Genomic DNA, 57,671 nt, shown 5'->3' on the forward strand with positions numbered 1-57,671 from the left:
TTCGGCAACATCGCCGAGACGCTGTTACGCAGTGCCGGAATCCCACTCGAACCGCCCGTGAAAAACACCGTATCCACCTGATCGACCCGCACGTTGGCGTCGTTCAGTAGCTGGGTCACGCTGTTGCGCACGCGCTCGAGCAGGTTGTCGATGGCCGATTCGAACAGTGCCCGGCTCAACTCCACGCTCAAACCCGGTTCGATGCGGTCCAGCGGCACATGGCGGCTGTCGGCGTTGGTCAGCTGGATCTTGGTTTCTTCCACTTCCATGGCCAGCCAGTGGCCGGCACGCTGGTCGATCAGCTTGAACAGGCGATCGATGCCGCCGGTGTCTTCGATGTCGTAGCGCATGCTGCCCAGCGCCAGGGTCGACTTCTGCGAATACACCGAGTTGATGGTGTGCCAGGTCGCCAGGTTCATGTGGTGGCTGGTCGGCATGTAAGCGCCGCTCTTCATCCGGCTACCGTAGCCGAATAGCGGCATCAGGCCTTGCAGGCTCAACTGCTTGTCGAAATCGGTCCCGCCGATGTGCACGCCGCCGGTGGCGAGGATGTCATCGTGACGGTTGTCGTGGGTACGGCGTTCAGGGGACAGACGCACCAGCGAGAAGTCTGACGTACCACCGCCGATGTCGACGATCAGTACCAGCTCTTCTTTTTCGATGGTCGACTCATAGTCGAAAGCCGCCGCAATCGGTTCGTACTGGAACGAAACGTCTTTGAAACCGATGGCGCGGGCCACGTCCACCAGGGTGTTTTCGGCTTCCTGGTCGGCCATTTCATCGTCATCGACGAAGAACACCGGACGACCGAGCACCACTTCATCGAACTCGCGACCGGCGGCGGTTTCGGCGCGCTTCTTCAGCTGGCCGATAAACAGTCCGAGCAGGTCCTTGAACGGCATCGCCGTGCCGAGGACGCTGGTGTCGTGCTTGATGAGCTTGGAGCCCAGCAGGCTCTTGAGCGAGCGCATCAACCGGCCTTCATAGCCTTCCAGGTACTCGTGCAGCGCGAGGCGGCCGTACACCGGGCGGCGTTCTTCCATGTTGAAGAAGACCACCGAAGGCAGGGTGATCTTGTCGTCCTCCAGCGCGATCAGCGTTTCCATGCCGGGGCGCAGCCAGCCGACGGTGGAGTTGGACGTGCCGAAGTCGATACCACAGGCACGGGCTGGAGATGCGTTTTTCATGTCTTTCGAGTTCCGGTTAAAAAACGGCCGCGCAGTGTATGTCAGTGCGGCGCAGATTCGAAGGCCGACTATCCGCTAAATCTCAGCGATTAGCGCCTTGATAAGATGCCCCGATGCCCCAAACTTGTCTGCATTGGGCCTGGCAGCCATCGGACGGTCGCAAGAACCGCCCACCGCTGCCGATATAAACTTCTGATGCGCTGCCCGGTCACAACCTTGAGATCGGTCAACCCGGCGGCTGCCAATAAGCGCATGCTGCCGGTGGTGGCGCGATATCGATAACGGATGGTGATCCTTAGATGGACTTCAAAGACTATTACAAGATTCTCGGTGTGGAACCGACCGCGGACGATAAGACGATCAAGGCCGCCTATCGCAAGCTGGCGCGCAAGTATCACCCGGACGTCAGCAAGGAAAAGGACGCCGAGTCCAAATTCAAAGACGCCTCGGAAGCCTATGAAGCGCTGAAAAGCGCCGACAAGCGCGCCGAATACGACGACTTGCGCAAATACGGCCAGCACGGCCAACCGTTCCAGGGCCCGCCGGGTTGGCAGGGTCGTGGCGCAGGCGGTTTCGGCGGTGGTCAGGACACAGGCGATTTTTCGGACTTCTTCAGTTCGATTTTCGGCAACCGTGGCCCTGGTTTTGGTGGTGGACAGTCGGGCCGTAGCGCCGGACGTCGAGGGCAAGACGTGGAAATGGAACTTGGGATTTTTCTGGAAGAAACCCTCTCGAACGAATCGAAGAAGGTCACCTTCCAGGTGCCGCAGTACAATGCTGCCGGCCAGCATGTCAGCAACACCAGCAAAAGCCTGAACGTGAAGATCCCGGCCGGCGTGACCGACGGCGAGCGCATCCGCCTCAAGGGCCAGGGTGCACCGGGCACGGGTGGCGGGGCCAATGGCGACTTGTTCTTGATCATTCGCTTTGCGCCGCACCCCAAGTTCGACGTCGAAGGCGAGAACCTGATCATTACCTTGCCGTTGGCTCCGTGGGAATTGGCGTTGGGCGCCGAAGTTGCCGTGCCGACCCTGACGGGCAAGATCAACCTCAAGGTTCCGGCCGGCAGTCAGAATGGCCAGCGCATGCGCGCCAAGGGCCACGGCTTGATGAACAAGGCCGGCCATCGCGGTTATCTGTTTGTACAACTCAAGGCCGTCATGCCTAACGCCTCGGACGACGAGGTCAAGGCGTTGTGGCAGGAACTGGCGAAAAAAGCGGCTTTCAACCCCAGAGAACACTTCTGATCCAAGAGACGGAGTAGCCCATCATGAGCAACCCCCTGATCGTTCAACTGGACATGGCAGAATTCTGTGAGGCGACCGACCTGTCGGACGTCTACGTGATCGAAATCGTCGAACACGGCATCCTCGAACCTCAGGGCAACCAGCCCAAGGATTGGCGTTTCAACGATTATGAGTTGGCACTGGCCAAACGTGCCGCCAAGCTGCGGCACGATCTGGAGCTGGAATGGGAAGGCGTCGCCCTGGCGCTGGACCTGCTTGAAGAAGTGCAGCAACTGCGGGCCGAGAACCGCATGCTCAAGCAGCGGCTGGGGCGGTTGGTGGTTGAGTAATCGTTCTGATGTTTTTGTGGCGCCTGCCAGTCCGCTTTCGCGAGCAAGCCCGCTCCCACAGTAGATCGCTGGCGTGCACAAATCTTGTTCACAGAAAATCACCTGTGGGAGCGGGCTTGCTCGCGAAGAACGATAACGCGGTCTCCCGGCATCACACCTTTCTGGGCAACACCACGGTAAACAGCGTGCCATCGGTCTCGTTCGAGCTGACCTCGATCGTCCCGGAATGGGCGTTGACCACTTCCTTGACGATAAACAGGCCCAAACCGAGGCTGGTGGATGGCTGGCCGAGCTCTTCGTCGGCGCTGCGCACCAGTGGATCGAAGATCGTGCCGATAGCATCCTCGGGAATCGGCGCTCCGTAGTTATGCACCGTGAGGCGAACCGCGTCGGGTTCGCCGCTGAGGGTGACTGTCACGTCACGCTTGTTCAAACCATGTTGCAACGCATTGCCGATCAGGTTCTGCAGCAGTTGGTCAAGCCTCCCGGCATCCCACACACCGCGGGTGTCCCCCACTACGTTCAGCGTCGGATCGCATTCCGGGTTACCGGCGCAGGCTTGGGCAATCGCAACATGTGCGGCGTCGGCCAGGTCCATGGGCGCCGGTTCGATCGGCAGGCTCTTGCCCAAGCGGCTGCGCACCAGTTCCAGCAAATCGCTGACCATCACCGCCATGTGCCGCGCACCGCGCTTGATGTTGATCGCGAAGGTCAGCGCGTCGTCCTCGAGCGTGGTTTTGCGCAGCAGCATTTCAGTGGACATGCTCACCGCTTGCAGTGGCGCTCGCAGGTCATGGCCAAGAATCGCCAGGAACATGTCCCGCGAGCGATTGACCTGCTCGGCATAGGCCGCCGTCGATTCGGCAAGCGCTTCATCGATGGCTTCGTTGAAGCGGATCATGTCCTGGAAATAGGCCAGGTCCGGCGATTCCAGGCTGTCGACCCACAGGCGAATCACACAGGCACGCAGGTGACGGAATTCGCTGGTCATCTGCACCAGATCGAAACCCACGGTGTGGCGCAATTCACCATGCTGGCACCGGCTTCGTCCAGGCTTGGGGTTTTTTCCGGGCCTTCACCCTTGGCTTTGGCGAGCTGTTCGCTGGCGGTCTGGGGCTTGGTCATGTCCCGGGCGGCGGCGAGCAGAATCGCCCTGGCGTGGTCGCGCAAGGCTACTCGGTCCATGTTTTCGGCTGCCGGGGTGATGGTACTGGCGAACTGTTCCCATTCATCGACGATACGGTCTACGTGCTGGGCGATGAAATCACTGAGGCGCATGGGCGTTTACCTTAAGCGCAAAGGGCGGGTGAGGCATCTTAGCCCCATATCTGACGTTAGCGAATACTCCGGATGGCGCTCGAACCGGGGCAAATCCGACCTCAGGGCTGGTGCCGCTTGAAGTCGGGCCTTGCGGATTCAGAACAGGAAATACCGTTGGGCCATCGGCAGGGTTTCTGCCGGCTCACACCACAACAGCACGCCATCGGCCTTGACTTGATAGGTCTGTGGATCGACGTCGATGTTCGGCAGATAGTCGTTGTGGATCAGATCGGTTTTCTGCACCTCGCGGCAACCTTTGACCACTGCGATTTTCTTCTTCAAACCCAGGGCTTCGGGCAATCCGGCGTCCTGCGCGGCCTGACTGATGAAGGTCAGGCTGGTGGCGTGCAGCGACCCACCGTAACTGGCGAACATCGGGCGGTAATGCACCGGTTGCGGCGTCGGGATCGAGGCGTTGGCGTCCCCCATCAGGCTGGCCGCAATCGCGCCACCCTTGAGGATCAGCGTCGGTTTCACGCCAAAAAACGCCGGGCGCCACAGCACCAGATCCGCCCATTTTCCCACCTCGATGGAACCCACTTCATGGCTGATGCCATGGGTGATCGCCGGGTTGATCGTGTACTTGGCGATGTAGCGTTTGGCGCGGAAGTTGTCGTTGCCTTCACCGTCACCGGGCAACGGGCCGCGCTGTTTTTTCATCTTGTCGGCGGTCTGCCAGGTACGGGTGATCACTTCGCCAACGCGGCCCATCGCCTGGCTGTCGGAGCTGATCATCGAGAACGCGCCGAGGTCGTGGAGGATGTCTTCGGCGGCGATGGTTTCGCGGCGGATGCGGCTTTCGGCGAAGGCCACGTCTTCGGCAATGCTTGGGTCCAGGTGATGGCAGACCATCAGCATGTCGAGGTGTTCGTCGATGGTGTTGCGGGTGAACGGCCGGGTCGGGTTGGTGGAACTCGGCAGCACGTTGGCAAACCCGCAGGCCTTGATAATGTCCGGGGCATGGCCGCCACCGGCGCCTTCGGTGTGATAGGTGTGGATGGTGCGGCCCTTGAAGGCGGCGAGGGTGGTTTCGACGAATCCCGATTCGTTGAGCGTGTCGGTGTGGATCGCCACCTGCACGTCGTACTGGTCGGCGACGTTCAGGCAGTTATCGATGCTCGCTGGCGTAGTGCCCCAATCCTCGTGCAACTTGAGGCCGATGGCACCGGCCTTGACCTGCTCGATCAACGGTTCCGGCAGGCTGGCGTTGCCCTTGCCGGTGAAGCCAATGTTCATTGGGAACGCATCGGCGGCCTGGAGCATGCGCGCCAGGTGCCACGGTCCGGACGTGCAGGTGGTTGCATTGGTGCCCGTGGCCGGGCCGGTGCCGCCGCCGATCATGGTGGTGACGCCGCTCATCAATGCTTCTTCGATCTGCTGCGGGCAGATGAAATGGATGTGCGTGTCGATGCCGCCCGCGGTGAGGATCATGCCTTCACCGGCGATGACTTCGGTGCTGGCACCGACCGCGATGGTCACGTTCGGCTGGATGTCCGGGTTGCCGGCCTTGCCGATGGCGGCGATGCGGCCGTCCTTGAGGCCGACGTCGGCCTTGACGATGCCCCAGTGGTCGATGATCAACGCGTTGGTGATCAGCGTATCGACGACATCTGCGGCGAGTAATTGGCTTTGACCCTGGCCGTCGCGGATGACTTTACCGCCGCCGAATTTCACTTCTTCGCCGTAGGTGGTGAAGTCTTTCTCGACCTCGATCCACAGTTCGGTGTCGGCTAGGCGGACCTTGTCACCGACGGTGGGGCCGAACATGTCGGCGTAGGCCTGACGGGAAATCTTCATTCGTTCGCCTTGAGATTTAATTGGATTTAAGACTGTTCGCTTCGCTCACAGATTCGCGAGCAAGCCCGCTCCCACATTTGTCCACATTCCATCTGGAGGAACTCGGCCTAATGTGGGAGCGGGCTTGCTCGCGAAGGGGCCAGTGCAGACACCGCATTAGTCAGAGATCACCCATGATCCTGCCAGCAAACCCGAACACCCGGCGATGTCCGGCCAGGTCTACCAACTCGACTTCGCGGCTCTGTCCCGGTTCGAAGCGCACGGCGGTGCCGGCAGGGATGTTCAGGCGCATGCCGCGGCTGGCGGCGCGGTCGAATGTCAGCGCATCGTTGGTTTCGAAGAAGTGGTAATGCGAGCCGACCTGGATCGGGCGGTCGCCGCTGTTGGCTACCTTCAGGCTGAGGGTGCGGCGGCCAACGTTAAGTTCGATGTCACCGGGCTGGATCTGGTATTCACCGGGAATCATCAATGGGCTCCTTGGAGAATCTTGTAGTAGAGCGCGGTCGGTTTGTAGCGACCGCTCGGGTCGCAGGCGTAGTCGGGGATTTCACCCGCGCGGGTGTAACCCAGGGCCTTGTAGAAGTCTTCGGCGGGAGAGCCGGCCTCGGTGTCGAGGTAGAGCATGCCGCGTTTGTGCTGGAGGGCGGCCGTTTCCAGTGCGCTCATCAACTGTTGGCCCAGGCCCCGGCGACGCGCATGTTCACGCACCAGCAGTTTTTGCACTTCGGCGCGGTTCAGTCCATTGGCTTTCTGGCACAAGGTCAATTGCACACTGGCCTGTACTTGCTCGTCCTTGACCACCACCCACAGCAGCACATTGCCCTTGTTCAGGTTCTCCTGGACATCATCGAAATAGGCTCGGGCCTGGGTGGCGTCAAGATTGGCCATGAACCCGACGCTGGCGCCATAGCCGACGGCGTCGAGCAGCAGATCAATCAAACCCTGACGATAGTGCGCAAAGCTTTCAACATTGACGCGGCGCAGTTGGGCGGCGTTCATGGCAAATTACTCCTTGTTGGCGGTCGGCGGTTCCGCGCCAGGATTGAGGGTCAGTTGCATAAAGGTCAGGTCCAGCCAGCGACCGAACTTGGTGCCCACCTGAGGCATCTGGCCGGTCGTCACGAAACCGGCTCGTTCATGCAGGCGAATAGAAGAGGCGTTACCGCTTTCGATGGCGGCGACCATCACGTGTTTTCCACAGCCTTGGGCGCGCTCGATCAACGCGGTCATCAATTGCGGGCCGAGACCATTGCCACGCTGGTCGCTGCGCACGTAAACCGAGTGCTCGACGGTGTGGCGGAACCCGTCGAACGGCCGCCAGTCACCGAATGAAGCGTAGCCCAGCACCGTGTTGTCGCCTTCGACGATCACCAAAATCGGGTAGCCCTGGGATTGCCGGGCGCTGAACCAGGCCTGGCGGTTACCCAAATCCACGGCCTGTTCGTTCCAGATGGCCGTGGTGTTGAGCACGGCGTCGTTGTAGATGTCGCGGATCGCCGGCAAGTCGGCATGCGCTGCATCGCGGATGTGGTAAGTCATGGCGCGGCCTCAGGCGATCGGTTGGTGAACGGTGACCAGTTTGGTGCCGTCGGGAAAGGTCGCTTCGACCTGGATCTCCGGGATCATTTCCGGGATGCCTTCCATCACTTGTTCGCGGCTGAGCAGGGTGGTGCCGAAGTGCATCAGCTCGGCCACGGTGCGGCCGTCACGGGCGCCTTCGAGCAGCGCGGCGGAAATGTAGGCCATGGCTTCCGGGTAGTTGAGTTTCACGCCGCGCGCCAAACGCCGCTCGGCCACGAGGCCGGCAGTGAAGATCAGCAGCTTGTCTTTTTCGCGTGGGGTCAGGTCCATCGTTTGGAATCCATCTGGGCAGATAAAGTTATTGGATCTGTGAATACAAAACCTGTGGGAGCGGGCTTGCTCGCGAATGCGGTGTGTCAGGCGACATTAATGCTGACTGACACACCGCATTCGCGAGCAAGCCCGCTCCCACATTTGTATCGCATTTCAGGTGCTCCATATTCTGGGTGGGACCGCTTCCCGGCCAAGTAACACCGGCCTGAGCAATCGCCACAAATCAATCAGCCAGCCCCGCGCCAGCAGCGCTTCACTGGCCAGGCACCGTGCAATCAGAAGCCCCGGCAATTGCGTCAGATCTCCGCGCACCTCGTTGGGCAGAGCACGGCACCTCTCCAGCAATTCACTATCAACCTCCCCAGTCACCAACAGCGTCGCAAACACCGGTTGCCCATCCATCCCAATCGGCGAGTCAAGCAAACCATCGCCCCCGACAATGCGCTGGCGTTCGTGCCAGAGCAACTGGCCGTTGCGGCGGATGTCCAGCTGCGCCTGAAAATGGCCGAGGTCGAAACGCTCGCCGCTGGCCGGCCTGCCCAGCGCCACCACATCCCAGTAAAACAATCGGGCATCGCCTTCAAGGTCGATGCACGTGCTGAGTTCAGCCTGGGCGGCACTGAAAATGATCGTTTCTTGTGGCAACCATTCAAGTGTCGCACCGGTCGCCACTTTCAAATCCAGCTGCTGATAAGCGGGCCCCGCTGCGCGATACCACTTGGCCGCGCCGGGGCTGGTGATTTGCGCCCAGGCATCGCGGCCGACACTGGTCGAGATGTCCAGCCGATCACCCCCGGCAATCCCGCCGGGCGGGTGCACGATGATGTGCTGGCAAACCTCCGGCCCTTCGGCATACAGGTGCTTCTGCACCCGCAGCGGGCCTTTGTGGCGGCGCTGAACCGGGCGCGTACTGTCGCCGAATCGGGCGTAGCCGAGTTCCAGCTCGGCGTGCCAGCTCGGGGTAAACAGGGCAGTGGGAACAGGTAAATTCATGGCTTCTAATTATCGTGGGACGCTACAGATTAGATCGTAGCCTTATATCGTAACCAGACCGCGTACACCCTCGGCCTCCATATTTTCTCCGCGACCCTGTTGCACGATTTCGCCCCGGGACATCACCAGGTACTGATCGGCCAGTTCGGCGGCGAAATCGTAAAACTGCTCTACCAGCAGAATTGCCATGTCGCCACGGGCTGCGAGCTTCTTGATCACGGCGCCGATTTCCTTGATCACAGATGGCTGGATGCCTTCGGTGGGCTCGTCGAGAATCAGCAGGCGTGGACGGCTGGCCAACGCTCGGCCGATCGCCAATTGCTGCTGCTGGCCACCGGACAAGTCACCGCCTCGCCGCTGCTTCATCTGCAGCAGCACCGGAAACAGCTCGTAGATGAACGCCGGGACTTCCTTGGCTTCAGCACCGGGAAATCGCGACAGGCCCATCAACAGGTTTTCTTCCACGGTCAGCCGGCCGAAAATTTCCCGACCCTGAGGCACGTAAGCGATCCCTGCGTGAACCCGCTGGTGTGGCTTGAACGTGGTAATCGGTTTGCCTTCCCAGTTCACCGCGCCTTCTTTGGCCGGCAACAAACCCATCAGGCACTTGAGCAGGGTGGTCTTGCCGACGCCGTTACGGCCGAGCAGGCAGGTGACTTCGCCGACCTTCACGTCAAACGTCAGGCCGCGCAGGATGTGACTACCGCCGTAATACTGGTGCAGCTTGTCGACTTGCAGCATCTTTAAATTCTCCTCAGTCCCCTGTGGGAGCGGGCTTGCTCGCGAAGGCGGACTCACATTCAACATATGAGTTGACTGACACACCGCTTTCGCGAGCAAGCCCGCTCCCACATAGAGCAGTCCTCAACTGGCCTTAGCGGCCGAGGTACACCTCGATCACGCGCTCGTTATCCTGCACCTGCTCCAGCGACCCTTCGGCCAACACGCTGCCCTGGTGCAACACGGTGACGTGGTCGGCGATGGAGCCGACGAAGCCCATGTCGTGTTCCACCACCATCAGCGAATGCTTGCCCGCCAGGCTCTTGAACAATTCGGCGGTGAACTCGGTCTCGGCGTCGGTCATGCCCGCTACCGGCTCGTCGAGCAGCAGCAGTTGCGGGTCCTGCATCAGCAACATGCCGATTTCCAGAAACTGCTTCTGACCGTGGGACAACAAACCCGCCGGGCGATTGACCGACGTGGTCAGGCGAATGGTCTCCAGCACTTCGCTGATGCGATCTTTCTGTTCGCCACTCAGGCGAGCCCGCAGGCTGGCCCACACCGACTTGTCGGTTTTTTGCGCCAGCTCCAGGTTTTCAAAAACGCTCAAGGCTTCGAACACTGTCGGCTTCTGGAACTTGCGACCGATGCCGGCCTGGGCGATTTGCACTTCGCTCATCTGCGTCAGGTCGAGGGTTTCACCGAACCAGGCCTTGCCGTGACTGGGGCGAGTCTTGCCGGTGATCACGTCCATCAGCGTGGTCTTGCCCGCGCCGTTGGGGCCGATGATGCAGCGCAATTCGCCGACGCCGATGTACAGGTTCAGATCGTTCAGCGCCTTGAAACCATCGAAGCTGACGCTGATGTCTTCAAGCGTCAGGATCGTGCCGTGGCGCGTATTCAGGCCGGGGCCGACGCGTTGACCGAGGCCGATGGCGTCGCGGCTGCTGCCGGCGTCCCGGTTGGGTTCCAGTGGCGGAAAAAACGCCGGTTCGAGCATGAATTCAGCCGTCGCAGTCACTCTCATTGCTCACCCCTTTTTTTCAGCAAACCGATCACGCCTTTGGGCAGGTACAAGGTCACGACGATGAACAGCGCACCGAGGAAGAACAGCCAGTATTCCGGGAAGGCCACGGTGAACCAGCTCTTCATCCCGTTGACCACGCCGGCGCCGAGCAGTGGACCGATCAGCGTGCCGCGACCACCCAGCGCCACCCACACGGCGGCTTCAATGGAATTGGTCGGTGACATTTCGCTCGGGTTGATGATGCCGACTTGCGGCACGTACAGCGCACCGGCCAAGCCGCACAACACTGCGCTCAACACCCAGACGAACAGCTTGAAACCGCGCGGGTCGTAACCGCAGAACATCAGGCGGTTTTCCGCATCCCGCAGGGCGGTCAACACGCGACCGAACTTGCTCTGCGCCAGGCGCCAACCAATGAACAGGCTCGCCACCAGCAACACCACCGTGGCGAAAAACAGCACCGCACGAGTGCCCGGTTCGGTGATGCCAAAGCCAAGAATGGTGCGGAAGTTGGTAAAGCCGTTGTTGCCGCCAAACCCGGTTTCGTTGCGGAAGAACAGCAGCATCCCGGCAAAGGTCAGGGCTTGGGTCATGATCGAGAAATACACGCCCTTGATCCGTGAGCGGAAGGCGAAGAAGCCGAATACCAGCGCCAGCAACCCCGGTGCCAGCACCACCAGACACATCGACCAGAGGAAACTGCTGGTGCCGGTCCAGTACCACGGTAATTCAGTCCACGACAGAAAGGTCATGAACGCCGGCAAGCCATCGCCCGAGGCCTGGCGCATCAGGTACATGCCCATCGCGTAGCCGCCGAGGGCGAAGAACAAGCCGTGACCAAGGGACAACAGACCGGCGTAACCCCAGACCAGATCGAGGGCCAGCGCAACAATCGCGTAGCAGAGAATCTTGCCTACCAACGTCAGCGTGTAAGCCGAGACGTGAAACGTGCTGTCCGGCGACAACAACGACAGCAACGGCAACGCCAGCAGCAGAACGAGGATCACCGCGCCAACGGCGATCGTGACTTTGGGGCCGGCCTTTTGTGTGGCCGTGAGCATCAGAGGCTGATTCATCAGTCGATCACCCGTCCTTTCAGTGCGAAGAGGCCTTGCGGACGTTTCTGGATGAACAGAATGATCAGCGCGAGGATCAGGATCTTGCCGAGCACGGCACCGATCTGCGGTTCGAGAATTTTGTTGGCGATGCCGAGGCCGAACGCGGCGAGCACACTACCGGCCAGCTGACCGACGCCACCGAGCACCACCACCAGGAACGAGTCGATGATGTAGCTTTGGCCGAGGTCCGGGCCGACGTTGCCGATCTGGCTGAGGGCTACGCCACCGAGTCCGGCAATGCCTGAGCCGAGGCCGAAGGCGAGCATGTCGACACGCCCGGTTGGTACGCCGCAGCAGGCGGCCATGTTGCGGTTCTGGGTGACGGCGCGCACGTTCAAACCGAGGCGTGTCTTGTTCAGCAGCAACCAGGTGAGCACCACCACAAACAGCGCGAAGGCAATGATGACGATGCGGTTGTACGGCAGCACCAGATTCGGCAGCACTTGAATCCCGCCCGATAGCCACGCCGGGTTGGCCACTTCGACGTTCTGCGCACCGAACACCAATCGCACCAGTTGAATCAGCATCAGGCTGATGCCCCACGTGGCGAGCAGGGTTTCCAATGGACGGCCATAGAGGTGGCGAATCACCGTACGTTCCAGCGCCATGCCGATGGCGGCGGTGACGAAAAACGCCACCGGCAACGCGATCAGCGGGTAGAACTCGATGGCTTGCGGGGCGAAGCGCTGGAACATCAGCTGCACCACGTACGTCGAGTACGCGCCGAGCATCAGCATTTCGCCGTGGGCCATGTTGATCACGCCGAGCAGGCCGAAGGTGATCGCCAGACCGAGTGCGGCAAGCAACAGGATCGAACCGAGGGACATGCCGCTGAAGGCTTGGCCGAGGATCTCGCCGATCAGCAATTTGCGTTTGACCTGAGCGAGGCTGGTTTCGGCAGCGGTGCGTACGCCGGCGTCGGCTTCGACACCAGGTTGCAGCAGGCTTTCGAGGCGGGTGCGAGCCAGTGGGTCACCGGTTTCACCGAGCAGACGCACAGCGGCAAGGCGCACGGGCGGGTCGGTGTCGACCAGTTGCAGGTTGGCCAAGGCCAGGCTTAGGGCGGCGTGAACGGTTTCGTCTTTTTCGCCAGCCAGTTGCTGGTCGAGAAATTTCAACTGTGCCGGTTTGGCGCTTTTCTGCAATTGCTGCGCGGCGGCCAGACGGGTTTTGGCGTCGGTGGCGAGCAATTGGTGGCTGGCCAGTGCGGTGTCGATCAGACCCCGCAGGCGGTTGTTCAGACGCAGGGTTTTCGGTTGACCGTCGACGGTCAACTCACCTTGCTGCAGGGCGTTGATCAGCTCGATACGGGCCGGATCGGGCTGCGCGGCCCAGGCTTCCAGAAGCTTGGCTTGCTGCACGGGATTGGCCGCGACGAAGTCTTCGGCGTCGCTGGCAAAAGCAGCCATCGGTAAAAGCAATGCGATGACCAGGAAGAAGCGGTAAAGGGCGGTGGGCATATGTATGGCCTTGCGCGGACTAAATGTGGGAGCGGGCTTGCTCGCGAATGCGGTGTGTCAGTCACATTAATGTTGGATGTGCCGCCGTCTTCGCGAGCAAGCTCGCTCCCACAGGGATTTGTGTCGGGCCCGAGCTCCATACCCGGCCCCGACATCCAGTGGCTTAGTTGCTCTTCACCGCATAATCCGGCTTCTTGTCGTTACCCGAGATGAACGGGCTCCACGGCTCGGCACGGATCGGCCCTTCGGTCTGCCACACCACGTTGAACTGACCGTCCGCCTGAATCTCGCCGATCATCACCGGTTTGTGCAGGTGGTGGTTGGTCTTGTCCATGGTCAGCGTGTAACCGGACGGCGCGGCAAAGGTCTGGCCAGCGAGGGCTTCGCGGACTTTGTCGACGTCAGTGGACTTGGCTTTTTCAGCCGCTTGCGCCCACATGTGGATGCCTACGTACGTGGCTTCCATCGGGTCGTTGGTCACCGCTTTGTCGGCGCCCGGCAAGTTGTGTTTCTTGGCGTAGGCTTTCCAGTCGGCAACGAACTTCTTGTTCGTCGGGTTCTCGACCGACTCGAAGTAGTTCCACGCCGCGAGGTTGCCCACCAACGGTTTGGTGTCGATGCCACGCAGTTCTTCTTCGCCGACCGAGAACGCCACGACCGGAACATCAGTGGCTTTCAGGCCCTGGTTGGCCAGCTCTTTATAGAACGGCACGTTGGAGTCGCCGTTGACGGTGGAGATGACCGCGGTCTTGCCACCGGCCGAGAATTTTTTGATGTTAGCCACGATGGTCTGGTAATCGGCGTGGCCGAACGGGGTGTAGACCTCTTCGATGTCTTTGTCGGCCACACCTTTGGAGTGCAGGAACGAGCGCAGGATCTTGTTGGTGGTGCGCGGGTAGACGTAGTCGGTGCCCAGCAGGAAGTAACGCTTGGCGCTGCCGCCTTCTTCGCTCATCAGGTATTCCACCGCCGGGATCGCCTGTTGGTTCGGCGCAGCACCGGTGTAGAACACGTTCGGCGACATCTCTTCGCCTTCGTATTGCACCGGGTAGAACAGCAGACCGTTGAGCTCTTCGAACACCGGCAATACCGATTTGCGCGACACCGACGTCCAGCAACCGAACACCACCGCCACCTTGTCCTGGGTCAGCAGCTGGCGGCCTTTCTCGGCGAACAGCGGCCAGTTCGACGCCGGGTCCACCACCACCGGTTCCAGCATCTTGCCGTTCACGCCGCCCTTGGCGTTGATCTCGTCGATGGTCATCAACGCCATGTCTTTCAGCGAGGTTTCGGAGATCGCCATGGTCCCGGACAACGAATGCAGAATACCGACCTTGATGGTCTCGGCGGCCTGGAGGCTCCAGGTCATGCCCATCGCGGCAATGCTTGCCGATAGTGTGAAAGCCTTGATCAAGCTGCGACGCTTCATTGTGCGATCTCCATGAACTTATGAATTTTCTTGGTGGCAGATGCGGACTACTGAAGGGGCTTTAGCAAGGGCTGTGCCTGGTCGGCAAAAGGCAGGGAAATGTCGTATTAGAGCGGTTGCGCGGTTTGGGCGACGCACCATGAAGGATCGCGCCTGGCGCGTTGGTGCGAAGAGGTGCGCCACATTGGGGCGTAGACCTGTAGGAGCTGTCGAGTGAAACGAGGCTGCGATCTTTTGATCTTGATTTTTTAAGATCAAAAGATCGCAGCCTCGTTTCACTCGACAGCTCCTACAGGGGGATGTGGGGGTTCAGCGTCGGCGCATTAGGCCGATGAAGAACAAGCCGCCGATGGCGGCAGTGGCAACGCCGATGGGCAAGTCTTCGGGGGCGATCAGGGTGCGGGCGGCGACGTCGACCCAGACGAGAAAGATGCTGCCCAACAACACGCACACCGGCAGCAATCGCCGATGCTCCGCCCCGACCAAACGTCGCGCAATGTGCGGCACCATCAGCCCGACAAACCCGATAGACCCGCTGATCGACACCAGCACTCCAGTCATCAGCGAAGCAATCAAAAACACCCGCAACCGCACGGTACGAGCGTTGAGTCCGAGGGTCACGGCCGTCTGCTCGCCCGCCATCAACGCATTCAGTGGCCGAGCCATTCCCAGCAACAACACCAACCCGAGCAACACGCTGGCCGCCGGCACTGCCAGCAATTCCCAGCGCGCCAACCCGAGCCCACCGAGCATCCAGAACATCACCGCCGAACTCGCGCGGTGATCGCCCAGAAACAGCAGCAGATTGGCGATCGCCATCATCACGAAGGACACCGCCACGCCGCACAACAGCAGCCGATCACTGTCCAGTCGCCCGTTGCGGTTGGCGATCATCAGCACGATCAACATGCTCAGCAACGCGCCGATAAACGCCGCGATCGGCAAGGTCAGCAAGCCGACGATTTCACCGACATGCAGCACCACAATCACCGCACCGAGGGTCGCGCCGGAGGTGACCCCGAGCAAATGCGGGTCGGCCAGCGGATTGCGCGTCACCGCTTGCAGCACCGCACCGATCAGCGCGAGCCCGGCGCCGACCAACGCACCCAACAGCATGCGAGGCACGCGAATCAGCCAGACGATGTGTTCCTGCCCAGCGGCCCAGTCCGGCACGCCGAAACCGAAAATCTTGTGCAACAGAATCCGCCACACCACGTCCACCGGCACCCGCGCCGGACCGAAGCCCAGCGACACCACGCACGACACCAGCAACAACGCGCCGAGGGCAACCAGCAACAAGGCGTAGCGACGATTGATCATTCGCCGTGGAAACCCTTGGCCAGGGTTTCAACCGCCAGCACGTTGTCGATCCCCGGCGTGGCCTGCACATACGGAATCACGATGAAGCGCTGGTTCTTGATCGCGTCCACCGATTGCAGCGCCTTGTTGTTCATCAGAAATTGCTCTTTCTGTTCGGCGGTGACTTCGCCGTAGTCGACGATCACGATCACCTGCGGATTGCGCTCGACCACGTTCTCCCAGTTGACCCGGGTCCAACTCGCGTCGACGTCGTCGAGAATATTGCGCCCGCCAGCGGCGTCGATCAGCGCTTGCGGCATACCGAGGCGGCCGGAGGTCATGGCGCGGTCTTCACCGCTGTCATAGAGGAACACGCGAGGTTTGTCCGCCGGCAGATCCTTGCGCACTTCGGCGACTTGCGCCTGCATCTGGGTGATCAAGACGTTGGCGCGATCCTGCACGTCAAAGATTTTGCCGAGGTTGCGCAGGTCGTTGTAAGTGTCTTCCAGACTGGCCGGCGGACGCTTCATCACGAACGCGCAGGACTCGGTCAGCTCGTAGACGTTGATGCCCAGCGGCTGCAACGTTTGCGGCGTGAGGTCACCACCCACGCGCATGCCGTAATCCCAACCGGCGAAGAAGAAATCAACGTTGGCGTTGAGCAGGGTTTCCACCGACGGGTACTTGGCCGCCAACTCCGGCAAGCCATCGAGGATGGTCTGCATCTGGGGCGTGACCGACTTCCAGCCGGTCACGCCGCTGTAGCCGGCCATGCTGGGTTTCAGGCCGAGGGCGAGCATCATCTGGGTCATGTTGATGTCGTGGCTGACCGCGTGTTTCGGCGCTTGCTTGAAGGTCACTTCGCGGTTGCAGCTCTGCACGGTCAACGGGTAGTGAGTGGCCTCGGCAAATGCTTGGGCATTGCCCAGCAACAGAGCGGCGCAAAGCAGGGAACGCAAAGTCATGGTTGGGTGATCCAGGTGATTCGTGGGTAGCCATGCAAGGGGTGTTCATCGATCAGCGCTTCGACGCCGAACACATCGCGCAGCAGTGGGGCGGTCAGAACTTCTTTGGGTGTACCGCTGGCGACGATGCGGCCGTGGTTGATCACGTACAACCGATCGCAGAAAGCGGCCGCCAGGTTCAGGTCATGGATGCTCGCCAGAGTGCCGATCTTCAGGCGTTTGACCCGTTGCAGCAGTTCGAGCTGATAGCGCGGATCGAGGTGATTGGTCGGCTCGTCGAGGATCAGCATTTGCGGTTGCTGAGCCAGGGCGCGGGCGAGGATCACGCGCTGTTTTTCACCGCCGGAGAGGGTGGCGAAGGCATGATCCTCGAAGCCTTTCAGACCGACTGAATCGAGGGCCTGGGTTGCGAGTTCTCTGTCCTCCAGGGTGTCGCCGTCGAACAGACCTTTGTGCGGTGTGCGGCCCATGGCGACGACTTCGTCGACGGTCAGACCGAAGGCGTCGGGGAATTCCTGCAGGACCACGGCGATGCGTTGCGCGCACCAGCGCGAGGATTGCTTCCAGACGTTGTGGTGGTCGAGCTTGACCTCGCCGCTCTCGGGTTTGCTGAAGCGCCAGGCACAGCGCAGCAGGCTGGTTTTGCCGCTGCCGTTGGGGCCGATCAGACCGACGAACTCACCGGGGAGCACGTGCAAGGTTGCATCACGCAGTTGGAACTGGTGATGGCAATGGCCGTGGCTCAGGGGTGTCCAGGCGAGGTTTGTGAGGTTCAGCGAGGTCATGCATCTACTCTGAAATATTCGGTGTTGCTGACGGCCTCATCGCGAGCAAGCCCGCTCCCACAGTTGATCGCATTTCAATGTGGGAGCGGGCTTGCTCGCGATGAGGCCCTTGTAGCCGACCGGGAGATAAGCGCGGCAAGTCTACAGATCCGTCTAAACCGCGCATCTCGCCTGTTTCATGATGAAGGTGAGGCCGATTCAGTTTGCCGATTGAATCGCGACAGCAGCACCCGATCCAGCAGCCAGACCACCACCAAGGACGCGCCCACCAATGGAAACGCCACCGCCAATGCGAACATGATGACCATCGCGGTTTTCCATTTCGGCAAGTCGTGGCGCAGCGGCGGAACACCGAATTTTCCTTGTGGGCGGCGCTTCCACCAGATCACCACGCCGCTGACGGCGCTGAGCAGAATCATCAGGCAGATCAGCAGCACAATGATCTGATTGAACGCACCGAACATTTTACCTTCGTGCAGCATCACGCCGATTTCCGTCGCGCGGGCGACGGTGCCGTATTGCGCGAAGCGCACGTCGGCGAGGACGTCGCCGGTGTACTGATCCACATGCAGCGTGGCGTCGTTGCGCGGGTCGTCGGCGAACACCGCGATGGTGAACACGCCAGTCGTCGTGGTCGGAAAGGTGATGCTGTAACCCGGTTCGACCTGGCGTTGCGCAGCGATGTTCTGCACGTCCTGCAAGCTGATGATCGGTGCGGCAGGGCCCGCTTGCGCGCTACCGTGGGCCATGTGTTCGGCGTGGTCGCCGGACATTGGCATCGGTGTGTTTTCCATCGCCCAAGGCACGGTCTGGCGGGTAGCGGTGTTGAGGCTGCGGGCCTCCACATCGGATTTGGGTACGTCATCCCACATCGCTGCCGGAAAGACATTCCACACGTCGGCGTATTGCTTGCCCCAGAACCCGGTCCAGGTCATGCCGCTGAGCAGCATCACCAGCAGCAACGACGCGCCCCAGAACCCTGTCACCGCGTGCAGGTCACGCCAAAGCACTCGACCGCGACTGCTCAAGCGTGGCCACAGGATGCCGGCCGCCTGGCCACGCGGCCACCACAAGAACACGCCGGAGACCACCAACACCACGCCCCAGCCGGCGGCCAGTTCGATCAGTCGATCACCGACGGTGCCGATCATCAATTCGCCGTGAATCGCTCGCGCAACGGCTTGCAGATTCTTTTTGGCGTCTTGCTCTCCGAGGATGTCGCCGTGGTAGGGATCGACGAATACATTGAGCTCGCTACCGCCATTGATCACGACAAATTGCGCGCTGCGCTCGGCGTTGACTGGTGGCAAATACTGCTTGATCGTGGCTTGTGGGTAAGCCTCTTTCACCCGCTTGAGCAGGTCATCGGCCGGGACGCTGTGATGCCCGGCCGGGACGTTCAGCAGGCTGCCGTACATCAACGGGTCGAGTTGCGGTTTGAACAGGTAAATGACGCCGGTCAAAGCCAGCATCACCATGAAAGGCGCGACGAACAGACCGGCATAGAAATGCCAGCGCCAGGCCAGGTTGTAGAAATTCACTTTGGGCTGTTTCATCGGTTGTGCTCCGCTTTGGCGATTCAATTGTCTTGGAAAGATCGCAGCCTCGTTTCACTCGACAGCTCCTACACAGCTCCTACAGGGGGTACGTGTTCCAATGTAGGAGCTGGCGTAGCCTGCGATCTTTTGACTTTTCTTGTTAGAAACTCATATCCACCTTGGTCCAGAGCGTTCGCCCCGGTTCTTTTATGGCTTGCGGGTCATTGGCCGGATAGCCAAAACCGGCGTTGCCGGCCAGGTTCAAGTGCTCGGCGTAAGCCTTGCCGAACAGGTTGTCGACGCCGCTGCTGACCTTCCAGTTTTTGTTAATCCGATAGGCACCGTTGAGCGAGAACACGCCAAAGCCCGAGGTCTTGTCGAAGTCCTTGCCGACGACGTTGCCTTTGTTCTGGTCGATACGGTTTTGCGCCGCGACCACCCGCCACAACGCTCCGGCGCTCCAGTTGTCTTCGCTGTAGGTCAGGCCGAAACGTGCATCCAGCGGCGGCATTTGCGGCAGTGCGTTGCCGTCGCTGCTGTTCTTGCCCCAGGCGTAGGCCAGGGTCGCGTCGGCTTTCCAGTTGCTGGTCAGCTTGTAGGCCGCACCCAATTCGCCGCCCATGATTCGCGCGTCGATGTTCTGTGCTTGCGAGGTCATGCCCATCATTGTTGGCGTGTAGTTGAACAGGATGTAGTCGCGCATCTGCCCGACGTAACCCGAGGCCCAGGCTTCGAGGTCTTCGGTCTTGTATTGCAGGCCGAAGTCGAGCTGGGTGGTTTTTTCAGGCTTGATCGAATCGAAGGCATTCACTGAGCCGGCGGGGCCGGACTTGGGTGAAAACAGCTCCCAGTAATCCGGGAAACGCTGGGTGTGACCGAGGCCGGCATACAGCGTGGTCGGACTGTCAGCCAGGTCATGCTCGTAACGGACGAAGCCGCTTGGCAGGGTGTCGGCACGGGTGTCGTCGGCGGTTGGGTTGGGACGCGCCATCATCCCGGAGCCAGTGGTCTGCCGAAAATCCTTGGCCGAAGCGCGGTCCAGGCGCGCGCCGGTAATCAGCCGGTCACGGTCGGCGGCGTACCAGGTCAATTCGCTGAACACGCCGTAGTTGTGAAAGTCGGCGTCCTTGTTGCGCGGCAAGTCCTTGTAGACGTCGATGCCCATGGCGTTGCGTTGGCGATGTTCGCTGGTCTGCGCATCGATGCCGCTGATCAACTGCACATCGGCCCAGCGCCAGGTGGCTTTGATCCGTGCGCCGAGGGTTCGACGGTCGACGTTGGAGGCCATGGGACCTGCCATCATTCCGGTGCCGGACGGCGTGCGCAGGGTGTAGTTGTCCATCACGTGGTCGGCGTAGTTGTAGTAGATCTGCGCCTCGACCTTATCCAGCACATCACCGATGTTCGACCTCTCGAAACGCAGGCCCAGGCTTTCGCGCTTGAACTGCGAGCCGTCCATGCCGCGTCCCGCGTAACGCGCTTCGCCATCGCCCTTGCCGGCGGTGAGTTCCAGCAGGGTGTCGGCGTCCGGGGTCCAGCCCACCGCAACGTCGCCGTTCCATTTGTCGTAGCGCGACGGCACGGTGTCGTTGTTACCGTCCTGGTAGTCGTCGGCATGCGCGGTGTTGCCGATCACTCGCACGTAACCCAATGGCCCGCCGGCAGCAGCATCCACCACTTTGTCGAAACGGCCGTTGGAGCCAGCCAGCACGCTGGCGTTCACCCGCGTGCCGAGTTCGCCGAAGCTTTCCGGCTCACGGTCGAAGAGGATGGTCCCGGCCGATGCGCCCGGTCCCCAGAGCACGGTTTGCGGGCCTTTGATGACGGTGAGTTTGTCGTAGGTTTCCGGCGAGATGTACGAGGTCGGTGCGTCCATTCGGCCGGGGCAGGCGCCGAGCAACTGGCCGCCGTTGGTGAGTATGTTCAACCGCGAACCGAACATGCCGCGCAGCACCGGGTCGCCGTTGGTGCCGCCATTGCGCACCAGGGCGAAGCCAGGGATGGTTTTCAGGTAATCGCCACCGTCGCTGGCCGGCACCGGTTGGCGCGGGTCCTTGGGATTGGTGACGATGGTCAGTGGTGAACTCGGCGCGATGGCGGTGATCACCGTCGGGCTCAGTTCTTCGCTGTGACCGGGGTGTTCATCGGCCAGTACCATCGGTGTCAGCAGTGCACCGCAAAGGAAGGCGGTGGCGTGCCTGAAACGAATACTGGATTCGTTCGGGGCAAAAGAAGCTTGGGCAGCGCTCAAGCGTGTGTCAGCAGAAAACCTGGACATGACAATTTCCATCGAACAGTCGTAAACGACACGGCCGGCAGCCTGCGCAATCCTTGTGGGAGCGAGCTTGCTCGCGAAAGCGGTGTGTCAGACGACATGGATGTTGAATGACCCATCGCGATCGCGAGCAAGCTCGCTCCCACAGGTAGCTTTGGCTGTCTTCGGACTGTGTGAGATCGGATGTGAGGGTTTACGCGTCGATGGGTGGGGCGCGGGTGCGGGCGCCGGGGAAGAAGGTTTGCCGGGCGTGGCCCAGGCGAGGGGAGGGTGTGGTGAAGGTAGTGGCTTTTGGCGTGTCGAATGCAACGAAGGACTGGCCGCCGGTCAGCGCCGGGCAATTGAACAGCAGGCTGCAATAGCCGCATTTTTCCCAGAGCGCGTGATGTGAGGCTTTTGGCGGGCAGTGTTCGGCGGTGGTTTGCGCGCTGTGGTCGGCGTGCTCCATCGTGGACATGTCCATGCTCATGTCCATCGACATGCTCATGGTCATCGAAGAGGCGCGTTGATCCATCGGCATCGACTGAGAAATCAGCGGGCCGATAAAGATCATCAACATGGCGAACAGGCTGATCCAGCTTCCGCGCGTCAGGCTTAACGGCTGACGACGGTGTGCGGATGACCTGGCGCTAAGCGGGCGCATGGGCGTTTTTGCTCAGTCGCTTACTGGGCGTGGGCGTGTGTCTGCATGCCTTCCGGCGGCTTCTTCTGCACCGAGACGTCGACCGTCACTTCGCCGGACTTCTCGAAATGCATCGTCAGCGGGAAGTGTTTGCCGTCGCTCAACAGGCTGCGGTCTTTCAGGTTTACCAGCATCACGTGATAGGCCATCGGCGCAAAGGTGACGTTGCCACCGGCAGGAATGTCGACGCTCGGCACCTGCTGCATTTTCATCAGATCGTTTTGCATGACGTGCTCGTGCAACTGGGCTTCGCCTGCAATGGGCGAGTCGACACTGAGCAGTCGGTCGGCCGTTTTACCGTTGTTGTGAACCACGAAGTAAGCCGCAACAGTTGGCGCGTTGGGCGGCAACTCTTGCGACCACGGATGAGCGATTTCCAGCTCCCCGGCCTTGTATTCGTGGGCATTGGCAAAACAGGCAGGCAGCAGCAACACAGCCAGAACGATGAGTTTGTTCAACATGGCAGTTCTCCAGAACGATTCAAAACGCAGGTCAATTGCGAGAAGGAATCACACCAGAGGGGAAGCGCGGGGGTTGAGGCTCGGCCATTGCTGGCGCGGTGTCGGTGTATCGAGAGAGGCGTGAGGCAGGCTTCGATTGGCCTCGAAACGCGCGAAATACAGTTGCGGCGTGTGCCCGGGCAGCGCCACCAGTGGCGCGGAACCTGAACAGCACCAGCAATGTTGCATGTTGGAGTGATCGTCGTTCTGCGGGGCTTTCTGTTCGATATCGCCCAGGGAAATCGCCACCATCCTGGTGCCGCTGGACGAACAGAAACTGCCCCACAACAACTGCTCGGCGGGTGATTTCGCCGTCTGTGCCATCGCTCCGGACATCGGCATGGCGAGCATGTTGAACAGCACTGCGAAGCAGGCGATCCAGGCAAATGCGAGCCGTTGTCGGGACATGGGAAAAATCCGGTTGGGTGGGCGATCAGGCGCGGCTATTTAGCCTGATCAGGGCCGATAAGTAAAAAAGCGGCGTGCGGTGTGGTGTCGCAGCGCCAAGCTCCATAGCCTGCATGATAGTCGCGAATTACGGATTGCCAGTACCGTGCAGATCAGCCTTCACACAATTTTGTAGCAGCTGCCGAAGGCTGCGTTCGGCTGCGCAGCAGTCGTAAAATCAAACGCCTCGGTCTTTCAGGTTAATCGTGGATGCAGGATTTACGACTGCTTCGCAGCCGAACGCAGGCTTCGCCAGCTGCTACAGGTTATGTGGTGGTTTCTGTTATCAGGGCTGCCAATACGTCTGTCACCGCCCCAAACTCCCGATCAACCCCCGGCAACACTGGGCGCTGCAAAACAATCACCGGCACCCCACGCTCCCGTGCCACTTCCAGTTTCGGTTCGGTCGCCGTGCTGCCGCTGTTCTTGCTGATCAGCACATCAATCTGCCGACGTTCAAACAGCTCACGTTCATCTTCAATCAGAAACGGCCCACGCGCGCCAGTCACTTCGCAGCGTTCGTTACCGGGGTAAACGTCCAGTGCACGCAAGGTCCAGAATTGCTCTGGCGGGATTTCGTGCAGGTGCTGCAACGGTTCGCGGCCGAGGGTGAACAGCGGTCGCCGGAACGGTTTCAGCGCTTCGATCAACTCGGCCCAGTCGCTGACATCTCGCCAGTCATCCCCGGCCTGTGGTTGCCAGGCTGGACGCCTTAACGCCCAGCATGCAATGCCGCTCAACCGTGCAGCGGTGGCGGCGTTTTGGCTGATTTGTGCGGCGTAGGGGTGGGTTGCGTCCAGGAGCAGGTCGATCCCTTCATCCCGAATGAACTTCGCAAGCCCTTCGGCACCGCCGTAACCGCCAACGCGAACCTGGCAGGTCAGATCCGTCGGCACACGCCCGACGCCGGCCAGGCTATAGATGTGTTCTGGCCCGAGGGTCCGGGCGATGGCCAAGGCTTCTGTCACGCCACCCAGCAACAACACGCGCTTCATTGAAAAGCTCCCGCATGGCCCACAATCCCGCCCTGGCGATCGATGGCAAACACTTCGACCTGCACCTGCGCCGGCACCACGCTGCGGGCAAAGTCCAGCGCGTGCTGACACACCGCATCACCGAGCGCGATACCTGCAGCGCTGGCCATCGCCAAGGCTTGCTGGCTGGTGTTGGCTTCGCGAATCCCTTGCTGCAACGCCTCATCGGCGCCAATCGCCGCCGCCCACTCGGCCAGTTGCGGCAGGTCGATGCTCGAATGTCGGCTGTGCAAATCCATGTGCCCGGCCGCCAGTTTACTGATCTTGCCGAAGCCGCCACAGAGGCTGAGTTTATCCACAGGCACTTTGCGCAGATGTTTGAGCACGGCGCCGACGAAGTCGCCCATTTCGATCAGGGCGATTTCCGGCAAGTCGTAGACCCGGCGCATGGTGTCTTCACTGGCATTGCCGGTGCACGCGGCGATGTGCAGGTAACCGTTGGTTTTTGCCACGTCGATGCCCTGATGGATCGAGGCGATGTAGGCCGCACAGGAAAACGGCCGGACTATGCCGCTGGTGCCGAGAATCGACAAACCGCCGAGAATCCCCAGGCGCGGGTTCATGGTTTTCAAGGCCAGCGCTTCACCGCCCTCGACGTTCACCGTGACCTCGAAACCGCCGCGGTAATCAAGTTCCTCGGCCAGCAGGGTCAAGTGATCGGTGATCATCTTGCGTGGTACCGGGTTGATCGCGGGTTCGCCGACGCCCAGCACCAACCCCGGCCGGGTGACGGTGCCGACGCCGCGCCCGGCATTGAAGCGAATGCCCGGCGCCGTGTTCAGTCGTACCTGGGAATAAAGCAGCGCGCCATGGGTCACGTCGGGGTCATCGCCCGCGTCCTTGATCGTCCCTGCTTCGGCCCCGTTGTCGATCAGACGACAGAACTCCAGCCGCATCTGCACCTGCTTGCCCTTGGGCAGGACGATGTCCACCGCGTCCGAATGCGTGCCTTCCAGCAACAAACGTGCAGCCGCCAGGCTGGTTGCGGTCGCGCAGCTGCCGGTGGTCAGGCCGCTGCGCAACGGTGCGGGTTGTTCGGCGGTTTCGTCACGCATCGAAAGGCTTCGTCACTTCCAGCAAGGTAATCGGCAACGCCTGACGCCAGGTATCGAAGTCTCCCAGCGGTTGGGCTTGAGCGATATGGATCCGAGTCAGCTCGCCGCCGTGCTGCTCGCGCCAAGCCATCAAAGTCATTTCACTTTGTAGCGTGACGGCGTTGGCGATCAGTCGACCGCCGGGCTTGAGTGCGGCCCAACACGTGTTGAGCACGCCCTCGCGGGTGATACCGCCACCGATGAAAATGGCGTCTGGATCCTCGAGTCCGGCCAAGGCCAGCGGCGCACTGCCGCGAATCAGCTGCAGGCCGGGAACACCGAGGGCATCTCGGTTGTGTTCGATCAACAGCTGCCGCCCTTCATCCGCCTCGATGGCCAGCGCCCGGCAACTGGGGTGGGCGCGCATCCATTCGATGCCGATCGAGCCGCTGCCTGCGCCGACGTCCCACAATAGTTCACCAGGTATCGGAGCGAGGCGGGCGAGGGTGATTGCGCGCACGTCGCGCTTGGTCAATTGGCCGTCGTGTTTGAAGGCTGAGTCCGGCAGACCGGCCAGTCGCGACAGGCGCGGCGTATTGGGCTCGGCGATACACTCGATGGCGATCAGATTCAGATCGGCGATCAGAGGATTGTTCCAGTCATTGGCGACACTCTCGATGCGTCGTTCGGCTGCTCCGCCCAGATGTTCCAGCACGGTGAGGCGACTTCGCCCGAAACCGCGTTCACGCAACAGTGTCGCGATTGCAGCCGGGCTCCTGCCGTCGTTGCTCAACACCAGCAAGCGAACACCGCTGAACAACTGCGCATTGAGTGCGGCGATGGGACGGGCAACCACCGAAAGCGTGACGACATCCTGCAACGGCCAGCCCATTCGAGCCGCCGCCAGCGAGCAAGAGGAGGGTGCCGGCAGTATCAGCATTTCATCGTTGGGCAGTTTCCGGGCCAGGCTTGCGCCCACGCCAAAGAACATCGGATCGCCGCTGGCCAGTACGCAGACCGGTTCGCCGCGCAGCGCTAAAACCGGCTCAAGGGAGAAAGGGCTGGGCCACAACTGTCGCTCGCCACGGATGCACACCGGCAGCAAATCCAGTTGCCGCTGACCGCCAATGATCCGCGAAGCGCGCAGCAGAGTGTGCCGGGCGTTTTTGCCCAGGCCCTTGAAGCCGTCTTCGCCGATTCCCACTACTGTCAGCCACGGTGACATCTACAGTCCTCAAATATAGTCCTCAAACGGACTGTTCCGACGGGCAGGCTTTTCATGCCGTCGAACAAAGCAGGCATAATACCGCGCCTTCGCCCGCGAAGCGCCTTTCCCACACAGCCGGTCGCTCCCTTGAACAAACGCCCGATGTCCTTAGCCTTACGTCCCTCGGCCTGTCCGGGGTTGCTGCGTATCGTCCAGGCGCTGGATGGCGGTATCTGCCGGATCAAGTTGAATGGCGGTTCGATCAGTGCGGCTCAGGCCGAAGCGGTGGCCAGTGCTGCTGAGCGGTTCGCCGGCGGCGTGATCGAGGCGACCAACCGTGCCAATCTGCAAATTCGCGGGATCGGCAGTGAACACGGTGCCATGATCGATGGCCTGATGGCTGCCGGGTTGGGCCCAAGCACTGCCGCTGGCGACGATGTGCGCAATTTGATGCTCAGCCCCAGCGCCGGGATTGATCGGCAGATGCTGTTCGACACGCGCCCGCTGGCTGAACAGATCCTTGTAGCCTTGCAAAGCCATGAACGCTTCCACGACCTCAGCGCCAAGTTTGCCGTGCAACTGGATGGCGGCGAAGGCTTGGCGATGCTCGAACATCCCCATGACCTGTGGTTGTCCGCCACTGAGCGAGACGGCGACCTGGTTTTTGCATTCGGCCTGGCAGGGTGTCCTGTGGACTCGCCTGTGGGTACGGTGTCACTGGCGCAGGGCCACCCGCTGGTGGTCGCGGTGCTGGAGTTGTTTCTTGAGCTGGCGCGTCCCGATCAGACACGCATGCGGCATTTACTCGCTGAATGCTCACTCGACGGGTTTCTCGCTCGTCTGGCCGAACGTGTGCCGTTGATGCCCATCATGGGTTGGCAGCGCAAGGTAAGTCCGAGTGTCTTGCACATCGGCGCTCATCCACAGGGTGAGGCCGAGCGTGTGTATATCGGCGCGGTGCCGCCGCTGGGTCGCCTCAATCCCGCGATGCTAAGAGGCGTCGCACAACTGGCACGTGATCAGGGTGACGGCAGCTTGCGTTTCACACCCTGGCAAAGCCTGTTATTGCCCGGTGTTCATGTCGACACTGCGGCTCAAGTTATTCACAGCCTCGAACAACTCGGCCTGCGTTGCTCGGCCGACGATGCCTTGGCGCATCTGATCGCCTGCACCGGCTCGACGGGGTGCGGCAAAGGGTTGGCCGACACCAAGGGCGATGCCCGACAACTGGCGGCGCTGCTGCAACGTCACGGCCAGACACTGAACGTGCACCTGTCCGGCTGCCAGCGTTCCTGCGCCGCCGCACACATCGCGCCAGTTACGTTGCTGGCGGTTTCTCCCGGTCACTACGACCTCTATTTTCGCGATGCAGCGCAGCCGGGTTTCGGCGCGCTGCACGCATGCAACCTTACTATTGAAGCGGTCGCAGCCTTGCTCGACGCCCGCTCACGGAGCCCCCTTGATGCTTGATTACATCCGCGACGGTCAGGAGATCTATCGCAACTCCTTCGCGATCATTCGTGCCGAGGCCAACCTCGAGCGTATTCCGGCCGATCTGGAAAAACTCGCGGTCCGTGTGATCCACGCCTGCGGCATGGTCGACGCTATCGACGGCCTGCAATTTTCCGAAGGCGCGGGCAAGGCCGGGCGTGATGCGCTGGCCGCCGGTGCACCGATTCTGTGCGACGCGCGGATGGTCAGTGAAGGCGTGACCCGCACGCGTTTGCCTGCGAACAACGAAGTCATCTGCACCCTGCGTGATGAAAGTGTTCCAGAGCTTGCCCGCGAGCTGGGCAACACCCGCTCCGCCGCCGCGCTGGAGCTATGGCGCCCGCATCTGGAAGGCAGCGTGGTGGTGATCGGCAACGCGCCGACCGCACTGTTTTATCTGTTGGAAATGCTCGACGCCGGCGCGCCGAAACCGGCGCTGATTCTCGGCTTCCCGGTAGGCTTCGTCGGCGCCGCCGAATCCAAGGCAGCCCTCGCGGCGGACAGTCGCGGCGTGCCCTTCGTCATCATGCAAGGCCGCCTGGGCGGTAGCGCCATGGCCGCCGCCGCCGTCAATGCCCTCGCCACGGAGATCGAATGATGCAGCAACCTGGACGTTTGATCGGCCTGGGCGTCGGCCCCGGTGATCCGGAATTGATTACCGTCAAAGCCCTGCGCCTGCTGCGCGAATCGCCGGTGGTGGCGTACTTCGTCGCCAAGGGCAAAAAGGGCAACGCGTTCGGTATCATCGAGGCGCATTTGCAGGACGCGCAAACGCTGCTGCCGCTGGTGTATCCGGTGACCACCGAGGCGCTGCCGGCGCCGCTGTCGTATGAACAAGTGATCAGCGATTTCTACGATGCGGCCGGCGAAGAACTCGCGGCGCACCTGGACGCTGGCCGTGACGTGGCGGTGATCTGCGAAGGCGATCCGTTCTTCTACGGCTCCTACATGTACCTGCACGATCGACTGGCCGAGCGCTATGAAGCCGAAGTCGTGCCGGGCGTTTGCTCGATGCTCGGCGGCGCTTCGGTGCTGGGTGCGCCGCTGGTGTATCGCAATCAGAGTTTGTCGGTACTGTCGGGTGTGTTGCCCGCCGACGATCTCAAGCGTCGTCTGGCCGATGCCGATGCCGCGGTGATCATGAAGCTGGGGCGCAACTTTCCCAAGGTCCGTCAGGTGCTCGAAGAGCTCGGGCTGGCGGAGCGTGCGTTGTACGTTGAGCGCGCGACCATGGCCAATCAGAAAATCGTCCCGCTGGATCAGGTCGAGCCGATGTCCTCGCCGTACTTCTCGCTGATCATTGTGCCCGGCGAAAGGTGGCAAGGCTGATGTCCCGTCCAGTTCCGGCGATTGTCATTCTGGGCAATGGCAGCCTCGCGACTGCGCGCAAGATTGCGCAGCTATACCCTGGCGCATTGATCCATGGTCTGGCCGAACGGGTGGAAGGCGCGGACCGCGTCTATCACGAATTCGGCGCCACCTTGCGTGAGTTCTATCAGCAGGACACGCCGATTATCGCTCTGTGCGCGGCCGGGATCGTGATCCGCACCCTGGCCCCGCTTCTGTTGGAAAAAGGCGCCGAGCCGCCAGTGCTGGCCGTGGCTGAAGATGGCAGCGCCGTGGTGCCGCTGCTCGGTGGCCTCGGCGGTGTGAACGTCATGGCGCGCGAGATTGCCTCCGGTCTTGAGGTCGCCGCCGCCATCACCACCAGTGGTGAGTTGCGCTTCGGCACCTGTCTGCTCAATCCACCCAGCGGTTACGCCCTCGGCGATCTGGAACTGGGCAAGCGCTTCGTCTCGGATTTGCTCGCCGGCCAAAGCGTACGCGTCGAAGGGGCTGCGCCGTGGCTGGCGCAGGCGCAGTTGTCGCAAGATCCTCAAGCGCATCTGTCGATCCATGTCGGCCATGCCGAGCGGACACCGGCGGCCAATGAATTGATGATTTACCCGCGCAATGTGTTGGTGGCGGTGAGCGGTGAGGTGACGGGTCTGCCAGGCGCGATTCGCACGGCCCTGCATCAAGCGAAAATCGCCGTGCAATCGGTGGCGTGCCTGTTGGCGAGCGATCTGAACATGGCCAGCACGGCATTGCGCGAAGCGGCACTTGAACTGGGTGTGCCTCTGCGGTTTGCGTCAGTCAGCGGCGGCGTTAGCGAGTTGTCCCGCCACACCGTGCCGAACGCTACCATCGTGTCAGCGGATACCGGCATTGCCATCGCGGTGGCCACTCAGCCGCTGGACGTTGCGCAGATCGGCCGTGCACGCGGTCGTTTGGCGGTAATCGGTCTGGGCCCTGGCGCCGCCGAACTGATGGTGCCAGCGGTCAAGGCCGAACTGGCCAGGGCCACCGACGTACTCGGCTACGAAACCTACGTGCGCATGGCCGGGCCGTTCCGTGAAGATCAGGTGCTGCATTGCACCGACAATCGCGAAGAAATGCAGCGTGCCCGTCACGCCTTCGAGCTGGCGGCGCAAGGCCGTTCGGTGATTGTGGTTTCGTCCGGTGATCCCGGCGTGTTCGCCATGGCGGCGGCAGTGCTTGAAGCGTTGCATGAGTCGAGTGAGCCGAGCTGGCACAGCGTCGATCTGGAAATCCTGCCGGGTGTTTCCGCTTCGCTGGCGACCGCTGCGCAGGCCGGTGCGCCGTTGGGGCATGACTTCTGCGTGATGTCGCTGTCGGACAACCTCAAGCCTTGGGCGATCATCGAGAAGCGCCTGGACCTGGCCGCCGAAGCCGATCTGGCGCTGGCGTTCTACAACCCGATCTCCCGCGCGCGGCCATGGCAACTGGGCCAGGCGCTGGAAATCGTCGGCCGGCATCGCACACCGGAAACAGTGGTGGTACTGGGTCGCGACATTGGCCGTCCTGGTCAGACGCTACGGGTTACCACGCTCGGCGAACTGACCCCCGACCAGGTCGACATGCGCACCATGGTGCTGATCGGTTCCTCCACCACCTGCGTGTTCCCTCGTGCCGAGGGTGGCGAGTGGGTGTATACGCCTCGTTGGTACGGCGACAAGCCTGCCTCCTGAACCTTAGCGGCCCCGCGTGGGCCGCTTTTCACTTAATACATTCCCGTCTGCTGGTCGGCACTTTCACTTTGGCGTTGATGCGTCATTTATTTCACCAGTCGTTGTGGGATTTATGACTCTCTCCACGAAGAATTAATACTGTTTTCTGTCGCTGCTTTCTTCCTTTATCTAGTGCTTTTTTTGCAGTCAAAAACTTCGGCGTTGTGCATGAGTCACAACGCCGCCTGTTTGCTGATGGTCCCGGCGATTTTGTTTGTCTAAGTGTGCTTATTTAAGTCGGCAATATAAGGTTTTATTTATTTCAAATTTGATTGTATTGAAATTAATTGAATTTCTTCTGGTTTGAAGTGCCCGCTTTTACGATTTAGTTTTGTCTCCTGTGAAGTAGTTGCTTCACGTATTGATCTGGTCTCGTTCAGAAATACGAAATGGTTGACGTTGTCGTCGAGCGGTATTTGCGCGGCTGTCTTACGGAATCTAATTGCATACATTGAAGCTGGAGAGTGTCTTGTTTAATAGTCATTTGGATGTTTCGTATATCGGTGAATATGTAAAGTTCGCAAAACTTTTTAATCTTAAAGATCTTGAGCAGGCGTTAATCTCGCACAAAGGTACCGACGAGTACGACGCCGTCTTCAGGTATTACTCAGGCTGTATCGACTTGCTCGATTCGCCCCGGATGCTGGAACCGCTTGGCCTGTTGAAGCAAGCATTGGCATCTTTTGTCGGGCCTGCCGGTCGACAACGACGAACGACTGAGTCGCTTCCTCCCGAGAGCGCGGCCCCCGACGTGACAGACATCTACGAACGGCTCGAAGGTTTCGAGGCTCGTTTGTCGAACGGTACGCAGCAGTTGCTGATTCCCAAAACAAACGTTCCTGACAATCTGCATTTTGTCTGGCTCGGCGGTGGTATGGGCGATATCCAGCGCGACTACATCAATATCTGGAAGCAGACATTGTCTGGGCAGGGTTACACCCTCAAACTCTGGTACGACAGCGATGCATTGCTGGCCTACGAAACCAATCGGATTATTGTCGAGGCAGCCAAGTCTGACGCCATGCAGAATGGCGGGCAGGCCAGTAGTAACGCTGTTGAGCTAGGCGACAAGTATGAAGAGCGGGTCATCGCTCTCAAGCAGCAAATGTTTGCGCACATTAATAAAGCGGTAGAGCGCGGCGAGAGCGCCGACAACGCCAGGATCGATCTGTTGGTTCGAGCCTATAGCCAAGATGAAGGGCGGTTGAAAGTACTAAGGGAAAAAAACCGCCAGAGTCTGTTGTCGCTGAAAGAAGGCGCTATTGTTCTTCGCGATCTCGCCACCGAGGCGACACCGTTGTACTTGCAGGACATCTACGAGCGAGAAATCAGCTTGCGTGGCAACTTTGCTGCCGCCTCCGATATTGTTCGCGCCGAGGCACTGTTCGCCGACGGTGGCAGTTATGCAGACGTCGATTATCTGCCTCCGCTGTTAGAAAACCTGGGCGGGGTGGATATCAGCCGGTTTGGCTCGGATGCACGCCTGGGTGTTTTGCAACTGATACTTGACCACAGCCCTGAGTGGATGCCGGGGCGGCAGGTTATACGCAGCAAGTACACAAACTATTTCGAGCAAATTCCCCTGGAGCACCGTGAGGCGCTGGAGAATTTTGCCAAGAGCCGCCCTGATATCAGCAGTGTTTTCCGGCGCCCGGTAGAGCGCCAGGTGCGACCGGATGAACTGCGTGCTGTCGTCGTAAACAGCACGTTGAGTAACGCGTTCATGATGGCTCATCCCGGGTCAGCAATGCTCAAGGCCATTCTTGACCGTTTCAGGCTTAACTATGAGGTGGTTGATGCCACCGGCCGGTTAGCCATTGAACGAAAGATTGCGCTTATCGACGCTCAGGCAGTCATTCAGGTTGCCAAGGAGGTGGTCGAGAAAAAGTTTGGGCCCTTACATGAACTGTCGGGTGAGGAGGAAATAGCGGTCAGTTTTTTGATGGAAGCTGCCGCTACTTACTATAGCGACGGTATCCGTCCGCAGAGTGAAGTAACCATTTATCTGACTGGGCCGGCTGCGATGCGCGATGGGCTGGCGGATTACGAAAAAAAGCATTTCACCCCACGGGGCGCTGAAGCTTCGAGAGCTGAAGTTTCCATACCACCCATCGCAACCGTCAACCTGGTGACCGAGGAGGAGCTGGATCACTCCTGGAAGGAGAACGAGAGCGACACGGCTCAATGGCTGAATAGAGAAAAGCAGCGTTGGGAGGCCGGGAAGTTCAAAACCCGCTATGCCGGTGATGTCACGCAGCTGCTCAAGTACCAGAGCATTGATTTCGAAGAAGGCTGGCCGGTCATCGAAGGTCGTCATGTGTTGATCACCGACCTGTTGCAGCAACTGGCTGATGATCTCGGTGAGCCATTTCGCCAGGCGATGAGTCAGCGCCACAACGGCAGCGTGACGTTTGAAAAGTCATTGTCCCTGAGCTTCGATGACCGGCAAGCGATCATCGCTCAGGATGCCAGCATCCGCCCCCCCCCGCTTCCCTCCTGGACACGGAGACACAAACTCTGTCGATGGATGAACTGCTGAGCCAGGTCGGCAAAGACCCGCTTCTCACGGTGAACCTAAACCCGCTGCAACGTCTTTTGCTGGGTGGCCTGTTGGGGGTCAATGCACTGGATAACCAGCATTTTTACGCCGCTAGTGCAATGCTTGAAAACCTTGCCAATACGATGTCGGAGTTGGGGGTCAGCCACCGTTACGGGATCATTGAACGGGAGCTGTTCAAGCAACGTCACCCGGCTTTCCTTGCTGGTTTGACGCGTGCTTCCAATCCGCCCGTGGCCCTGTCCGAAACCAGTGTCGAACTCAAGAAACAGGCACTCGAACGTCCGCTGACCCTGCAGGAGTGGGGACGGTTGGTTGCCAAAATTCAGCAAGCGTCGAAGCTCGAATACCGCGACCGGATTGGCGAACGAATCGGTGAAGTGCTGGAGAGCTTTGATCACGGCAGTTTCAAATTGGTGCCCCAGGATTTGTTGCTCGAAGGAGCGGGCGACCGGGTTGCTGGACGCTGTTACCCGCTGGCGCTGGCCATGGCTGCTGCGCTCCACAAAAACAGCACCGCGGCCAACAGCTTGCGGGAACGCTTTTACCTGGCAGTTACAGAACCTGAAGCCGCCGACTCAAGGGCGTTTTTGAGCATGATCGAGGAGCTGCGTGACGCCCCTGTCAATGAAACAGGCACGCCATTGATGCGCTCCGAGCTGACTGAGATCGTAGCGATGCTGGAAGAAAAAACGGCCACCACCACCGTGATGCTCAACTCTGACAACCACTCGATGCTGGTTGCAAAAACGCTAGAGGGGCCGCATAGCACATACCTGCTCTACGATCCGAATTTCGGGATCTTCGAGTTTGCGACTGCCTCGGAGTTCGGTGAGGCGCTGACGCATTTTTTCATCCGCAAGGAGATGGCAAGGTATTACGCCGCTTTTGGGGATGTGGCGCGTCCGACCTTTGATCTGATTGAACTCAATGGTGCCGGGCTGAACGCCACGGTGCTTGCGTCCGGTGTTCAGGTCTCAAGCCTGTCGGAGCCAGGCGCGTTGCCGGAGCAAACGGCGCCGCGGGTAAGACAACGGCTGGCCAGTGCCCGGGGGCAGTCGCTGGTCAACAACACGACGCTGGGCAGTTCATTGCTGGAACTGGACGCTCACTGGTGGGGTGGGCAGATCGCGCAGGCGACACGGCAATTGCAGGAGCAACACGGGCTGGCGTCGGATTCTGTTGCGTTGTTCGAGACACTGGAGATAACCCCAGCAGGGGAATACAAAATCAGTCTGGTCAACACCGATGCCGGGCAGACCATTGAGCGTGTCACCACCAGCGATCACCGGTTCCTGAGAATTAAAAACTTCCTTTCCGAAACCTTCCATTCATTGGCCGCTCGCCCGCGTGCGCCGGTCAATCCGCTTGATCCGACGGACGCCGGCAGCGTTCATACGCTCAATGCCGGGTTCACCGTACAAGCCTTGATGAACGTACTGCGTCATCACGAGACTGCAGCGAGCGGTGGTGACAAGGCCCTGACCACCGCTATACGCCTGCATGCCTACGTCAACTATGCCCAACTGGCCCATGGCAACGTGGTGGATTTGATTGGCGTTGTGAAACTGGTCCGTCAGGCACTGGACGATGAAAAGCTGATCGCCCGCACCAGCGCACCGTTGGTGCAAAAGGCCTTGGGGCATATCGCCAATGAAGGCGTCGGTACTGTGCTGGGGCTGGTGAATGTCGGGTTTGATATTTATCAGCTAAGCCACGCCACCAATGAGATTGAAAAGGCGCAGTTCGGGACGCAGTTGGCCTTTGACTCCGCGAGTGCGGTGGTAGGCGCAGCCGGTCTGGGGGCAGCCCTGGCTGGCGCGGGTACGGTGGCCTCGGTGCTGGGGGGCGCCGGGGTAATTCTTGGCGGGTTGGCAGTAGGCGTTACTGCGCTGGCCGAAGGTTTTGCGACGATTGCGGAGGAAGCCAAGGAGGTCGCGCTGTTTTTTGATGGGCTTGAAAAGTCGTATGTACAAGGCGGCTATTACCTGGACAAGGCGTTGAATGCCTGGATTGCGCATCCCTTGGTTGTGTTTGCCGATTTGGATTTGCGCGCATCCACCGTCCATTTCGACAGCCCGAAATTGTTCCCCCTTCGGGACCATTTCGGGGTCCCGGATTTCGATGTGGATTACAACCGAGCCATCGATATTCGTCAGGGACTTGAGTTGCCGGACTCGGCGAGTTTCTCACCACAGGCAGGACAGACGATCGTTCTGCCCTGCAGACCCAAGACCTGGTACGGCTACGAATACAAGTTGCTGCCGTTTGTCACGTTTCGTCATGCCGGCGGGTACGACACGGCACGTCGACTGGAGAAAAAGAACAAACAGGGGCAATGGCAGTTTCTGTTTTCGTTCTATTCGTTTCCCGGCGAGTACGTGGTCAACCGGCTGAACCCGGTCTACAAGCCAACGGTATTCAATGTTCGTCTCGATAACGTCGAGCGTTCACTGGCGGTACCTGCGCTGCCGAACGTGTGGCACGGGCTGGTGTCCTATCGGGTAGAAGGCGCAGGAGCTCAATGTTCCGTGCTGCTCAATCCCGGGGTGAGCCTTGAACTCGTCGCACCCGGTCACATTGCTATGCAATGGGTGCTGCTGACTCCATGGCTGGCGGAGACAGACATCCGGATAGAAGCGGGGGGACACCTTGTTTCGTGGGCGCTGGATGTGACGTTCAGTGGCGGTGGCGTTCACCATGTGTTGCTCAAGCTGTCGAACAACAAAATCGTGCGTGTAGATCTTGCTGCCTGTCGGCTGGAGGTTGTCGAAGAAGAGGCCGATCCGGCCCTCGGGGAACAAGCGTTGCTGGATCACTTCAAGACACTGACCCATGAACATCGCCTGGTCACGTCTTACACCCCCGTTCGCAACTTCGTGGTGCCGTTCGAAAAGCCGGACGAACCCAGGACGGTAGTCGCGTATTACGACTCGGCACAGGATCGTTTTCTGTACATCCGCGACCCGAATGTCCTGTTGTCCGATGAGGTGATATTGGGCGCGGTGTTGGAGGATTCGGCTTACTTCTATCACCCCGAGAGTTTCGATGTCTGGCAGGTCGATGCGATCACCGGGACGCTGGTTCAGCACTATCGTTTGCTTGTTAGAGCTAACCTGGCGATTGTCCGCTGTGAGGCCGTGACCAATGGCGGCATTCAGATCGTGCAGCAGCTCACTGGAAAGGACGGCCAGCGCGATGAACTGACCTATGTGATCCATGACCGGGCCGTGTTGCTCAGCTCGATCACCCGCGGTCAGGATCCTGCACTGCAGGCTGTTTTGGAGGCTGACACGCTGACGGACTGGAAGCAGGTACTGGGCTACTATCACTTGCCGGTAGAGTCCTCCAATACAGTGAACTGGCGTCCCGGTGCGCTGGTTTCGATTTGTTGGCAGATCGATGAAAAGTGGCGGGATCTGGTTTGGGTGCGCAGCAGTGATGGGTTGATTATTCGTGCACCTTCCAGGCGTCACCGTGAGCGGGGATGGGCAGACTCGATCAAGGCCTTGAATGATCTTGTGCTCATTGCTCCCGCCCGTGTCGAGGGCGAAGTGTTCGTTACCTACGACAAACTTCACCAACGCCTCATGTGTCAGCAAAGGTCGATGGTGGATGGTCGCGCACAATGGTCGTCCAGCAACATCTCCCCCCCTGGGCTGAAAAATGTTGTCGCCGTTGAGCAGGACTATCTCGTCCTGACCGACTCTGGTCTGTTCTTTAACATTATGCCGGACGGGAATCTGAGACTCGGCGGGCTGACCGAGCACTGGTTCAAGGATCAAACTCAATGGTGGTCGGCGCTGGCAACGGTTGCGTTGCAATACCCGGTGCCGAGTTTTGCCATCCTGGGTTTGACCGGTTTCAAGGCCGGTTTGTGCGCCTGGTACTTGGGTGGTCGGCTGCTGCTCGCTGAAATGGGGCACGGCAAAGAAGTACGGTTGCTGAGTATTACTCCAGACAATCAGGCCACCTGGCTGTTCGATCTTTCTACCGGCAAGATTGTCCGTCAGGTTTTTATCGATCCAGACCACTTGAACACGGCATTTGCCCAGGGAACGAAACTGTTACTGGCTGAGGCATTGCCAGCCCCGACGCAGGAATGGGCGAGCTGGACCTTTAGCGACGTAACAGTGGAAGGCTCTGGCCTGAGGGCAACGACGCTTGAAGGTGTGGAGGTGGATTTACAGTACAACGAACCGGTACGGATTTCGGGCGTTAACAGCCATTGGGTTGCTGCACTGGAAGGTGAATTGAGTGAGGGCCTGGCGGCGCTGGCGAACGAACATCGATGCGCCGATTTTCTGTCCGTCAAAGATCCTGACTACCAACAATGGTACGTGGTCCGGACCGGACGGTTGATCCGCATTCCGAAGACCGCTATTGCTGCGCAATTCACGCTCGTCGGCACCCAGCATCAAACCAATGTGATGCTGCATGACAGCGGGGATGGTTTTTTGCACACCTATCCGCAAAGCAACAGGGTCGGGCCGCTCGACTATGTCCAGCGAAACGCCGAAGTACTGGTGGTCGAGGGGTCGAAAACGCGTACGGACCTGCTCCCGTTGATTGCCGATGATGTCAGCATCCTGGTGCTCAAACTGGGTCAAGGTTCAACGACCTGTCGGCTTACCAGAGCCGTGTGGTTGAAACTTGAATCGGTCATTGTCGATTGCCGCCATTCGCTCGACCACTCGCCATCGGTTCCGGGAAAACTGATCTGGGATATCGTGGTTGCGGATCAGTTGTGGGCGAGCCGGGTCGATGAGCAACTGGTGATTGTGGATGCGGACAGCGGACACAGCTTGATCTTTCGCGACGTGTTCTCGACCGATGTCGTTTTGCACCGGAACGTATTTCTGGCGATGAGCGGCTATCAGTCTTTCGCGGTGTCAACACTGGTAAGTACCCTGGTTGCCAGGAAGGGCAGCACGAGCAGTGTGTTACTCAAAGACATTTTGCCCACCGCAATAGTTGAAAAAATAGAAGATTGAGTTCTGACAGCCATTCACACATTGAACCTGTTCGATGTGTGAGTGGCTGTCGGCTTTTTTCATATGGATATGAAAATGAAAAGTACACCTACCGGAACACTGAATCAGACTGACACTTTTTCCACGCCGTTTGATCGCCGCGAGTTGGAGTTTGCGTTGAGCGGCTTCAAAGAAATGCCGGAGCACGCAGCGGCCTTGCGTTACTTCGATGGTGCTACCGAAGCGTCGAGTCTGGAGGCCCAACTGACGCCGATAAGTCTGTTGAAGGAAACGCTCGAATCAATAAACCCGAAAGGTTCGGCTGCCACACTGCAAAAAGTCCGGGATAAATTGACGAACTATTTACTGCGTTTGAGTACAACGGTCGAACTATTGAATACTGCCAAACCCGTCCCTAAAAAGTTGCACTTTGTCTGGGTGGGCGGCGGTATTGGCGCTATTCAGGGAGACTACATCAATGTCTGGCGGCAAATGCTTGCCCCGCAGGGTTACAGCCTCAACCTGTGGTATGACAGCGATGCTTTGCTGGCCCATGAGACCAATCGCATCATCGTCGAGTCAGCCAAGGCGCTGGGGACGATTTCTGCGCCACAAGGAACAGTCGATACGCCTGCTGCGCTGGCCCGTCGTTACATCGAGCGAACTCGAGTGTTGCGACAGCAGATGTTCGAGCATATCCAGACTGTCACCCAGGCGGGCGGGAGTGCCGATCAGGCGCGGATCGATCTTTTAGTCAGTGCCTATGGCCAGGATGAAGGTGCGCTCAAGGCGCTCAAGGCCCGCAATCTTCAATCTCTGCAACACGTGGAAGTTGCCCATCGAGACATTCACGTAGAGCTTATCGATCAACCGTTGTTCGATATTTATGAACGCGAAATTTCGTTTCGCACCAACCTGGCGGCGGCATCCGATATCACACGTTTACAGGTTCTGAACGTCGAGAGTGGAACCTATCTTGATGCTGATTTGCTGCCGTCTCTGCATAAAGTGCTCGGTGGTGTGGATCTCGCCGCCTTCAGTGCCGAAGAACGTATAGGTGTGATGCAGGTATTGTTCGATCACAACCCGACAATCCTTCCGAATCGGGGGCAGGCCTATGCGGATTTTCGCCCCAAGGTGCCTGAACAACACAGAGAGGCGATAACAGCATTTGCCAAAAGCATGCCGTCCCTCAGCGATATTTTTGCCCCGTTCAATGACGTCATGGTTGCGTCGAACGGTCTGCGTGTCGGTAATAAAAACACGCCTGATTCGATGACGAATCAAATCAAGACGCCATTCAACGGATTATCCAATGCCCTGTTGAGTGGTCATGCGGGTTCTGCGCAACTCGCCGCCGTTATGGAAAAAATTCGCAGCAACTATCAGTTCCTGGACCGGGTCGTTGCGCAGGCGTTGAGCAGCAATGTATCGCTTCAGGATCGCCAGGCATTTCCCGATCTGATTATCCGGGAGCTGGAGAAACAACACGGTCCGATTTCAAGCTGGAAGGCAAATCTGCAAAGCCTCAACAGTTTTTTGCAGGCGATCAATGACTATGATGCCGATGGCATCAAATTCGGTGCCCAATCGGCCATTGCGATGAGCGGGCCGACGGCGGTATCCAGCGGTTTGGGTGACTTTGTCGAAGACCATGCGGTGCTTGAAAGCCGCCAACTGATCAGCGACAAGGTTGACCTGTTCGACGGCTTTAACCTCGCCACCGAAGAAGAAACCCATCACAGCTGGAAAGACAATGCCAGGACTGAGGCGGCCTGGTTCGAGCTTGAAACAACAAAAGCGGGCCAGGGCGGCTATAAGGCCCATTTCAAAGGCAACATCACTGAGCTGCTTAAAGGTCAGCTTATGACGTTTGAAAAGGGTTGGCCTGTGATTGAAGGCCGCCCGGTTTTACAGACCGACATCTTGCAGCAATGGGTGGATGACCTGGGAGGCCCCTTCATCAGGGCCATGAACGAAAAACTCAGTGGCGACCTGAGCTTCGATAAGCCTTGGTCCCTGAGCTTCGATGAGCGTCAGCGGATCCTGGCGCAAGCCCGTGTCGAACTTCCGGTCTCGCACGGTTTTGAGCCGATCGGTAACTTGAATGAAATGATTGTCCGTATTGGCCACGGCTCTCTGCCGCTTGATCAACTGAGCCCGGTGCATCGAGTACTACTCGGTGGGCTGTTCGGCGCGCAGACGCTGGATAATGCCGGGTTCGACGATGCCTGGCAGCACACCCGAACCCTCGCGCAGAGCACCGCCGACCTGGGTTTCGCCCAGCGTTATATGGCCATCGAGCAGGCCTTGCTCGCACGCAGGCATCCTGCATTCGAAGCCGGGTTTGCAGCTGCCCAGGCAACGGTTGAGCCATCGAAGAACAGCGCTCAGGTGCTCAAGGCCCTTGCGTTCGAGAAGCCGTTGACGTTGCGCCAATGGGGCGAGCACATAGCCCGCATCAGGTTTCAGGCCCAATACGAGCTGCGTCACCACATCTTTCAGCGCAGCGCCACGGTGCTGGAAACCTTCATCGCGCAAGGTGCTTCGACGGGGAGGTTGATGCCTCAAGGATTACTGGTCAGGGGTGAAGGCGATCCCGGAAGGCGCTGTTATCCACTGGTGTTGGCCATGGCGGCAGCCATCGAAAAGGGCCCCGCAGCCGTGGACGCTTTGAGCGGCCGGTTGGCCAATGCGAACCTTGCACCCGATGCCAATGAAACCCATGCGTTTCTGCGAACCCTCGATGAGCTGCGAACTGTGCCAATGGCGCGGTCGGGCACTTTATCAGGAGCGTCCCGGCTGGATCAGGTCATGCAGACACTGGATACCAGGACTTCCACCAGTACCTTGATGCTCAACACCGAAAGCCATTCCATGCTGGTGGCAAAAATCGTCGACGGCGAGTCGAGTACCTACCGCTTCTACGATCCGAATTTCGGTGTCTTCGGATTTGACCAGGCGCAGGACCTGCACCGTGCTCTTGAGCAGTTTCTGAGCATTCCTGAGCTGGCCAAACTCTATGAGATCAGTCACCTGACGGAAGCGACGTTCAACCTCGTCGACCTCAATGGCCCACGTATCGCCGATCTGGCGCTGCCGTCGCAGATCAATGTGTCGGGTTTGCTGAGCCATGATCCGATCAGCACCGGTGTAACGGTGGCACCATGGGAACATCACGCTGCGTTACGGGCCCGTTCATTGGCGGAAAACGCCCGACTGGGGCGTGGACTGAACGAACTGGACGCCCGTCACTGGGCGCAGCAGATTCAGCACAGCGCTGATCGCCTCCACGCGGAAAGTAACCTTGGGCGAGACTTTGTTCCGGTGTTCGACAGTGTGCGAGAGGTATCGGGTGGACACTATGAAATCAGCCTGGTCAATCTCAAGGACCCCACGCTCACCGTCAGAGTGTCAAGCACCGACGGAGTTCTGTCGCGGATCCGCTCCTACCTGACGGAGACCTTCCAGACGCTGTCGGTCAAGCCGTCCATACCGGGCAAGGTTGACCCGACCGATGTCAGCGCCGTGCATACCTTGAATGCGGCTTTTACGGTTCAGGCGCTGCTGGTGGCGCTCCAGTCCCATGAGCAAATCAGCGACATCAATGAAGACCGGAGCCTGACGACTGCCGTGCGAATGCACGGGTACCTCAGTTACGCGCAACTGGCCCATGGCAATCTGCTCGACATCGTGGATCTGGTCAAACTGTTCAGGGTGGCGTTAAACGATGCACCGCTGGTGGCCCGGACCACCTCCTCGGTAGTGGTCAATGCGCTGGGACATATTGCCCGGGATGGTTTGGCCACGGTGATGCAACTGGCGACTCTGGGTTTCGATATCTATCTGCTGGCCAATGCCAAGGACGATCTGCAACAGGCGCAATACGGCACACAGTTGGCGTTCGATTCGGCGGGGTTGGCACTGTCTGTGGCCGGCATAGGCGCCGGCCTGGCCGGTGCCAGTACGGCGGCTGCGTTTCTTGGCGGGGCCGGTGTGATTCTGGGCGGGTTGGCCATTGGCGTGAGCGCGCTGGTCGAAGGGTTCAACGGCACATTGGAGCGAGGACGGCGGATCGGTCAGTACCTGAACCGCGTCGATAAGGCGTATCGCTCGGGCGGTCACTCGATCAGGGAGGGCGTGTTTTATCCGAACCCTTATGCGCTCATCCGCGAGATTGATTTACGCAACCAGCGACTGACGTTCGGCAGTCAGGAAATTTTATCGGCCAACACCTCTGCGCTGCACCCGCCGAATCACAATCTTGATCGTTCGAAAGCCATCAACATTCGACAACACCTCGAGTTGCCGGAGCATGCGGCTATTGGCGATTTGACGACCTTTCAGGCCATTGTCCTGCCGTGTGTGGCCAACACCTGGTTCGGTTTCGATTACTCGGCCCTGCCGTTTTCGACCACGCGTTCCGAGCATTTTGAAACTGCGCTGAAGCTGGAGTACGACGCAGCAGGCAATCGCCAGTTCTGGTTTACCTTTTACAAGTTCCCCTCCGAATACATCATGCGAGACTTGAATCCGATAGAAGGCGAGACGACGATCAGTGTCTTGCTGGATCAGGAGCCGCGTTCGTTGCTGGTGCCCGAGCTGCCCAAGATGTTGCACGGCAAGCTGTCTTACAGGATTGAAGGGGTGGGTGGTCATTGCGCGCTGACACTCACTCCGGGCGTGCGTTCGGTCAATCTGTCACTGGCACAGAAGGCTCGCCCCATGGCCTGGACGCTGCGTGCGCTCTGGTTGAGCGAAGAGGATATCGTTGTCGGCGAAGGCCTTTTGAAGATAGGGGCTGTCGACGTTCACGTCATGGGTACGCCTGAATTGGTTATCCAGACTTCGCATCACTCGTTTCGAGTTGACTGGGCGAAACAGCAATTGCTGCTCGAAGAGCTGGAGAGCGACCCGACTGTCGACACGGCGAATATCCAGGCCCGAGTCAGGAAACTGGCCCGCGCCAATCGTTTGGCCAGCCCGTTCACAGCGGTACAGAATTTCCCGGTTCCGTTCGCAGACCCACAAGAACCACAACTCACCACGGCTTTTTATGAGCAGGCCCGTGATCGTTTTATCTACGCTCGCGACCTCCCATCAGCACTGGCGAACCAAGCCAGGCTGGGCGCGGTTATGGGTGGGCAGGCGTATTTCTATTGCTCCCGGGAAGCACTCATCTGGCGCTCTGACGTGGTCACCGGGCGGGTCAATCGATTCTATAGGCTGATGGATCCGGTGCCCGGTTCGAGCATTTCGGTGTTCCAGGTCCTGGGGCAGGGGGTCATTCGGATTGTCCAGCAAGTGACCCAGCGCACTGGGCGTGAAGCCGAGGTGGTTTACCTGTTGGGTGAGGACGAAGTCTTGCTGCTGGCGATTGCAGGTCATCTGACCGACCGTCAGCAAGACCTGCTGCTCAAGGGCGCCATGCCGGGGTGGTCGAACTTCTTGTGGGATTACGAACTGCTGGTCAAGGACTCGAAACTTTGGCCTTTGACCCAAGTGAAAGTCGTGGATTATCAGCCAGCGGCGTTTGTCTCGATAACACCTTTGACACAGGGCAGAAAGGATCCGGTCAGCACGTGGGTCCGTGCTGCCGATGGCCTGGTGATTCGTCCCAATGTGCCGCAGGTTGAGGGGCCGGGCGGCGCGGTCAGCCCGATGTTGCTGACACCCGCGACCAGCACGGGCGATACCGTCCTGTTCTTTGACAAGCGCAATCGGACCCTCTATCGCCAGAAGATCGGGATGACCGTCACCGGTGTGGATGCCCAGGCTGAGCCTATCGGGCCCTGGAATGTGATTGAAATCATCGCCAATGAAAAACGCTACGTTGCGTTGACCAGGGACGGGCTGTATTTCGATATCAACGAGCAAGGGCAGTCGCAGCTGGCCGGAGTCAACGAAGACTGGCTGGAGGATGCCAGAGGGCCGTTGGGCCTTGGCTTTGAGTTTTGGACCGACGTTGAGGCGCTTGCGAAGGCGCATCAAGCGTCGAGCTTTTCGATTCTTGGTCTGGGTAACGGCGTACGGGATGAAAAACTGTGTGCCTGGTACGTCGACCATCGATTGCTGATTGCTGATTGCTGATGTGGGCCCTGGCAAGGTAGTGCAGTTGGTGGCAACGACGCCAGATGAGGAGGCGGGCTGGCTGCTGGATGTTTCCGTTGGGCAACTTTACCGCCAAGCGTTCCTTGAGCCTGAAAAACTATCGACACTCTTTGATAATGGTCTGCAGCTTCTGCGGCAGGACCTGTTGCCTGTTCCACAAAAGGTCTGGCCCGAATGGTCTTTTGCGCAGGTATGGACACATGGCCCCGGTCTGCGAGGGCGGACGCTTGAAGGGGTTGAACTCGAGATGATGTTCGGTGAACCGGCACTTATTGTCGGCGTCACGGGAGACTGGGTTCTGGCAAAACAGGGTACGAATGACCCTTACGATGCGGGTGTGAGGCACGCGTTGAAGGCGCTGGTGAGCAAGCATCCCCACGAAGCATTTGTATCGGTTGGCGGTTACTTGGGCTACCAATGGTACGTCGAGGGCATCGATCGTGTGGTGGGTGAGGTCAATACGAGCCTGGAAACCCGACTGCTGGGTGTTCGAAACAAAACTGTTGCCTTGCTCCATGAAACGCCCAGCCAACGGACATACAGCGCTTCGAGGGATGTGTGGCTGGAGAACAGCGTTGCACGTCGTGAAGCCGAGGTGTTGATGCTGGAATTTCAGGGTGAGCTCAATGACGTTATGCCGTTGATACCTGACGGCGTTACCCAGTTGATCTTGAGTTATGGGCCCAGAGCGATCAGCTGCAACGTATCGAGTACTGTCTGGCAGCGGCTTGAATGCATTGTGGTTGATTGTCGTCGTTCGTTGAGTGCTGAGTCACTGATGCCTGGCACATTGATTCTGGATACCGGGCCGCAGGATGTGTGGCGGGTCAGCCTGGTTGAAAGGCAGTTGCTGCTCACCGACCCGAATACCGGACACAGCCTGATCTTGCGCAATCACCCCGACGATTTGACCGCGCGCCGTTCGATGAGTCTGAGTCTGCAGGTTCATGGCACCACAATGACCGTAACCCTTGATGAGTTGGTGCAGGCACTGGCCATCGATGGCGAGGACAGGCAGCTCGCCGCGCTAATGACGAAGGTGGGCGTCACGGAACCAGATAGCCCTTCACTCCGGTAAAGATGATCTGCGCCGCCAATGCGCAGACGAACAACCCCATCAACCGGCTGACGATCTGCAAACCCTGGTCACCGAGAATGCGCTCGATGCGGTTGGACAGATAAAGCACCACGCCGACCGTGAAACTGGCCAGGGCAATACTGAGAATGGCCGTGAGTTTGTCGTCCCAATGCGGCTGACTCACGCCCATCACCAGCAAGGCGCCGATGGTGCCGGGGCCGACCGTCAGGGGAATGGTCAGCGGGACGATGGTCACGTCCTGCTGCACGTTGTCGGTTTGCACTGCCGACTTGCCCTGAGCCATGCCCAGCGCCGAGATGAACAACACACTGCCGGCGCCGATGCGGAACGCGTCCACGGTGATGCCGAAGACACTGAAAATCACTCGCCCGAACAGGTACAGCAACACGCTGGACACCAGCGTGGCGGTGGCCACTTTCCAGGCCAGCCGGCGTTGTTCCTTGCGCGAATAACCGCGGGTCAGACTGATGAAGCAGGACAACACGAAGAACGGGCTGTAGAGCACTAGCATTTTCAGGTAAACGCTGAATAACACATGGAGCATGGTTTCGGCTCGCATCCAGAGACGGGTGAGTCGGAGTCTATCAGTTGGTCAAGTGTCTGTGGGTGTTGAGTTTGAAAAGGTATGGAATTGATTTTATTGACTTGTATTTAGTTGGGTTGAGTTTGATTGGTTAGTTGTGTTGGGTTGGTGTTGTATATGAAGTTACATGTTTTGGTTTGTCTGAGTTGGTTTGTTTGTTTATTGTTCTTTTCGACAAGTTCATGAGGAGCTTGCATTAATGTCGATAAGGAAGAAATTGTGAATAATATGTTTAGTGAAAGTCATATTGCTGCCTGTATAGAGAAACTACAGAGTTATGATCTGGGTGAGCCACTGCTTATTAGACCTCGTGGTTTGTTTGTGTCGGGTGAAGAAGTTGAAGTGCCGTCGAAAGGATCGGTCGTAGGCGAAGGCCTCATTAGTTTTAGCGGTAACCTCACCGGTATTAACCGCAGTGACGCGCAGAATGCTTTTCACTATGCGTCGCTTGTGGCAAACAAAAAGTTTCCATTGGAGCACCAGGGTAAAGAATGGTACGCGCTGTTCTGTAAAGTCATGGGTGAAACGGGTTGGATGACCATCAGCAAGTACTACAACGATCTGAACGTGTCGGGAACCAGTGTCCGCATGGACAAGCTGGTGCTGGAGATCCTTGCTTCGGTAGTCGCTGGCCTTACGGTACCGGGCCCGGCTACTGCACTGATGCTGAAAACCGCGGGTGATGCGATTGCCGCCCTGCAAAAACGCGATACCGCAATGACGCTTTATGAGCGCAACTTGCTGAAACAAGGTGTGGGTGGAGTAACGACCGGCTCGTGTATCGATGTTAACGGTACGACTGTTTTTGCCATTGGCGCAGTACGTTTTACACGCCGGAATTCATCGACAAAAGTAATGTTCGTCGATACGGATGTTCGTAACGTAGGTCTGTATCGCGGTGAGACAGCTTTCGAAAAGAATGATCTGCTGGCTGCGGCTACTCGAGAATTGATTGCATCGAAACTTGTGAAGTACTCGACTGATAAACTCGAATACGACATTTGATGGATGCCTGGAAGGGCGGTCGAAATAACGACTGTCCTTCTCTGTGTGGAGGTATTTAAATGAGATGTGATTATTCAGTATTGATTGTCGGGGCTGCGGTTTTGATGGTGCCCGAATCAGAGGATCTGACCACTTATGATGATATGGTCAATACGGTGTTGTATGCACAGTTGGCAGCCAATAAAAAAACAGAACTAGAGCCGGGTGTGAGTTGGTATGACACCTACATAAAAGTTCTGGATGGTATCTGGATGTGGCGCGGTAAAGCGCGCGAAGACTTGAATCTCCCTTCAGAGAGCGTTGAGTCGGCGGTTCAGTGGGCGGCCGCAGCGATGTCCAAGGTGGGGGCAGATGAAGGGCATGTGACTGCCGAAGTGTTGTCAAAAATTGTCAACGAATCGGACATCAACCCGGCAACCAACTTGTTGCGCAGCCATATGCAAAAAGTGTCCGAAAAGCAGTCTATCGAGGTGCCGGCACCTGCGATGGATGTTCGTTTGCTGGTGATCGTGGCGCCAACACCGACTTCGTTCAGCAGTGTTTGTATCGAGCTCAAAACCCATCAATTGCTGAGTTCCAACCCGTTGGCGCATCTCTATTGGGGCGAAGATGTACAAGGCATCATTAGCCGCCGTTACGTCCGGGCGAATCTGTCGGAAACGGTATATGCCCCTGTACGGGCTCAAATTGCTCTGAAGGTCAAGGACCGGATCGAGACCAATGTTGCAACGTTAACCCTGCACGACGATGCCTGCAGCACCACGCAGCCAGAGGAGATTCGGTCATGACGGATCTGATTGCACCACCGGCAGCGGTGGTTGGCGGCAGTATCGTGTCGTTCGCCAGCGATCTGCCTGCGTCGCACCGCGAAGACGTCTACATGAGCACGGCTTTTGCACAAAGAGTCACGCGCGATGCAATTAAGAATGGATTATCGGGAGACTGGTTCGACTACTACTGCAGGCAACTCCGTTTTGTGGGATGGGATGTGCCCACACCTCAAACGTTATCGCCCGGGCCTGCCGCTCCGATGGGCAGCAAGGCGATACAACGTATCCGGGAATCCATCGGTGATAGATTTTCCATACCCATCAGCCGCGCCCTGACAAAGTTGGAGCGCAATTCGCTGGCGCTCGAAACGTTTGAGTCCACGATCCTGAAGGGAGATATCGCCTACTTTCAGATGATTCCTTGCGTGAAGAACGGCGCGCACAAGGTGGATATGGCGGTCTATCACCGCAAGTTTTCGATACTGCGAAACATCTCTCGGTTCCTGTTCAGCAAAAATGAATCGCTTGAGCAAAAAAGCACCGAACAGATAACCACGATCACGTTCAACACGCTTCATTACGCCGAGTTTCGGGAGAAGGTAAAGAAGTCTGTGGTGTCCCAGTCCCTGAAATACTTGAGTGCTCTGGACATCTGACCGAGCGTTAGCCCGAGGGCTCTCAGATGGTCGACGCTGTGCGGTTCTGCTGATCCCGCTGCCCAACCCAATGCTCGATCAAATCGCGCAACTGCGACAGCTCGACCGGTTTGGCCATATGCCCGTCCATGCCGGCCTGGCGTGCACGTTCTTTGTGTTCGGCGAGGATGTGCGCAGTCAACGCCACCACCGGCGTGCGAATCCGCTGATTACCGACTTCCCAGGCACGCAATTGCTGAGTCGCGGAGAAGCCGTCGAGGATCGGCATTTCGCAGTCCATCAGGACCAGGTCATAACGCTGGGCTTTCATCGCCTGCAAGGCTTCTTCGCCATTGCTGGCGGTATCCGGTTGCAAGTTGAGCTTGCCTAGCATGCCGCGAATCACCTTGGTCGAGATGCTGTTGTCTTCGGCCACCAGGATGCGGAAATCGCTTGGCACCTTCACCGGTAAGGTCGGGCCGGTGGGCAGGTGTTGCGAGATGGAAAGGCCTTTGTTTCGCTGGTTCAGCTCGTCGGCCAATGTCGTCTTGAGGGTGTACCCGGCCACCGGTTTGGCGAGGATGCGTTTGATCCCGGAGTTGCGCGCGATGATCTTGCTGGGCGCATTGCTGATGCCGGTGAGCATGATCAGCAGGATGTCGTGGTTCAGGCTCGGGTCTTCCTTGATCTTGGCGGCCAGTTGCATGCCGGTCATGCCGGGCATGTTCTGGTCCAGCAGGACCACGTCGAAGTAATCGCGCAAGTGAGCCTTGGTGCGCAGCAGCGCCAGCGCTTCTTTGCCGGACGCTACGGCACTGACATTCAGGCCCCAGGCGCTGCACTGTTGCACCAGCACTTTGCGACACGTGTCGTTATCGTCCACCACCAATACCCGTGCACCCTGCAGTGGGCCATCGAGGTCCGACGTCGGGTGTTCGAGGCGGTCAGGGTCCAGCGGCAGGGTCAGCCACAAGGTGCTGCCCTGATTGGCGCCGCTCTTGACCCCGAACTCCCCTTGCATCAAGCGAATCAGTTGACGGGCGATCACCAGCCCCAGGTTGCCTCCCAAACGGGTGGCCGAGAGGAAGTGCTTGCTGTGCAGTTCGGCGTGCATCAATGCGTCGCGCTCTTCGGCGTCCATCGGCTCACCGCTGTCCTGCACGGCAATGCGCAAGCGCGGTTTGGCACTGCGCTCATCGAGCGCGACGACGATCAGGATTTCGCCTTCGTCGGTTTTCTTCAGGGCGTTTTCCAGCAGGCTCAGCAGGGTCTGGCGCAGGCGTGTAGGGTCACCGCTGATGACGCGCGGCACTTGCGGCTGGATAAAGCTGATCAGCTCGACGTTCTGCTGTTCGGCCTTGGCGCGGAAGATGCTCAGACAATCTTCGATCAGTGCGTTGAGGTCGAACTGCACATCGTCCAGTTCGATCTGCCCGGATTCAAGCTTGGAGATGTCGAGAATCTCGTTGATCAGTGTCAGCAGTTCGTTGCCGGCACTGTGGATGGTCTGTACATAGTCGCGCTGCTTGACCGAGAGCGGTGTGCCCAGCAGCAGCTCGGTCATGCCCAGCACGCCATTCATCGGGGTGCGGATTTCGTGGCTGATTTTTGCCAGGAATTCGGCCTTGGCGTTGATCTCGGCGTTGCTGGCGGCCAGGTCGCGGCTGACGCTGAAACGGTCTTCGGTGATGCTGCGCTGACGTTCGCTCAACGCAATGCTCATCAACACGCCGCTGATGCAGATTAACCCCAGCAGCGTCATGATCAAGCCCTGCGGTGCGACCAGGGTCAATCCCAGCAGTGCCGGCAACATGATCAGAGTGCCAATGTTGAACACCACCATCGCCGCGACGAACAGGCGCGCCGGGCGATAACCTTTTTGCCAGTGATAGGCGCTGACGAACAACATGCTCAGGCCTGCCAGAGCGACCAGGGCGTAGGTCATGATGTTCAGCGGCAGCGTGTTGACGAACAACAGCAGCAAGCCGCAGACCACGATGAACAGAATGTCCCCCAGCAGCAGCTTGTTCAGCGGGTGCGGGCCGAGTGGGGCGAAGAAACGATAGGCGAACATCAGGCCGCACGGTGCCGTCAGCAGCAAGGCGAGGTAGGCGCCGGGTGTCTGCACCGCGTGCCAGTTCGGCAGCCAAGGCCCTGCCAGATTCAGCAACAGCAACAGGCTGAGCATCAACAATGCTTCGCATCCGGCCAGCCAGAAACTGCTGCGTGAGCGGGTATAGGCGTAGCGGACGAGGCTGTGCAGGATCAGCATCGCGATACAGCCGAACAACAGTCCGTAGATCAGCGTCTGATTCTGATTGGCCGCGGTCATGACCGCCGACTGCAGGGTGATGTAAGGCCTCAACTGATGGTCGGAGACCAGTCGCAGGTAAACGTCGAGAGGTTTTTCGTTTTGCGGCAGCGGCAACATGAAGTCGCTGCTGGGCAGTGGCCGTTCAGCCTGGGGCTGGCCGGTGCCGGTGTTCAGTTGCTCGATCAGCGTGTCACCGTCCAGCACATACAGATTGAGGTGCGACAGGTCGGGAGCAAACACCCGCAGCAACTGTTCATGCTTGCCGGGAGCGAGTCTGAAACGCAGCCATAACGCGCCATCGGGCTCGGCGGCGGTGAGGCGGTCGAGTTCAATGGGGCTGAATTGATTGGTGTAGCGAGCGGAACGGATGTCGCTGAGCTGCAGGTCACCCTGTTCGTCGAGCAATACCGCCCAGCCACTGCCTTGCGTGGCCTGGGCCGGGAGCATGCAGAGCAAGGTCAGCAGAGTGACGGTGAAACCTATGGCAATCCTGAGCCAGCGCACGGCGAAATCCCTTCGTAGGTTGATGCCAGAATATAACTATGCGCGGCGCCGGAATAGTCCGGCAAGGGCCCGAAGCCCTTGCCTGGTCCAATGGCGCTCTTATTCCTGATTTTCGCCACGCTCGCGGGTAATGGCACGGTAGCCAATGTCCTTGCGATAGAAACAGCCATCCCAGTCAATTTTGGCCGCCAGCTTGTAAGCCTGCTGCTGAGCGGCATCGACGCTGGCACCCATTGCTGTGGCGCAGAGTACCCGACCACCGGCTGTCACCACTTGACCGTCCTTGAGTGCAGTACCAGCGTGGAAGACTTTGCCTTCCAGTGCTGCAGCTGCATCGAGACCGTTGATGGCAACGCCTTTAGCGTAGTCACCAGGATAGCCGCCAGCCGCCAGCACGATGCCGACGCTCGGACGCGGATCCCATTGTGCTTCGACCTTGTCCAGGGCTTGCGCCAGCGCCGCTTCGACCAGCAACACCAGGCTCGACTGCAAACGCAGCATCACCGGTTGGGTCTCAGGGTCGCCGAAACGGCAGTTGAACTCGATAACTTTTGGGTTACCGGCTTTGTCGATCATCAGACCGGCGTACAGGAAACCGGTGTAGACGTTGCCTTCATCGGCCATGCCGCGCACGGTTGGCCAGATCACCAGGTCCATGACGCGCTTGTGCACTTCAGCGGTCACGACCGGTGCAGGGGAGTAAGCACCCATGCCGCCGGTGTTCGGACCGGTGTCGCCGTCGCCGACGCGTTTGTGGTCCTGGCTGGTGGCCATCGGCAATACGTTCTTGCCGTCGACCATGACGATGAAGCTGGCTTCTTCACCGTCCAGGAACTCTTCGATCACAACGCGCGAGCCTGCGTCGCCGAATGCGTTACCCGCGAGCATGTCGCGTACGGCGTCTTCGGCTTCGGTCAACGTCATGGCAACGATCACACCTTTACCGGCGGCCAGGCCATCGGCCTTGATCACGATCGGTGCGCCTTTTTCACGCAGATAAGCCAGGGCAGGCTCGATCTCGGTGAAGTTCTGGTAATCGGCGGTCGGGATCTTGTGGCGCGCCAGGAAATCCTTGGTGAAGGCTTTCGAACCTTCCAGCTGAGCAGCGCCAGCGGTCGGACCGAAGCAATCCAGGCCACGGGAGCGGAACAGATCGACGACACCAGCGACCAGCGGCACTTCCGGGCCGACGATGGTCAGGGAAACATTCTTCTCGGCGAAGTCTGCCAGCTGTTCAAGGGCCAGCACGTCGATAGCGACGTTCTCGCACTTGGCTTCAATGGCGGTGCCGGCGTTGCCCGGAGCCACGAAAACCTTTTGCACGCGCGGATCCTGAGCCACTTTCCAGGCCAGGGCGTGTTCACGGCCACCGCTGCCAATGATCAAAACATTCATTTCAAAAACCTCGGATGACGCTAATTCTGTTTTAGAACCTAAAGCGCTTCACGCCGTAGGAGGTCGCAATGAAGTCGGTAGATGCAAGGCGGAGTCGACCTCGATGAGCGGAGTTGCCTTTTGGCAATGAGCATCATCGAGGTCGGCTCCAACGCAGCAGATGCCGGCTTCAGTGCGGCCGTTGTCTGATTAGTGACGGAAGTGGCGCATGCCGGTGAATACCATGGCGATGCCGGCTTCATCAGCAGCGGCAATCACTTCCGCATCACGCATCGAGCCGCCTGGCTGGATCACTGCGGTAATGCCAACCTTGGCTGCGTTGTCCAAGCCGTCGCGGAACGGGAAGAACGCGTCGGAGGCCATCACCGAGCCTGCCACCTGCAAACCAGCATGTTCAGCCTTGATCGCAGCAATACGAGCGGAGTTCACTCGGCTCATCTGGCCAGCGCCGACACCGATGGTCTGACGGTTCTTGGCGTAGACGATGGCGTTGGACTTAACGTATTTGGCGACTTTCCAGGCGAAGATCAGGTCGTTGATCTCTTGCTCGGTCGGGGCACGTTTGGTCACGACTTTCAGGTCGTCGGCGCCAATCATGCCGATGTCGCGGCTCTGCACCAGCAGGCCACCGTTGACGCGTTTGTAGTCCCACGCAGCAGCGCGATCAGCCGACCACTCGCCGCAGACCAGCAGGCGCACGTTGGCTTTGGCCGCCACGATAGCGCGAGCTTCTTCGCTGACGGACGGGGCGATGATCACTTCGACGAACTGACGCTCGACGATAGCCTTGGCGGTTTCAGCATCCAGCTCGCGGTTGAACGCGATGATGCCGCCGAACGCCGACTCGGTGTCGGTGGCGTAGGCCAGTTCGTAAGCCTGACGGATGCCACCTTCGGCGTCCGGGCTGACGGCCACGCCGCACGGGTTGGCGTGCTTGACGATCACGCAGGCCGGTTTGACGAAGCTCTTCACGCATTCCAGCGCGGCGTCGGTGTCGGCCACGTTGTTGTACGACAGCTCTTTGCCTTGCAGTTGGGTCGCGGTGGCAATACCAACTTCGGCAGGCTTGGCTTCAACGTAGAACGCCGCGCTCTGGTGCGGGTTCTCGCCGTAGCGCATTTCCTGAGCCTTGACGAACTGGCTGTTGAAAGTGCGCGGGAACTCGCTGCGGCCTTCAGTGCTGAGGGTGTCAGCCGCCTGGTTCACGGTGCCCATGTAGTTGGCGATCATGCCGTCATAGGCGGCGGTGTGTTCGAAGGCCTTGAGCATCAGGTCGAAACGCTGAGCGTAGGTCAGGCCGCCGGCCTTGAGGCTTTCGAGGACGCTGGTGTAGTCGCTGGCATTCACCACGATGGCCACGTCTTTGTGGTTTTTTGCAGCCGAACGGACCATGGTCGGGCCGCCGATATCGATGTTCTCGATTGCGGTCGGCAGGTCGCAGCCTGGCTTGTTGATAGTCGCTTCGAACGGGTACAGGTTGACCGCTACCAGGTCGATCGGCTTGATGCCGTGCTCGTTCATGATGGCGTCGTCGATACCGCGACGACCGAGGATCCCGCCGTGGATTTTCGGGTGCAGGGTTTTCACCCGACCGTCCATCATTTCTGCGAAACCGGTGTAATCCGCGACTTCCACTGCGGCAACACCGTTGTCGCGCAGCAGCTTGAAAGTTCCGCCGGTGGAGAGGATCTCGACGCCCAGGGCTTCAAGCTCTTTGGCGAATTCGAGGATCCCGGTCTTGTCGGAAACGCTGATCAAGGCGCGGCGGATCGGCAGGCGGGTAGTCTGGTCGGTCATTTCAATTTCCATCAAAAGCAAAGGAGTCAGCAAAAAAGGCGACCGTTTTTACGCGGGCGCCTTTCTGGTTTGATTGAATGCTTACAGCAAATCGTACTGCTTGAGTTTCTTGCGCAGCGTGCCTCGGTTCAGCCCGAGCAGCTCGCTGGCCTTGGTTTGGTTGCCCTTGACGTAGTTCATCACGCACTCGAGCAGGGGAGCCTCGACTTCGGAGAGCACCAGGTTGTACACATCCGTGACGGCAGCGCCCTCAAGGTGGGCGAAATAATTGTGCAGCGCCTTCTCGACACTCCCGCGAAGGGTCTGACCTTCTTCGCTCGGCGTATTGAGGTGCTGTTTCAAATTCACGTTGTCGCTCACGGGTGTTGTTCCACTCACTAAAGTCTCGGTCATCATCGTCATGCGGCCACCTCGTCTCCGTCCCCTGTCAGGCTCTTGTAACGTTCGGCGAAGAAGCCCTGAACGTTGGCGCATTGTGCTTCCGTATCTTCCAAACGATTGAAGTGGGCGCGAAACTCCCTGGCGCCCGGCAAGGTTGCGAGATACCAGCCCACATGCTTTCGAGCAATGCGTACGCCCATGACGTCTCCATAGAAGACGTGCAGCGCAGCCAGATGCTCTAGCAGAATGCGTTCCACCTCGATCAGTTCCAGTGCCGGGAGTTTCTCGCCGGTACGCAGAAAGTGATCGATCTCACGAAAAATCCATGGCCGCCCCTGGGCGGCCCGGCCTACCAGCAGGCCATCGGCACCGGTCGCATCGAGCACATACCGGGCCTTCTCTGGCGAATCGATATCGCCGTTGGCAAAGACCGGAATCGACACGGCCTGCTTGATCGCGGCGATGGTGTCGTACTCGGCTTCGCCGGTGTACAGATCGGCACGGGTGCGGCCATGGACAGCCAACGCCGTAATGCCTGCCTGCTCGGCGATCTTCGCCACGGTCAGGCCGTTCTTGTTGTCCCGGTCCCAGCCGGTGCGGATCTTCAGGGTGACCGGCACATCAACCGCAGCCACTACGGCCTGCAGGATCTCGGTCACCAGTGCTTCATCCTTCAACAGCGCGGACCCGGCGGCCTTGTTGCAGACCTTCTTCGCCGGACAGCCCATGTTGATATCAATAATCTGTGCGCCCAGTTCAACGTTGGCCCGGGCCGCATCCGCCAGCATCTGTGCATCACCACCGGCGATCTGTACCGAGCGGGGCTCGGGATCACCTTCGTGGATCATGCGCATCCGCGATTTGCGGGTGTTCCACAAGCTCATGTCGCTGGTGACCATTTCCGAGACTACAAGTCCTGCGCCCAGTCGCTTGCACAGCTGACGAAAGGGTTGGTCTGTGACCCCCGCCATCGGGGCGAGAATCAAGCCGTTGTGCAATGTGTAAGGACCGATGCGTACCGCCGACATAGGACTTCCCTGTTGTGGGGTCGGATCATGAGAGTTCGAAAAAGGGTTGGCATGATACCCGCTCTCGATGACTGGATAAAGGCTGAATTGAACAAAATCTGAACAGTTATTCTGTTATCGCCAGCGGTTTGGTATGAGCGGTCAAAGTCAGAAATATGCCGTCAAAGCCGTAACACTGAACCGTTTCACTCGGGCGAATGGAAGCTCAGGCTGTAATTCACCGCTTTGGAGCCTGGATCAAGGATATCCAGTGCGATGTGGATCGGCGTTTGCGGAGGCATCTCCGCCATCCCTTCGAGATCGCCGTTGAGGTACTCGCCGGGTTTGAAGCGACGGCTGGCGATCAGGTGGCCGTTGAGGTCGGCAAACCGCAACTCCAGCAGCGGGAACGGCTGGGAGAAGGGCGCGCGGTTGTAGATGATCGCGTCGACCACCAGTGCACCGTTGAAGTCCGGGTGGCTGCGGACCACCAGGTTGCTGCTTTTGATTTTGGCGATGTCGACTTTGGATGGCACGGTGCAGCCGATTTGCGGGCACAGTTGCTGGAACCACGGACGGTACTGGTCCTGACGCGCCAGCTCCTCGAAATGGTAGGCGATGTACTGGCCGGCGAGCGCGGCGGCGCCGAGCAGGATCAACAGCAGCCAGAAAAATCGGCGGCCCCAGGGTGAACGGCGTTTTTGCCAGTCCAGTTGCAGTGGGTCATCGGTCAGGTCTTGCAGAGCTTCAGCGCGGACAGCCGGCTCACGCTTTTTGCGCACAGGTTCGATCGAGGGCAGATCGTCGTCGATATCATCGGTCGCCGACAGGCGTTCGTGATGCATCGGTGCGTCGAGTGGGTCGTGCAGGCGCAGCTGTGGCGGCAGAGACTCGTCGTCCAGCTCCACCGGTTCCAGGGACAGCGAAGGTTCGGTGCGCGAATATTTGCTCGGATCGAGTTCCAGCTCTGGCAAGTCGGCTTCGGTGGTCTGCGCACGATCGGCAGCCGATTCGCTGAACAGGCTGTCGGGCCACGGCGCTTCTTCGTGCTCGACGGTATCCCGGCTGGCACTCAGGTTGTCTTCGCGCTGTCGGCCGAAATCCGTGGTCGGCTGGATCTCCCGTTGTTCGAGGCGAGCGAGCTCTTCGTCCAGGTCCAGACTGTCCAGATCCAGCTCGGCGGCGGTCCATTGCTTTTGACTGATGGCTCGCGGCTCCGGCGGTTCGACGATGGCCGGGGCAGCCGGCGTGATCACGTCCTTGCCGGCCCGTTGCTCAAGTAGCTGCTTGGCGGCGTTGAACACCTGCAAACACGAGCCGCAACGAACCACTCCGCGGGCCACGCTCAATTGAGCATGGCTGACACGGAAGCTGGTTTGGCAATGCGGGCACTGGGTGACGAAGCTGTCGGTCATGCGGCGATCCGGTTTATGCAGGCGCTCATTCTAGCGCCGACGGCCAGTGATGCGCACCCAGCCATCGCGATTGGCGATCGGGTCCAGATCGAAGTCCTGGGCGTAGGCTTTGGCGACGTCTTCACCTTGCTCTGCGAGGATGCCCGACAGCGCCAGACGACCACCGGATTTGACCAGGCTGGACAATTGCGGCGCCAGGGAAACCAGCGGGCCGGCAAGAATGTTGGCCACCAGCACGTCGGCCTGAACCTGCGGCAGATCTTCCGGCAGATACAGTGGGAAGAGTGCTTCGGCAATGTTGTTGCGCCCGGCATTG

The 57,671-nt window shown here is 59.2% G+C and carries 44 protein-coding genes and 1 pseudogene (1 of these 45 running past the window's edge); 13 read left to right on the forward strand and 32 right to left on the reverse strand.

Annotated features, from left to right (window positions below; all coding sequences use genetic code 11):
• Positions 1-1,187, reverse strand: a 1,187-nt coding sequence (locus E3W21_RS11780; protein WP_134419979.1) for an Hsp70 family protein, incomplete at its 3' end; no start/stop codon positions are given.
• A gap of 299 nt (positions 1,188-1,486) precedes the next feature.
• On the opposite strand from E3W21_RS11780, the gene E3W21_RS11785 reads away from it, so the two are divergent.
• A complete protein-coding gene (locus E3W21_RS11785) occupies positions 1,487-2,434 on the forward strand; it encodes a DnaJ C-terminal domain-containing protein (RefSeq protein ID WP_129438904.1) in 948 nt (315 codons plus the stop codon).
• Between the two features lie 23 nt (positions 2,435-2,457).
• Positions 2,458-2,763, forward strand: a complete 306-nt coding sequence (locus E3W21_RS11790) for a chaperone modulator CbpM (RefSeq protein ID WP_129438902.1) — start codon at positions 2,458-2,460, stop codon at positions 2,761-2,763.
• A 151-nt stretch (positions 2,764-2,914) separates the two neighbouring features.
• Here E3W21_RS11790 and E3W21_RS11795 read toward each other — a convergent pair.
• From E3W21_RS11795 to cbiE, 23 genes and pseudogenes are all read right to left on the reverse strand, one after another.
• Positions 2,915-4,041 (reverse strand): annotated as a pseudogene (locus tag E3W21_RS11795) (sensor histidine kinase).
• Positions 4,042-4,179: 138 nt separating this feature from the next.
• A complete protein-coding gene (gene ureC, locus E3W21_RS11800) occupies positions 4,180-5,880 on the reverse strand; it encodes an urease subunit alpha (protein WP_134419887.1) in 1,701 nt (566 codons plus the stop codon).
• 160 nt (positions 5,881-6,040) lie between these two features.
• Entirely contained in the window at positions 6,041-6,346 is a 306-nt protein-coding gene (locus E3W21_RS11805; RefSeq protein ID WP_030128285.1) for an urease subunit beta, read from the reverse strand.
• On the reverse strand, positions 6,346-6,879 hold the full coding sequence (locus E3W21_RS11810) for a GNAT family N-acetyltransferase (RefSeq protein ID WP_095127352.1): 534 nt from the start codon (positions 6,877-6,879) through the stop codon (positions 6,346-6,348). Before E3W21_RS11810 ends, E3W21_RS11805 begins: the two co-directional genes overlap by 1 nt.
• 6 nt (positions 6,880-6,885) lie before the next feature.
• Positions 6,886-7,419, reverse strand: coding sequence for a GNAT family N-acetyltransferase (locus tag E3W21_RS11815; protein WP_134419889.1), 534 nt, complete (start codon positions 7,417-7,419; stop codon positions 6,886-6,888).
• A gap of 9 nt (positions 7,420-7,428) precedes the next feature.
• Complete coding sequence (gene ureA, locus E3W21_RS11820; RefSeq protein WP_033055605.1) at positions 7,429-7,731, reverse strand: urease subunit gamma; 303 nt, start codon at positions 7,729-7,731, stop codon at positions 7,429-7,431.
• A gap of 156 nt (positions 7,732-7,887) precedes the next feature.
• Entirely contained in the window at positions 7,888-8,727 is an 840-nt protein-coding gene (locus tag E3W21_RS11830; protein WP_134419891.1) for an urease accessory protein UreD, read from the reverse strand.
• A gap of 42 nt (positions 8,728-8,769) precedes the next feature.
• On the reverse strand, positions 8,770-9,468 hold the full coding sequence (gene urtE / locus E3W21_RS11835; protein ID WP_129438890.1) for an urea ABC transporter ATP-binding subunit UrtE: 699 nt from the start codon (positions 9,466-9,468) through the stop codon (positions 8,770-8,772).
• Between the two features lie 133 nt (positions 9,469-9,601).
• Complete coding sequence (gene urtD, locus E3W21_RS11840) at positions 9,602-10,474, reverse strand: urea ABC transporter ATP-binding protein UrtD (protein ID WP_056746276.1); 873 nt, start codon at positions 10,472-10,474, stop codon at positions 9,602-9,604.
• Positions 10,471-11,550: an urea ABC transporter permease subunit UrtC gene (gene urtC / locus E3W21_RS11845; RefSeq protein WP_046044782.1), complete on the reverse strand. Its 1,080-nt coding sequence runs from the start codon at positions 11,548-11,550 to the stop codon at positions 10,471-10,473. The genes urtD and urtC overlap by 4 nt, the downstream gene beginning before the upstream one ends.
• Positions 11,550-13,052, reverse strand: coding sequence for an urea ABC transporter permease subunit UrtB (gene urtB / locus E3W21_RS11850; protein ID WP_134419893.1), 1,503 nt, complete (start codon positions 13,050-13,052; stop codon positions 11,550-11,552). The genes urtC and urtB overlap by 1 nt, the downstream gene beginning before the upstream one ends.
• Positions 13,053-13,215: 163 nt before the next feature.
• Positions 13,216-14,481: an urea ABC transporter substrate-binding protein gene (gene urtA, locus E3W21_RS11855; RefSeq protein WP_134419895.1), complete on the reverse strand. Its 1,266-nt coding sequence runs from the start codon at positions 14,479-14,481 to the stop codon at positions 13,216-13,218.
• 309 nt (positions 14,482-14,790) lie between these two features.
• Entirely contained in the window at positions 14,791-15,801 is a 1,011-nt protein-coding gene (locus tag E3W21_RS11860) for an iron ABC transporter permease (protein WP_134419897.1), read from the reverse strand.
• Positions 15,798-16,745: an ABC transporter substrate-binding protein gene (locus E3W21_RS11865; protein ID WP_134419899.1), complete on the reverse strand. Its 948-nt coding sequence runs from the start codon at positions 16,743-16,745 to the stop codon at positions 15,798-15,800. Before E3W21_RS11865 ends, E3W21_RS11860 begins: the two co-directional genes overlap by 4 nt.
• Positions 16,742-17,530, reverse strand: coding sequence for an ABC transporter ATP-binding protein (locus E3W21_RS11870; RefSeq protein ID WP_134419901.1), 789 nt, complete (start codon positions 17,528-17,530; stop codon positions 16,742-16,744). Before E3W21_RS11870 ends, E3W21_RS11865 begins: the two co-directional genes overlap by 4 nt.
• 176 nt (positions 17,531-17,706) lie before the next feature.
• On the reverse strand, positions 17,707-19,086 hold the full coding sequence (locus E3W21_RS11875; RefSeq protein WP_134419903.1) for a PepSY domain-containing protein: 1,380 nt from the start codon (positions 19,084-19,086) through the stop codon (positions 17,707-17,709).
• Positions 19,087-19,228: 142 nt separating this feature from the next.
• Positions 19,229-21,346 (reverse strand): TonB-dependent copper receptor, encoded by a 2,118-nt coding sequence (locus E3W21_RS11880; protein WP_134419905.1) that lies wholly within the window; start codon positions 21,344-21,346, stop codon positions 19,229-19,231.
• Positions 21,347-21,536: 190 nt separating this feature from the next.
• Complete coding sequence (locus tag E3W21_RS11890; protein WP_134419907.1) at positions 21,537-21,986, reverse strand: DUF2946 domain-containing protein; 450 nt, start codon at positions 21,984-21,986, stop codon at positions 21,537-21,539.
• Positions 21,987-22,006: 20 nt separating this feature from the next.
• Complete coding sequence (locus E3W21_RS11895) at positions 22,007-22,486, reverse strand: copper chaperone PCu(A)C (RefSeq protein ID WP_129438866.1); 480 nt, start codon at positions 22,484-22,486, stop codon at positions 22,007-22,009.
• A 48-nt stretch (positions 22,487-22,534) separates the two neighbouring features.
• Positions 22,535-22,933, reverse strand: a complete 399-nt coding sequence (locus E3W21_RS11900) for a DUF2946 domain-containing protein (RefSeq protein ID WP_134419909.1) — start codon at positions 22,931-22,933, stop codon at positions 22,535-22,537.
• Positions 22,934-23,238: 305 nt separating this feature from the next.
• Complete coding sequence (locus E3W21_RS11905; protein WP_134419911.1) at positions 23,239-23,967, reverse strand: cobalt-precorrin-6A reductase; 729 nt, start codon at positions 23,965-23,967, stop codon at positions 23,239-23,241.
• Positions 23,964-25,061 carry a cobalt-precorrin-5B (C(1))-methyltransferase gene (locus E3W21_RS11910; protein ID WP_129438860.1) on the reverse strand — a complete coding sequence of 366 codons (1,098 nt, stop codon included), beginning with the start codon at positions 25,059-25,061 and terminating at the stop codon, positions 23,964-23,966. Before E3W21_RS11910 ends, E3W21_RS11905 begins: the two co-directional genes overlap by 4 nt.
• Positions 25,054-26,265 carry a precorrin-6y C5,15-methyltransferase (decarboxylating) subunit CbiE gene (gene cbiE, locus E3W21_RS11915; RefSeq protein WP_134419913.1) on the reverse strand — a complete coding sequence of 404 codons (1,212 nt, stop codon included), beginning with the start codon at positions 26,263-26,265 and terminating at the stop codon, positions 25,054-25,056. The genes E3W21_RS11910 and cbiE overlap by 8 nt, the downstream gene beginning before the upstream one ends.
• Before the next feature lie 144 nt (positions 26,266-26,409).
• Between cbiE and cobG the strand changes: the two genes are divergently transcribed.
• The 8 genes from cobG to E3W21_RS11950 all read left to right on the forward strand — a co-directional run bounded on the left by cobG (position 26,410) and on the right by E3W21_RS11950 (position 45,528).
• Positions 26,410-27,717, forward strand: coding sequence for a precorrin-3B synthase (gene cobG, locus E3W21_RS11920; protein ID WP_305955679.1), 1,308 nt, complete (start codon positions 26,410-26,412; stop codon positions 27,715-27,717).
• Positions 27,710-28,336 carry a precorrin-8X methylmutase gene (locus tag E3W21_RS11925; RefSeq protein WP_008038718.1) on the forward strand — a complete coding sequence of 209 codons (627 nt, stop codon included), beginning with the start codon at positions 27,710-27,712 and terminating at the stop codon, positions 28,334-28,336. Before cobG ends, E3W21_RS11925 begins: the two co-directional genes overlap by 8 nt.
• Positions 28,336-29,067 (forward strand): precorrin-2 C(20)-methyltransferase, encoded by a 732-nt coding sequence (locus E3W21_RS11930; RefSeq protein WP_033053597.1) that lies wholly within the window; start codon positions 28,336-28,338, stop codon positions 29,065-29,067. Before E3W21_RS11925 ends, E3W21_RS11930 begins: the two co-directional genes overlap by 1 nt.
• On the forward strand, positions 29,067-30,770 hold the full coding sequence (cobJ, locus tag E3W21_RS11935; protein WP_134419917.1) for a precorrin-3B C(17)-methyltransferase: 1,704 nt from the start codon (positions 29,067-29,069) through the stop codon (positions 30,768-30,770). The genes E3W21_RS11930 and cobJ overlap by 1 nt, the downstream gene beginning before the upstream one ends.
• A gap of 481 nt (positions 30,771-31,251) precedes the next feature.
• A complete protein-coding gene (locus E3W21_RS32130; protein WP_305955680.1) occupies positions 31,252-33,348 on the forward strand; it encodes a TcdA/TcdB catalytic glycosyltransferase domain-containing protein in 2,097 nt (698 codons plus the stop codon).
• Positions 33,333-38,360, forward strand: coding sequence for a TcdA/TcdB pore-forming domain-containing protein (locus tag E3W21_RS11940; protein ID WP_305955681.1), 5,028 nt, complete (start codon positions 33,333-33,335; stop codon positions 38,358-38,360). The genes E3W21_RS32130 and E3W21_RS11940 overlap by 16 nt, the downstream gene beginning before the upstream one ends.
• 75 nt (positions 38,361-38,435) lie before the next feature.
• The gene (locus E3W21_RS11945) at positions 38,436-44,429 is read left to right on the forward strand and encodes a TcdA/TcdB pore-forming domain-containing protein (protein ID WP_166793820.1); all 5,994 of its coding nucleotides are present in this window, start codon (positions 38,436-38,438) and stop codon (positions 44,427-44,429) included.
• Positions 44,416-45,528 carry a hypothetical protein gene (locus tag E3W21_RS11950; RefSeq protein ID WP_134419921.1) on the forward strand — a complete coding sequence of 371 codons (1,113 nt, stop codon included), beginning with the start codon at positions 44,416-44,418 and terminating at the stop codon, positions 45,526-45,528. The genes E3W21_RS11945 and E3W21_RS11950 overlap by 14 nt, the downstream gene beginning before the upstream one ends.
• Here E3W21_RS11950 and E3W21_RS11955 read toward each other — a convergent pair.
• Complete coding sequence (locus tag E3W21_RS11955; protein ID WP_007937197.1) at positions 45,497-46,093, reverse strand: MarC family protein; 597 nt, start codon at positions 46,091-46,093, stop codon at positions 45,497-45,499. The two genes, E3W21_RS11950 and E3W21_RS11955, sit on opposite strands and share 32 nt — an antisense overlap.
• A 267-nt stretch (positions 46,094-46,360) precedes the next feature.
• Between E3W21_RS11955 and E3W21_RS11960 the strand changes: the two genes are divergently transcribed.
• The 3 genes from E3W21_RS11960 to E3W21_RS11970 are packed head-to-tail and all read left to right on the forward strand — an operon-like array spanning position 46,361 to position 48,563.
• Positions 46,361-47,137, forward strand: coding sequence for a hypothetical protein (locus E3W21_RS11960; RefSeq protein ID WP_166793823.1), 777 nt, complete (start codon positions 46,361-46,363; stop codon positions 47,135-47,137).
• A 59-nt stretch (positions 47,138-47,196) separates the two neighbouring features.
• Positions 47,197-47,925 carry a hypothetical protein gene (locus tag E3W21_RS11965; RefSeq protein WP_129438844.1) on the forward strand — a complete coding sequence of 243 codons (729 nt, stop codon included), beginning with the start codon at positions 47,197-47,199 and terminating at the stop codon, positions 47,923-47,925.
• Complete coding sequence (locus E3W21_RS11970; protein ID WP_129438843.1) at positions 47,922-48,563, forward strand: hypothetical protein; 642 nt, start codon at positions 47,922-47,924, stop codon at positions 48,561-48,563. Before E3W21_RS11965 ends, E3W21_RS11970 begins: the two co-directional genes overlap by 4 nt.
• A 22-nt stretch (positions 48,564-48,585) precedes the next feature.
• Here E3W21_RS11970 and E3W21_RS11975 read toward each other — a convergent pair whose 3' ends face one another.
• The 7 genes from E3W21_RS11975 to prmA all read right to left on the reverse strand — a co-directional run.
• Positions 48,586-51,360 carry a hybrid sensor histidine kinase/response regulator gene (locus tag E3W21_RS11975; protein ID WP_134419925.1) on the reverse strand — a complete coding sequence of 925 codons (2,775 nt, stop codon included), beginning with the start codon at positions 51,358-51,360 and terminating at the stop codon, positions 48,586-48,588.
• Between the two features lie 99 nt (positions 51,361-51,459).
• The gene (gene purD, locus E3W21_RS11980; protein WP_134419927.1) at positions 51,460-52,755 is read right to left on the reverse strand and encodes a phosphoribosylamine--glycine ligase; all 1,296 of its coding nucleotides are present in this window, start codon (positions 52,753-52,755) and stop codon (positions 51,460-51,462) included.
• A 189-nt stretch (positions 52,756-52,944) separates the two neighbouring features.
• Entirely contained in the window at positions 52,945-54,552 is a 1,608-nt protein-coding gene (purH, locus tag E3W21_RS11985; protein ID WP_134419929.1) for a bifunctional phosphoribosylaminoimidazolecarboxamide formyltransferase/IMP cyclohydrolase, read from the reverse strand.
• 81 nt (positions 54,553-54,633) lie between these two features.
• Complete coding sequence (gene fis / locus E3W21_RS11990; RefSeq protein ID WP_007907419.1) at positions 54,634-54,954, reverse strand: DNA-binding transcriptional regulator Fis; 321 nt, start codon at positions 54,952-54,954, stop codon at positions 54,634-54,636.
• Entirely contained in the window at positions 54,951-55,961 is a 1,011-nt protein-coding gene (dusB, locus tag E3W21_RS11995; RefSeq protein WP_008153758.1) for a tRNA dihydrouridine synthase DusB, read from the reverse strand. Before dusB ends, fis begins: the two co-directional genes overlap by 4 nt.
• 185 nt (positions 55,962-56,146) lie before the next feature.
• Positions 56,147-57,355 (reverse strand): DUF3426 domain-containing protein, encoded by a 1,209-nt coding sequence (locus E3W21_RS12000; RefSeq protein WP_134419931.1) that lies wholly within the window; start codon positions 57,353-57,355, stop codon positions 56,147-56,149.
• Between the two features lie 30 nt (positions 57,356-57,385).
• Positions 57,386-57,671 carry the 3' end of a 50S ribosomal protein L11 methyltransferase gene (gene prmA, locus E3W21_RS12005; protein WP_129438833.1) on the reverse strand. The gene runs 593 nt beyond the window's last position, so 286 of the gene's 879 nt are visible here — the last part of the coding sequence; its start codon lies off the right edge, out of view; it ends in the stop codon at positions 57,386-57,388.

Source organism: Pseudomonas sp. F01002 (assembly GCF_004402115.1).
GTDB lineage: Bacteria > Pseudomonadota > Gammaproteobacteria > Pseudomonadales > Pseudomonadaceae > Aquipseudomonas > Aquipseudomonas frigoris.

Coding starts and splice junctions, on each gene's coding strand:
- E3W21_RS11895 (WP_129438866.1), bottom strand. CDS start 22,486: ATGTTGAACAAACTCATCGTTCTGGCTGTGTTGCTGCTGCCTGCCTGT.
- purD (WP_134419927.1), bottom strand. CDS start 52,755: ATGAATGTTTTGATCATTGGCAGCGGTGGCCGTGAACACGCCCTGGCC.
- cobJ (WP_134419917.1), top strand. CDS start 29,067: ATGTCCCGTCCAGTTCCGGCGATTGTCATTCTGGGCAATGGCAGCCTC.
- E3W21_RS11940 (WP_305955681.1), top strand. CDS start 33,333: ATGGATGAACTGCTGAGCCAGGTCGGCAAAGACCCGCTTCTCACGGTG.
- E3W21_RS11830 (WP_134419891.1), bottom strand. CDS start 8,727: ATGAATTTACCTGTTCCCACTGCCCTGTTTACCCCGAGCTGGCACGCC.
- purH (WP_134419929.1), bottom strand. CDS start 54,552: ATGACCGACCAGACTACCCGCCTGCCGATCCGCCGCGCCTTGATCAGC.
- E3W21_RS11785 (WP_129438904.1), top strand. CDS start 1,487: ATGGACTTCAAAGACTATTACAAGATTCTCGGTGTGGAACCGACCGCG.
- ureA (WP_033055605.1), bottom strand. CDS start 7,731: ATGGACCTGACCCCACGCGAAAAAGACAAGCTGCTGATCTTCACTGCC.
- E3W21_RS11810 (WP_095127352.1), bottom strand. CDS start 6,879: ATGAACGCCGCCCAACTGCGCCGCGTCAATGTTGAAAGCTTTGCGCAC.
- fis (WP_007907419.1), bottom strand. CDS start 54,954: ATGACGATGATGACCGAGACTTTAGTGAGTGGAACAACACCCGTGAGC.
- E3W21_RS11790 (WP_129438902.1), top strand. CDS start 2,458: ATGAGCAACCCCCTGATCGTTCAACTGGACATGGCAGAATTCTGTGAG.
- E3W21_RS11960 (WP_166793823.1), top strand. CDS start 46,361: ATGTTTAGTGAAAGTCATATTGCTGCCTGTATAGAGAAACTACAGAGT.
- E3W21_RS11880 (WP_134419905.1), bottom strand. CDS start 21,346: ATGTCCAGGTTTTCTGCTGACACACGCTTGAGCGCTGCCCAAGCTTCT.
- E3W21_RS11925 (WP_008038718.1), top strand. CDS start 27,710: ATGCTTGATTACATCCGCGACGGTCAGGAGATCTATCGCAACTCCTTC.
- ureC (WP_134419887.1), bottom strand. CDS start 5,880: ATGAAGATTTCCCGTCAGGCCTACGCCGACATGTTCGGCCCCACCGTC.
- dusB (WP_008153758.1), bottom strand. CDS start 55,961: ATGTCGGCGGTACGCATCGGTCCTTACACATTGCACAACGGCTTGATT.
- E3W21_RS11930 (WP_033053597.1), top strand. CDS start 28,336: ATGCAGCAACCTGGACGTTTGATCGGCCTGGGCGTCGGCCCCGGTGAT.
- E3W21_RS11860 (WP_134419897.1), bottom strand. CDS start 15,801: ATGATCAATCGTCGCTACGCCTTGTTGCTGGTTGCCCTCGGCGCGTTG.
- urtC (WP_046044782.1), bottom strand. CDS start 11,550: ATGAATCAGCCTCTGATGCTCACGGCCACACAAAAGGCCGGCCCCAAA.
- E3W21_RS11955 (WP_007937197.1), bottom strand. CDS start 46,093: ATGCTCCATGTGTTATTCAGCGTTTACCTGAAAATGCTAGTGCTCTAC.
- cbiE (WP_134419913.1), bottom strand. CDS start 26,265: ATGTCACCGTGGCTGACAGTAGTGGGAATCGGCGAAGACGGCTTCAAG.
- cobG (WP_305955679.1), top strand. CDS start 26,410: ATGTCCTTAGCCTTACGTCCCTCGGCCTGTCCGGGGTTGCTGCGTATC.
- E3W21_RS11900 (WP_134419909.1), bottom strand. CDS start 22,933: ATGTCCCGACAACGGCTCGCATTTGCCTGGATCGCCTGCTTCGCAGTG.
- E3W21_RS11905 (WP_134419911.1), bottom strand. CDS start 23,967: ATGAAGCGCGTGTTGTTGCTGGGTGGCGTGACAGAAGCCTTGGCCATC.
- E3W21_RS11870 (WP_134419901.1), bottom strand. CDS start 17,530: ATGACCTCGCTGAACCTCACAAACCTCGCCTGGACACCCCTGAGCCAC.
- E3W21_RS11910 (WP_129438860.1), bottom strand. CDS start 25,061: ATGCGTGACGAAACCGCCGAACAACCCGCACCGTTGCGCAGCGGCCTG.
- E3W21_RS11875 (WP_134419903.1), bottom strand. CDS start 19,086: ATGAAACAGCCCAAAGTGAATTTCTACAACCTGGCCTGGCGCTGGCAT.
- E3W21_RS11965 (WP_129438844.1), top strand. CDS start 47,197: ATGAGATGTGATTATTCAGTATTGATTGTCGGGGCTGCGGTTTTGATG.
- E3W21_RS11890 (WP_134419907.1), bottom strand. CDS start 21,986: ATGCGCCCGCTTAGCGCCAGGTCATCCGCACACCGTCGTCAGCCGTTA.
- E3W21_RS11945 (WP_166793820.1), top strand. CDS start 38,436: ATGAAAAGTACACCTACCGGAACACTGAATCAGACTGACACTTTTTCC.
- urtD (WP_056746276.1), bottom strand. CDS start 10,474: ATGAGAGTGACTGCGACGGCTGAATTCATGCTCGAACCGGCGTTTTTT.
- E3W21_RS11805 (WP_030128285.1), bottom strand. CDS start 6,346: ATGATTCCCGGTGAATACCAGATCCAGCCCGGTGACATCGAACTTAAC.
- urtB (WP_134419893.1), bottom strand. CDS start 13,052: ATGCCCACCGCCCTTTACCGCTTCTTCCTGGTCATCGCATTGCTTTTA.
- urtA (WP_134419895.1), bottom strand. CDS start 14,481: ATGAAGCGTCGCAGCTTGATCAAGGCTTTCACACTATCGGCAAGCATT.
- E3W21_RS12000 (WP_134419931.1), bottom strand. CDS start 57,355: ATGACCGACAGCTTCGTCACCCAGTGCCCGCATTGCCAAACCAGCTTC.
- E3W21_RS11970 (WP_129438843.1), top strand. CDS start 47,922: ATGACGGATCTGATTGCACCACCGGCAGCGGTGGTTGGCGGCAGTATC.
- E3W21_RS11865 (WP_134419899.1), bottom strand. CDS start 16,745: ATGACTTTGCGTTCCCTGCTTTGCGCCGCTCTGTTGCTGGGCAATGCC.
- E3W21_RS11815 (WP_134419889.1), bottom strand. CDS start 7,419: ATGACTTACCACATCCGCGATGCAGCGCATGCCGACTTGCCGGCGATC.
- urtE (WP_129438890.1), bottom strand. CDS start 9,468: ATGCTGCAAGTCGACAAGCTGCACCAGTATTACGGCGGTAGTCACATC.